Here is a 55958-nt window from a genome sequence, read left to right on the forward strand (position 1 = left end):
ATCAAATAAGGAAAGGCCCCGTGCGCATGCGCGGGGCCTTTTTCCGTTGTGGTCGCGGGGTAAAACCTCCCCGTGCGGGCCCAGGGAACTGCCAGGCATCAAATTGCGATAACCCCGACCTCACGGTCGGGGTTTTTTGCGTTTGGGCGCGGGTAAAACCTCCCCACGCGAGCCCGGGACAGACGAGCCGGGAGGCGCAGTCTGAACGTTGCAGGGCAACGGCCCGCAGGGTGAACGTCAGTTCATCAACTGCCAGGCATCAAATCGCGATAACCCCGACCTCACGATCGGGGTTTTTTGCATTTGGGCCGAAAAAATTGTGGTCAGCATATTACGCCTCATCTTTGCCTTTCACCGCCAAAAAACGATCTCTGTCACAAAAGCCTCAGCCGGTAAAAAAACATATTCTTAACATTCTCGTAGTGCGGTTTACTGCTGGTTGCTGTTTCACTTTCGGCGCTAATGATTAGCAGGGAAATTGCGAGGAGGAATTATGTTGAATACCGCATCATCACAAACAGAAATTGCCAAAGCTTCTGAGATCACCACACGCCAGCGTATCTGGGCTATTGTCGGCGCTTCTTCCGGCAATCTGGTCGAGTGGTTTGATTTCTACGTTTACTCATTTTGCTCGCTCTATTTTGCCCATATTTTTTTCCCGACAGGTAACGCGACCACGCAGCTGCTGCAGACGGCAGGGGTATTTGCCGCCGGTTTTTTGATGCGTCCGGTTGGCGGCTGGCTGTTTGGCTATATTGGTGACAAACACGGGCGCAAAACATCCATGCTGATCTCCGTCTGTATGATGTGTTTTGGCTCGCTGGTCATCGCTTGCCTGCCCGGTTATGCCACGCTTGGCGTTTGGGCGCCTGCGCTACTGCTGCTGGCTCGTCTGTTTCAGGGACTTTCCGTGGGCGGGGAGTATGGCACCAGTGCGACATACATGAGTGAAGTCGCAATTGAGGGGAAGAAAGGTTTCTACGCCTCTTTTCAATACGTTACGTTAATCGGCGGCCAGCTTCTGGCGCTGCTGACCGTGGTCGTACTGCAGCAAGTTCTGTCTGATGAAGAGCTGCGCGCATGGGGCTGGCGCATCCCTTTCGCGCTGGGCGCGCTGCTTGCCGTGGTCGCGCTTTATCTGCGGCGATCGCTGAATGAAACGTCAGACAGAAAGAGCCGTGCGCATCAGGATGCCGGCTCACTGAAAGGGCTTTGGAAACATCGTCGCGCATTTATCATGGTGTTGGGCTTCACTGCTGGCGGCTCGTTAAGTTTTTACACCTTCACCACTTATATGCAGAAGTACCTGGTAAATACTTCCGGTATGGATGCCCGTTCCGCCAGCGCATTGATGACCGCCGCGCTGTTTATTTTCATGCTGATCCAGCCTTTCATCGGCGCGCTGTCCGACAGGATCGGGCGTAAAGGATCGATGCTGATCTTTGGCGGCATGGCGGCGATCTGTACCGTGCCGATCCTGACGTTATTACAGAGTGTGCAGAGCGGTTGGGTCGCTTTTGCTCTGGTCATGCTGGCGCTGGTTATTACCAGCTTTTACACCTCAATCAGCGGTATTTTGAAAGCGGAGATGTTTCCACCTGAAGTCCGGGCGCTTGGCGTCGGCCTTTCTTATGCGGTTGCCAACGCGCTGTTTGGCGGATCGGCTGAATATGTGGCTTTATCACTTAAAGCGGCAGGCAACGAGAACAGCTTTTTCTGGTATGTCTCTGCAATGGGCGCTGTCGCTTTCCTTGTTTCGCTGCTGCTGCATAAAAGAGGTCAGGGAATGAAGCTTTAGCGCGCCGATTGCCAGAGCGTATAGCCGGCGGCAGCGCCGGCCAAATCCCAGCTGAAATCTTTCCAGCTCCAGCCCGAGCCCGCTTCCCGACTGTCATAGAATTCTTTTCCGGCGCCCAGGCCGACGCTGAACATCAGTCCAAAATTGGCGCTACGGCTCTCTGACCAGTTTTGGCGCTCACCGTAAGCGGCGCCGGCGGCAGAGAGAAAAGCGGAAGAGAAGAAATGTTCGGCCTTGTCCTTGCCGGTCCAGCTGTCCTGCGCCATATGGCTACAGCCGGAGCAGCAAAGCAGGAGGAAAACGGAGAGTAAGCGCATAAAAAAAGCCCTGTAAGAGTTACAGGGCTGAGTATAGCTGTGTTACAGAATACGGCTGATAAGCCTGTCGATGCGGATACGCCGCAGCCGACGGATCAGCTTTCTGACCTTAACCGGATAATCCGCAATGCTTTCCAGATCCCGATAATGCTGCACTACCGTAGTGTGCTCACGAATCAGCGCCAGCTCTTTCTCACGCTGTTCGGCCAGCTCCTGCAGCGGATCGTGAATCAGTACGGCGTTTTCCAGATCGAGCCGCCAGGCGCGCGGGTTAAGGTTGTTACCGGTGATAAGCATCCACTCATCATCCACCCACATGCCTTTCAGGTGATAACTGTTTTCGCCATCCTTCCATAGCCGCACGGTCAGTTGACCGCTGGTGACGTAATACTGTAAACGACTGAGAAAACGCCGCAGATTGATCTCATACAGATAGGGCAGAGCGCCGATAATTTTAAACGGCTGATCCTGAGGAATATAGAAGTCGTTGGCGGTCTTATCGCCGACGATGATTTCCACTTCTTTGCCGCGGCGCAGCAGCCAGATAATATTGCGTACCAGAATCGCGGGCAGGTTGAAATAAGGCGTACACAGCGTCAGCTTTTGCTCGGCGCAGGGCATCAGATGATAGATGGTTTTATTCAGCAGGCTGCGCCTGCCCAGGCCAACCAGCGGCGTGACCGACAGCTGTTCATTATTAGCATTACCGATGAAATCGTAATCGAAGCCGCGTAGCTCCTGGCGGAACTGGCGCGTTTCGTTTTTGATTTCCGGGCTTTTCGGCCGTTCGCGCTGATCGAGACGATGAACGGCCTCGGCCTGAATCAGATTCGTATCGATCCAGTTCAGCAGCGTATCGGCAAGCGTGGGATTGGTAATCAGCTGGTAGCGATCGTAGCGGTAGCGCTCGTGCTGATGCAGATAGACATCATTCAGGCTGGCGCCGGTATAGAGCAGCGTATCGTCGATAACCGAGCCTTTCAGATGCAGCACGCCGAGCGCTTCACGCGTGTTGACCGGCACGCCATAAACCGGAATAGCGATATCGGCGTTTTGCTCGGCCATTTCGCAATACCAGTCCGCATTGGTCGCGCCTCGCGAGGCGCCAATACGACCGCGCTGGGCGCGATGCCAGTCGACCAGAATTCTGATATCCAGTTCGGGACGGCGACGCTTCGCTTCATAAAGCGCGGAAAGAACGGTACGGCCACCGTCATCGTTTTCCAGATAGAGGGCTACCAGACAGATACGCTTTGTCGCGGACGCTATTTTTTCCAGCAGCGTCCGGCGAAAATCCGCAGGCGCGTAAAGCGTGGTGAAATCGGCAACCGACTGAGACAGTTTTGGCAGTTGCGCAAGGTGCTGTTGGTGCTTGTTGCGTTTGAATTTAGACAGCATCACAGTGCGTTTCTTCTCTGTTCATAGAATGGCCTTTTGCCTTAAAATCATCACCATAACTGTCAATATTACCATTAGTCAGCCGGGATGTGGGCAGTTTTACGTTTCCAGACATTACCCGACCGGCTGCAGCGTCAGCGACAGCGAAACAATCCCGTCCTCAAGCTGGATATCCACGCTGAAGCCCAGCTTGCGCGCCAGCGCTATCATGCCCTGATTATTTGGCATGGTGATGCCGTTAAGCTTCTGCAGACCATGTTGACGGGTATAACCGATCATCTTTTCCAGCAGCTGGCGGCCCAGGCCAAGTCCTTTTAAATCAGAACGCACCAGCACGGAGAATTCCGCATCTATGTTGTCGGCGTCAGAAATAGCGCGGGTCACGCCGACGATCTCGTCCTGACGCACCGCAACGATCGCCATTTCTCGATCGTAGTCGATCTGGGTCATGTTAGCCAAATCGTCATGGGTAAACTCGTTGATCTCGCTAAAGTAGCGATAGTAAAGATCCTCTTTGGTCACCCTGGCGATGAACTGCTGCAGCAGCGGTTCATCTTCCGGCAGGATAGGACGAAACAGCAAAGCTTCGCCGTTTTTTAGCTGTGTGCGTTCCTCCAGCTGATGGGGATAGGGACGAATAGCCAGTCGCGCTTCCGCATCGCCGTCGAAAGGCGCAAGCTGCATGGTGACGTCCAGCAGAGAAAAAGTCTCGCCTGCCGCCAGCAGAGGATGGATATCCAGCCGCCTGATCTCCGGACAGTCCACAATCAGGTTGGAAACCTGCACCAGCACCCGGCTTAGGCCGGAAATATCCAGCGGAGAAAGGGCGCTGCGGCCGCGGATCTTGCCATTTTTGATGGCCTGAATAATCAGGTAGCGCGCCAGCGCCATATTTAATGGCGGCAGCGCGACGGCGGCCTGTCGTTCCGCCTGCCACTCCACGCCGCCTTCGCCCAGCATAATCACCGGCCCGAATACGGCATCCTGCTCCATCACTATGCGCAGCTCCTGAGCACCAGCGCGATTGGCCATGCTCTGTACCAGCAGGCCGTCAATCCGCGCCTGTGGCCAGGCAAGCTTGACGCGATCGATAATAGCTTCCGCCGCCTGCTGCACCTCTCCCGCCGAACGCAGATAGAGCATAACGCCCTGAACCTCCGATTTATGAGGAATATCGGGAGAGCGCAGCTTAAGCGCCACCGGATAGCCCGCCTGGCTGGCTATCTGTACAGCCTCCGCGCTGTCGCTGGCGATCCAGGTTGGCAGCGTAGTCAGGCCGTAAGCCTGCAGAATACCCTGTACCTCGTGCGTATCCAGCGTGGTTACGCCTTCTGCCAGCGCCTGTTGGATTAGCTGATGGGCTTCGGTGGTGTTCATCGCCAGATCGGCGGGTAGCGCAGGCGTTTCACGCAGCTGTTTCTGGTTACGCCGATATTCCACCATATGCATAAACGCGGTTACGGCGCCTTCCGGCGTACGGTAGGTGGGAATGCCGGCCTCGCTGAAATAGCGACGCGCTTCCGGTGCGGAAAACTCCCCGCACCAGTTGGTCAACAGCGCTATCTGCTTTCCTCGCGGATGCTTTGCCGCTGTCTCTATCAGACGCTGTGCGGTCAGCGTGGCGGGCGCGACGGCGCTGGGCGCATAAATCACCAGTAGCGCGTCAATATCCTGGCTTGCCAGCAGCAGCGAAACGACCTGCTGATAGCGGTCTGCGGTCGCGTCATCTTTCAAATCCAGCGGATTACCGGGCTGGCACTCTTCCGGCAGGCACTCCTTCAGCGCCGCCAGTAATTCGTTGCTCAGCTTCGCCAGCTTCCCGCCGCGGGCGTCCAGCGCATCGAGCGCCAGTGCAGCGGGCGCGGCGCCGTTGCTGATAATCATCAACCGTTCACCGCGTAGCGGCCGCATATGGCTGAGCGTCTCCACGGCGGAAAAAAGTTCGTGCATATCCTGCACCCGCAGCAGGCCGGCGCGCTGAATAGCCGCGTCCCACGCGCCGTCCATACCGCCGGGCGCGCCCAGAAGCTGCCGAGCCTGCTGCGAGCGTCCGCTTTTGATCACCAGCACCGGCTTGTTTCTGGCGGCGCTGCGGGCTGCGGACACAAAGCGCCGCGCGTCGCTTAACTGTTCCAGACAAAGCAAAATGGCGCTGGTTTTGCCGTCTCTGGCCAGAAAGTCGAGCAGATCGTCCACGTCGATATCCAGGCTGTCGCCGAGCGCGATAAACCAGGAAAACCCGAGCTGGCGCTGCTGCGCCCAGTCCAGAATCGTGTTGGAAACAGCGGCGGACTGCGAGATAAACGCCAGCTTGCCCTTATAGATCGGCACCGGCGAAAAGCTGGCGTTCAGTCCCTGCCAGGGCGCCAGCAGCCCCAGGCTGTTGGGGCCAAGCAGGCGTATCTGCCATTTAGCGGCGCACTGCTGCAGTTCCTTATGCTGGCTGGCGGGCGAAGAGAGAATAATGCAGGCTTTGCAGCCGCGCTCGCCCAGCGCCTGAAGCAGGGCGATATTGCGCCGGCTATTAGTGCAGATTACCGCCAGATCCGGCGCGAAAAGCAGGCTGGCGACATCCGGCCAGGCCATTACGCCGCAAACCGCTTTATACTTCGGCGTCACCGGCAGTACGGAACCGCTGAAGCCGCCCGCCAGCAGGTTGCGCATCATCAGATAACCCGCGCGTTCCGGGCGCGGCGAAGCGCCGATAACCGCAATGGATTTTGGACGTAACAGCGCTTCCAGCCCTCGTTGGCTCATCTTCAGCTCCTGTACAGAAAGATAACCCGATTCTAGTCCTCTCCGCCGATAAACGCCGTGTTCGATTCGTGATTATTCGACAGATTTTCTGAAGCTCAGAATGTCAGCCAAATTCCAGCGTTTAAGATGGCCGACATAATCAAGCTTCTGCGGAATTTGATAAGAGGCGACATCGCCGTTGCGCATATGCAGCAGGTCAGCGGGGCTTATCCACTGCGCTTCACCGCTGAAGAGCGGCGCGCCGGCGGCCATAAATGCCGAAATCACAAACTGCGAACAAAAGAAGCTGTTGGAGGCTTCGCTATCGGCACCTGGCATCTCAGCAGAAAGCTGCACGGTCGCCAGCGCCCGCAGGCATCCATCCCGCGCTGAGGCGCTAAGAAAAGGCAGTTCGCACACACGCCGCGTCGCCATAAAAGGGGTGAACATCACTATCCCTTTATAGTTATATTTTTCACCCAGATGAGCCAGCGCATACTCCCTGATCAGCAGGGATTGCGCCGGGGTAAGATCCTGCTTGCGCAAAACCAGCAGATTGTTGCTTTCGGCGATAGCTTCTTCCAGCGTGATAATTTTGACGCCTTTTCCCACGGCTTCCGCTATCTGATTATCTCCCACATACAAAGAAGCGTGGCTAACGCCGCTAAAGCTGAACAGCCGGATACCGAGCGACGTCAGCGAAGTGGATGAGGAAAGCAGAATATCGCCCGGAAAAAGAGAGTGTGTGCTTACTATTTTTACCGTATCAATGCCGGAAGTTCGTATTGACTGGAATTTAAGCTGGTGGGCCGGATGCGTTTTCGCCACATCCATACTGCATCCACTCAACAGCAAACCCAGCAGCATCACTGCCGCGAATTTCATGTTTATCTTCCCTGATAATTTTTGCAGCAAAAGATAATACCTGACCTGGCAGGAGATAAAAAGCCGTCAGTAACTGTTCAGGCAGACTGATAATGGGAATGCTGATACCTTTCTGATTGACGCTTTATTTATATAAAAAAGGCTTTTATAAGCCCGCTCTATTTTTTTTGTGAGCATAAAGATATCAATTTGATAATTGATTGTTTGATTTTTTTTAGTCGACTGGAACGAATTAATTATTGCCAAAATGGCGGTAATTATTGCAATTGCCTTTAAAAGAGGCGTGCGGATAATTAACGCGAAAAGCAGATGGGACGCCAGCAAGCTTTTGTAGAGTGGGATTGAATGCGCCGTTTTATTTTCTGTAATGGTCGGGCTTTTTTTTAAAAACGCACTGCCTGCTACCTGTATTTAAATTTTACGGCGCATTTTCATTTCTGTCGTCTTTCTTCTTTCATCCTGAAAAGAAGATTGTACTGCTTGCTATGGATAATAAAAAGGTTGGCGTCAGGCGGCAGAATAAAAGGCGAGCGTCAGATAGCGCTTAAATAATAACCCCGAAACGCTTCGGATAACCGGTGAAAGAATCTTCTTCAATGGAAAAACAGTTAACTCCTTATAAAAAAAAGCTTTGTTTGCTGATGGCGCTATCTCTGTCGCCAGCGCCCGTTTTCGCGCACCTCAGGCACGCTACTGCGCTGACGCCTGCCATGCTGTCGCAGCAGCATGATACGGTGCCTGGCGTATTCAGCAGCGATTATACCACCATAAAAAACGTCACGATGGGCAACGAGCAGTGCCTGACTTTAGAATCTGACAATCAAAATGTCATGTTCGCAACCTGTACTAATAGTAATCGCCAGCTCTGGTCTTTCTCTACCATTATGAGTGGCTATCTGAAAATCACGAATCAGGCATTAGCGGGGCGCGATAAAGAATATTGTCTTGGCACGACGGGCGGCACAACTTCCACGCCAACTATAATGGAGTGCAGCGGCAGCGGCTATACCTCCCAGCGCTCCTGGCAAATTCCAGCGAATGCAGCTTCTTCCGCACCAGGCATAGTTTATCGTCTGGTGAATAAGTATCGTAACGATTTGGGCCGGAATGAAGTGCTGGGATATAGCGGTAACCGTCTGAGGATGGTTGCCGCCAGCAATGCCGACAACGTATCCTGGCAATTTAGCGCGCCTGATATCCTGACTAAACGCCCGGTCACAGGCGAAAGAAAAGTGCTGCTGATCCATACTCACTACAGCGACCGGGCGGCAATGGATTTAAAAAGCGTACAGGACGCAGTTTTTGGTTCAGGCAGCGACACCAGCTCGCTTGCCAGCGCGGTAGCGATCTCTTCTCATGGCAAATTAACGCTTACAGGCGACACGGTTACCGATATTAATCTCGGCCCGCGCCCGGCGACTTGTCCGACTGGCGCCGCGTTTGTGAACAGAGTAAGAGAGCTGGCGAAGCAAAAAGGGATTAATACTAACGGCTATAACTATACATTCGTCGATATGCCGTCAACGCCCTGCAGCTGGGCAGGGCTCGCGGCCAGGCCGGGCAACTGGATTATCAGCAATAACGCCGGCAATCGTCACTGGATGTGGCAGCATGAATTTGGCCATAATCTGGGCGCACCTCACGCTACCTCGCTGGAAGGCTGCGGCGTAGACAGCAGCGGCGTTGTGCAGATTGACGGCAACTGTCGCAATACTACTGTAGGCGATCCTTCCGATACGATGAACGGTGGAGGCCGTCGTCTTTATCCCGCGCCTTATGCGCTCTATGCTGGCTGGCTGACGGATAATCAGTTCCCGCTGGTCACAAAGTCAGGCGACTATACATTGACGCCGCTGTTTGACAAATCTGATGAAAGCCATTTGAAAGCTCTGCGCATTTTGCGCAGAAACGGCAGCTACCTGACGCTGGAATATCGTCAGGCGGCAGCGGGTTTTGAAAACTGGCCGTCAGACAGTCCTTTCGTTCACGGCGTCATTGTTCGTATTGCTACTTTTAATAGCAGTACCGTCACCAATCAGCTTGTAGACACCACGCCAGGCAGCGCAGGCGGCATGAATGACGCTCCGCTGATGCCGGGTAAATCCATCGATGACACGCTCTCCGGCAAACGTATCACGCTGCTGCGGGTCGATGCTCAGGGAGCTCATGTCCGTGTTCAGGATATACAGGAAGCGCAGAATGAAGAGAAGCTGGTGCCGATCGCCGTGGTGCCGGAAGATTTCAGCATAGTGGCTCGCCATAACAGTGCGACCATCCGCAATCTGGACGGCAGCCGCAGTACCGGCAAAGAGATGGTCTGGCGAAGCATGGAAGGCAACGGCGCTTTCGGTTTACAGGAAGTCGCTTCCGGCCCGGTCGTGCAGGAGATCAGGCAGCCTGTGGTGCGTGCGGCCTTCCCGGCTGGCGCGACAGGTAAAGCCCGATACCAGCTCACCGTAACCGGTTCGCACGGCGCTACCGACAGCAAAATCGTCACCGTCACCGTGCTGCCAGCGGAAGTAAAAATCTCCGGTAAAACCAGCGCGGAAAAAGGCGAAACGCTGGCCTTCACCAGCCAGGCGAACTTCGACGCCGACAGCTGGCGCTGGAGCCTGAAACGCGGCGAACAGACGGTGGCTACCGGCAGTCAGGCCACCTTTAACCTGGAGACGCAGCAGCTCGCGGCGGGCAGCTACCAGCTCCATCTGGAGGCTTCAGCCAATAACCAGCAGTATCTGGCGACAGCGACCGCCGTGCTGACGGTAACGGAACAAGAGAAGCCGGATACGCCGGCGGTTCCCGATAAGCCGACTTATCCGGCCTATGTGGAAGGCACAGCCTATAAAGCTGGCGACAAAGTCAGCGCGGCTGGCGGCGTCTACAGCTGTAAAGGACATCCTTTCACCGGCTGGTGCGCCGGCGCGGCCTGGGCCTATGCGCCAGGCACCGGACTGTACTGGAGTGAAGCCTGGGACAAAGTGAACTAATCAGCGAGCTTTATCCGTTATTTGCCTGCTGGCGGCCCTTAACCGGGCCGCCTTTTTTATTTGTCGGCGGCTTGCTGGTGCGAAGGATGATGCGGCTTGCCCGCCAGATAGCGCTGGCGGAACAGGTCGAAATGCTGAAACAGCGCCGTGCCCGCTGCGGTATCGCCAGCCTGCAGCAGTAGCTCCGCCGCGACCTCCGCCGTACAGTGCTGGCCTTCGCCATGCGCCTCGCGCAGCTGATAATTGGAAGGACGGCTAAGCGCCAGCGACATCACCGGCAGCGCGTCCAGCCACGGACTTTTGCGGAACATTTTACGCGCCTCGGTCCAGGTGCCGTCGAGCATAATAAAAAGCGGCGGCTTACCGGTTGCCGGAGGGGTATGCAAAATCGGCCGATCGGCATCGGCGTAAGAGGCTGGAAAGACCACCAGCGGCTGCACGTCAGGATTTTTGACCGCCGCCAGCAGGCGGGGATCGGGTTCGGTACGCGACCAGCCGTAAGCCTGTGTATCCGGCAGGATATCGGCAATCAGCCGTCCGGTATTGCTGGGTTTCATCGGCTCGCTGTCGAACATTACCAGGCAGAAGCGACTGCGGGCCGGCTGCGGCTGCAGCGTAGCGCACAGGCAATTTTTTTTCGGCAGCAGACAGCGCTGGCAGCGGGGAATGCGATTGCCGCGAGCAAGAAAAGGGCGGGTAGCCCGCGCAAGGCGCTCGGCGCGCAGGCGAAGAACGGCGTTTTCGGTCATGGGAATTTATCTGGGGGAAAAAGCTATTCTGGCAGAAACAAGGCGAAAACTGTAGAGGTCAGGCGAACCTGACCTCTGAGTCGACTTAAAGATTTTCATCCAGCCATTCGCTGAAAGGCGCTTTAGGCATTGCGCCGCTGAGCATATCCACCATCTGGCCCTGCTTAAAGATCATAATGGTCGGAATGCTGCGAATACGGAAACGGGCGCTGATTTCCGGTTCGGCTTCGGTATTCACCTTCAGGAAGCGAACCTGGCCGCCGCGCTCCTGCGCCACTTCTTTATAAACCGGTGCAAAGTTGACGCAAGGGCCGCACCACGGCGCCCAAAAATCCACCACGACGGGCAGATCGTCCTGCAGATATTTATCCAGCGTCGCGGTAGTGGCGTTAACGACTTCGCCATCAAACAGCTCGTTGCCGCAACGTCCGCATTTCGCGCCATCGTCGATACGTTCCGGCGGCACGCGGTTGGTCGCCTGGCATGAAGCACAAACCGTATTCATGGTACACCTCGGTAGTAGCAGTAAGGCTTTACTTACTTTAATTTGATTAAGTAGCGGTAATTATGGTTCGCCTTGCGAGCGGCAACAAAGAGATTTATTCAATGGGTATAATAGGTAGTGACTCATACGGCGTCGTAAAGCGCAGGCGGAGCGGGGAAAACCGGCCTTTTGCCGGAAGTTAATAGCTAAGCGGTGCCACATCAGGTAATCTGCGCGCTTCGCGCTCAGCCAGGTGGAGGGAAAATGAACGACGAATTTAAAGGTAAAAGCGGTAAAGTCAAAGTGATGTATGTCCGCGGCGATGATGAGAGCAGCCCGCGCGGGGGAAATCCTCGTACAGGTAAAGGCGCGCCACGTCCGGACGGTGACCGCCGTTCTTCACGTAGTACAGAGAGTAAGCCGCGTGGCGGGCGCGATCGCGACGCAGCAGGCGCTTCGCCGTGGCGCACGGTTTCCCGCGCGCCGTCCGCGGTGGATGATAAACCCGATCACGGCGGCATCAGCGGCAAAAGCTATATCGATCCGGAGCAAATCCGCCGTCAGCGGCTGGAAGAGACGCGCGTCTATGGCGAAAACGCCTGTCAGGCGCTGTTCCAGAGCCGTCCAGACTGCATCGTGCGCGCCTGGTTTGTACAGAGCGTGACGCCGCGTTTCCGTGACGCGCTGAAGTGGATGGCCGCTAACCGCAAAGCCTACCATGTGGTGGACGAAGCGGAGCTGGCGAAAGCCTCCGGCACCGAGCATCACGGCGGCGTCTGCTTCCTGATCAAAAAGCGTTCCGGGATGCAGGTGCGCGAGTGGCTGGCGAAGGCGCCGGCGAAAGATTGCGTGCTGGCGCTGGAAGATATCGGCAACCCGCATAACCTGGGCGGCATTATGCGCAGCTGTGCGCATTTCGGCGCGAAAGCTTTGCTGGTGCAGGACGCTTCGCTGCTGGAATCCGGCGCGGCGGTGCGCACGGCCGAAGGCGGCGCGGAACATGTGCAGGCGATCAGCGGCGAGAGCTTTGCTGGCGGTCTGGATGCGTTTCGTCGCGCTGGCTACACCATCGTGACCACCTCCAGCCATCATGGTCAGCTGCTCTCAGAAGTTGAGCTGCCGGCGAAAATGGTGCTGGTGCTGGGTCAGGAGAGCGAAGGGCTGTCCGAGAGCACGCTGGAGCAGGGCGACCTCAGCGTCTCTATCGGCGGTACCGGCAATGTGGAAAGCCTTAACGTTTCCGTAGCGACCGGCATTCTGCTGGCGGAATGGTGGCGTCAGAACGCTTAAGCGCGCTGTCGACGACAAAATAAAACGGGCCATCGCGGCCCGTTTTTTTTTAAAATCAGTGTGCGCCGCCGCCGCCGCCGCCGGAACTGAACGGCGGACGAGCAAACCACACCAGCGCCAGCAGCAGCAGAAAGACGCCGGCAGAAGCCCAAAAAATTTCGTTAGCGGAGATAATCAGCCCCTGATTGGTAATCTGCTGCGCAATCCATGACGAAGCCTGCTCGTGGCTCATTCCCAGCTGCTCCAGTTTGGCGTACATCTCCTGAGAGTTAAAATTGTAAGCGTTCACTGACTCCGTAAGCTGGCTGTGATGCACCGCCTCGCGATCGGTCCACATCGTAGTGGTAATCGAGGTACCGATCGATCCCGCCAGCGTACGCGTAAAGTTCGACAGGCTGGAAGCGGCCGCCAGCCGTTCCGGCGGCAGACCGGAAAGCGTAATGGTGGTCAGCGGCATAAAGAAGCAGGCCACGGCGAAGCCCTGCACAAACTGCGGCCAGGCCGAAGCGCCGAAATCCATGTCCGGCTCAAACGTCCATGCGCGCCAGTAGAAGCAGATCGCGTACATAATAAAGCTGAAGGTGACCAGCTTGCGCATATCGAGCCGATGAGCGAAACGACCGATAATGGGCGAGAGGATCACCGGCAAAATGCCGACCGGCGCGGAAGCCAGTCCGGCCCAGGCTGCCGTATAGCCGTAAACCTCCTGCAGCAGCTGCGGCAGCAGCACGATTGAGCCGAAATAGAGCATATAGGCCAGGCTGATGCAGAGGCAGCCGATGGTAAAGTTCCGCGACTTGAACAGCGACAGATCGATAATCGGATGGTCGTCCGTCAGCTCCCAGACCAGCAGCACCGCCAGCGCCGCAACGGCGACTATGGTCAGCGTAATAATCTCCGGCGAGCTAAACCAGTCCAGCTCTTTGCCGCGGTCCAGCATCATCTGCAGGCAACCGACGCCAACCACCAGCAGCACCAGCCCGACCGTATCGATAGGGCGAATGGCCGTCGCTGTTTCCCGGTTGCGCAGCGTCTGCAGCGTCAGAACCACCACCGCGATGCCGATAGGCACGTTGATGAAAAATATCCAGCCCCAATGGTAGTTATCGCTGATCCAGCCGCCGAGAATCGGCCCGCAGATAGGCGCGACCACAACCGTCATCGCCCAGAGCGACAGCGCTATACTGCGCTTCGCGGGCGGATAGTTGCTGAGCAGCAAACTCTGCGAAAGCGGAATAAGCGGGCCGGCCACCAGGCCCTGCACCACGCGGAAGAAAATTAGCATCCCCAGGCTATTAGAGACGCCGCACAGCCACGAGGCCACGGCGAAAGCGGCGGTCGCCCAGACAAAGAGCTTCACCTCGCCCACGCGCTTCGCCAGCCAGCCGGTAATCGGGATCGAAATCGCATTGGCGACGCCGAACGAGGTGATAACCCAAGTGCCCTGCGAGTTCGAGGCGCCCAGATTGCCGGCGATAGTCGGAATGGCGACGTTAGCGATGGTGGAGTCCAGCACCTGCATAAAGGTCGCCAGCGACAGCGCGATGGTCATCAGAACCAGCGGGGCGCCTTCAAGCGGTTTTTGTGCCATAACAGCCTCCCGCGCGTTTAGCCCGCGTTTGCATGAATAATATCGGCGATCAGCTGGTTGACCGGCGCCAGATCCAGCGCCAGCGCGTCGCTCTCATAGGCGGGTTTCTGCCGCACGCTGCTGGCAAGCACGCTGCCATCTTTATTACTGGTATCGACTTTAACCAGCGTCGACAGGCCAATTCGCAGCGGATGACGCGCGATCTCGTCGGGATTCAGCTCGATGCGCACCGGCAGGCGCTGCACCACTTTAATCCAGTTGCCCGTGGCGTTCTGCGCGGGAAGCAGAGAGAAAGCGCTGCCGGTTCCCATATCCAGCCCGACAACCTTGCCGTGATAAACCACCTCGTCGCCATAGATATCGCTGGTGACGGTAGCGGGCTGGCCGATACGCACATCGGCCAGCTGCGTCTCTTTGAAGTTGGCATCCACCCAGAGATTTTTCTCCGGCACTATGGCCAGCAGCGGCGTGGTAGTGGCGATCTGCGAGCCAACCTGCACGCTGCGGCGGGAAACGAAACCGTCGATCGGGCTGACGATTTCAGTGCGCTGCAGCGCCAGCCACGCGTCGCGCAGCTCGGCCGCGCTCTGTTTCACCGCGGGTTGATTCTCCAGCGAGGTATTCAGGATGGCGGCCTGGTTGGCGTTATATTGCTGCACCGCCACGTCCAGCTGCGCCTGAGCGGTGGCGACGGCGTCACGGGCGTGCTGTAAATCCTCGCGACCAATCAAATTGGCGGCGCCCAGCGGTTCGCGACGCTTGAGGTCGGCCTGCGCCTGCGCCAGCGCGGTTTTCTGCAGCTCAATCGTCGCCTGATACTGCTTGCCGTTGATAATCAGCTGATGCGTCTGGCGAACGCTGGTGGCCAGCGCGGTCTGCGCTTTTTCGAAAGCCTGCTCCGCGTCCGTTTTATTCAGCGTGACCAGCACGTCGCCTTTGCGTACGCGATCGGTATCGTCAAACCAGACCTTATTGACGCTGCCCGACACCTGCGCCATCACCTGCACCTGATTGCCCGCCACATAGGCGTCATCGGTTTCCTGAAAATGACGCAGCACGATAAACCAGTAAGCCAGCCAGGCGATGCCGGCGATGGCGAAGATAATCGCCAGCACGATTAACGCGCCTTTACGCTTTTTCTTTTTATTTACAGGCTGCTGCTGTGCTTCTGCACTCATGACGTTCTCCACATTCATCCTGCCGATCCGGCCGGTTCCGGATTTAAAAATGCCAGCGCGTTAGCGCTGGCATCGGTTGTTTCGCCGCTAAAATAGCGATAAGCGGCGCAAGTTGTGTCGCACAATATGCTATTACTGGAAATCCTGACGAGAAAGCGCCGCCACCGTTTCGTCTTCGTCCATTTTATCCAGACGAGTCAACAGTTTGCGGGTGATTCCCTCCAGCTGGCCTTTCTCTGCCGGGCTGAGCGCGGACCAGAGCAGCTGCAGGCACTGATGCTGCGGCGGCAGCAGCTGGCGCAGGAACTCATTGCCTTTCTCGGTAAGGTGCAGATGCAGACAGCGGCGATCGTTATCGCTTTCGCGACGCTCAATCCAGCCGCGCTTTTCCAGCTCGTCGGCGATGCGGGTCGCGTTGGTGCGGGAAGATCCCAGCGCGGAGCTGAGTTCTGAAGGCTGAATACTGTGGTTTTCCTGCGCGTCCAGCGTAATCAGCGCCATAAACAGCGTCTCGTTAATCCCCTGAGCCTTGAGCATTTTGTTGCGGTTTTCCAGCAGCTTGCTTTGCATATGCATGCACAGGCGCGTCAGCATGATCTCCTGCAGAGGGAAATCCTTCTGGCGATTAGCGCGAAAATTCAGCATCTGTTCAATAGGGGTAAACGAACTTTCCATCTGGGGGAACCTCATAAGTTGCAACTGGCATCGTAACGACGGCGATAAAGTCATGGTCGGCCGGATTTTCCGGCGCGCCATCTGTCATGTCCGGGTCATTCCCTGACCCAGGGCGTTATGCAGCGCCGAAATGGGGCGCTGCTGCAGGTTCTGCCTGCAAGGCCCGAACGCTGAGGTTGGGCGAAAGCGGCAAAGCGGGCGAGAGCGTCGTAGCCCTAATCTGCAACCGGCGATAAAGGCCGGTTGCTGACGACGCGTGATAATCAGCCGCCGCTCTGCTTTTATGGGTGCAAACTATTCAGAAAATTCCTGATAGCGCACCCGCGTAACAAGGGATTCAGTATCGTTAAGAATTTAATAGTTTCATGCGAAAAAATAACCAAACTGAATAAGTATAAGGCTAACCATACCAGAGTGTGTAAACGCTTAACAGGCCAGTGGCGCTGAAAGTGTTGCAATACGTTAGCGGCAGGTTAATCCGCCGCCAGCTCGTAGCGCGAGCCGCGCCACCAGCTCAACAGGTTAAGTACGGTGATGAAAGCGCCTACCGCGCAGACGCCATACCAGCCGGCATGCTGATAAGCGGTGGCCGACAGCAGCGAACCTGCGGCGCCGCCAATAAAGTAGCTGGTCATATAGCCTGCGGTCAGACGATTACGCGCTTCCGGCATGGCGCGATAAATCACGCTCTGATTGGTGATATGCACACCCTGAACGGCCAGATCGAGCAGAATAATGCCGATAATCAGCGCCGTCAGCGACTGGCCGCCCAGCGCGGTAATCGCCCACGAGGCCAGCATAATCAGCAGGCCGATGGTGGTGGTCAGGCGGGCTTTGCCTTTATCCGCCAGCGAGCCAGCCTGACGCGCCGCCAGCGCGCCCGCTGCGCCAACCAGCCCAAGCAGACCAATGCCGCCTTCAGAGAAGCCGTAGGGCGGCGAGGCCAGCAGAAAGGCCATGGAAGTCCATAAAATACTGAAGTTGGCGAACGCCAGGCAGCCGATCACCGCGCGGGCTCTTAAAACCGGCGTGGTGAAGTAGAGCGTGAAAATCGAGCGCAGCAGCTGCGGGTAGTTAAGCGGCACCGATTGCTTATAGCGCGGCAGATAGCGCCACAGCGCCAGCGCCATCAGCACCATTAAGCCGCTGGCGACCCAATAAACGGTGCGCCAGCCGCCGAGCTGCGCGATGCCGCCCGCCACGGTGCGCGCCAGCAGAATGCCCAGCAGCAAGCCGCTCATTACCGTACCGACTACCTTGCCTCGCTTCTCCGGCGCGGCCAGCGTGGCTGCCAGCGGCACCAGAATCTGCGCCACCACCGAAAAAAGCCCGGTCAGCGCCGTTCCCAACAGCATCAGGCCAATGCTGGAGGAAAGGGCGGTGATCACCATGCCGCCCGCCGCCAGCAGGCTCATTACCACAATCAGCGCCCGGCGCTCCAGCATATCGCCCAGCGGCACCAGCAGCAGTAAACCGGCGGCATAGCCAAGCTGGGCGGTAGTCACGATAAAGCCCGCTTCATTGACGGAAAGGTCAAAGGTGCGCGCAATGGTCTCCAGCAACGGCTGCACATAATAGTTACAGGCGACGGAAAGGCCGGTGGCGATCGACATCAAGGCAACGAGGGTGGCGCTAAGGCCTTGCTGAGGGGATTTCATGGTGATAATCAGAAATTTAAAAGAAGGATATCTGGATAGTAACCTGAAAAACTATTTTATTTACAGGATTATTTACAAAGTGAACCGGTTTTCATCACCTGAAGCTTTCTGAAAACAGGCGACGTTATCCTTTGAAACGCAAGGCAACCTGGCGCGAAAGCGAAACGGCTCGCGCCCTGACGGCGAAGGCGAGCCGTTCCGCTTGCTGGTCGGCGCCGTGGCCAACCGTTAAATATTATTTAGCAGCCGCCAGCGCGTCTTTAATCCAGCCGTCGAACTGCGCCTGATGCGCTTTGATCCAGCCGTCGACGTGGCGGTTGATATCCGCTTCCGACGCCTGACCATTGTGCATGGCGGCGTTTTCAGCGTTGATATCGCCAATCGGCAGCTTCATTTCAGCAAAGAGCGTCGCCGCCGCCGGATTTTTTTCCGCCCAGGCTTTGTTGGCGACAATATGCATCGTGTTCACCGGGAAGCCGTAGTTAGCGCCATTGGCCAGTTTGGTATCGACATCTTTCTGCGCGCCCGGCAGCGAAGAGAAAGGCACCTGCAGCCAGACCACATCTTTGCCCGGTTTCAGCACGTCGCTGAGCCAGTAAGGCGTCCAGGTGTAATAGAGGATCGGCTTGCCCTGGCGATAGCGCGCCAGTGTATCGGCCACCATTGCGGAGTAGTTGCCCATATTGGCTTCCACGGTGGCGCTCAGGCCGTAGGCTTTATTCTGATGATTGATGACCGCTTCGCAGCCCCAACCCGGCGTACAGCCGGTCATATCCGCTTTGCCGTCGCCGTTGCTGTCGAACAATTTAGCCAGCTGCGGATCTTTCAGCTGATCGAGACGCGTGATGTGATATTTCTCCGCTGTTTTTTTATCGATCAGATAGCCCTGCGCCGTGCCCTGCACGTAAGTGCCCTGACGGTAAAACTTCGCGTTGCCGCCTGCGGCTTTATACATATCGTCGTGCAGCGGCTGCCAGTTGACGGCGGTAAAAGTGGCGTCGCCGGAAGCCAGCGAGGTATAGCCGACGTTGTAATCCACTTCGCTCGGCTGCTCGACGGTATAGCCCAGTTTCTCCAGCGCGCGGCTCACCAGCAGCGTCTGGAAAGCCTCTTCGGTGATGGTGCTCTGTACCGGCTTAACGGTAACGCCTTTGCCCGGCAGGTCGGCGGCGAACGTCGGCAGAGCCAGCGAGGTCAATGCGGCGGCTAACAGTGCTTTACGCATAGTGATTCCTTCTTCTTATTTATGGCGAGGCTGGCGGCGGAATGCGCCGCCAGAAAGGGGAACTACTTAAACGGGCGCGTGAGCAAACCCAGCGGGCCGCTGGCGTACCAGCGACGGGAACCGCGGCTGCGGCTGTCGCGGCCTACCGACTGCGTCAGGCGGTCAAGGATGATGGCGAGGATGACGATGCCGACGCCGCCGACGGTCGCCAGACCCATATCCAGACGGCCGATACCGCGCAGCACCATCTGGCCCAGGCCGCCGACGGCGATCATCGAGGCGATAACTACCATCGACAGCGCCAGCATCAGCGTCTGGTTAACGCCCGCCATAATGGTCGGCATCGCCAGCGGCAGCTGCACCTTGAACAGCATCTGCCGCGGATTAGCGCCAAAGGAGTCGGCGGCCTCGATCAAATCAGCCGGTACCTGCTTAATGCCCAGAATGGTCAGGCGCACAATCGGCGGCAGCGCGAAGATAATGGTGACCACCACGCCGGGAACATTACCGATGCCGAACAGCATCACAATCGGCACCAGATAGACGAACGCGGGCGTCGTCTGCATCGCATCCAGCAAAGGGCGAATAAATTTGGCGGCTTTGTCGCTGCGCGCCAGCCAGATGCCCAGCGGCAGACCTATCACGATGCAAAACAGCAGCGCGGTCAGCACCAGCGACAGCGTCACCATCGCCTGCGACCAGGCGCCGATAGCGCCGATAACTACCAGCGACACCAAAGTCGCGACGCCCATACCGAAGCTGGACATCTGCCAGGCGATCAGCGCGAACAACAGGATGGCGATCGGCGAAGGCATCCCCAGCAAAAAGTGCTGGAACGCGCTGAGGATATAGTCCACCGGTACGCGAACGCCCTGAAAAACCGGCCGGAAATGAGAGACTATCCAGTCGATGCCGGAAGTCACCCAGCTGTCCAGCGGGATCAGCGTTTTATGGAAAGGATCGAGCAGGTTAAAGTGCTCCGGCTGCGGCGCAGGCGCGGCGCTTAGCCAATCGCTGCCGCTGGCTGCGGCATCATGACCGCCAGCCGGCGTTCCCCAGGCATCTGCGCCGCCGGAAGAGGAAACGTTCGCGCTATTGTCTGGCGCTGTCGCCGCGCCGCTGGACCAGGGATCGCTGGCCGCGTCGGTGGTCGGCTGGGTGACGGAGTGTGCTGCGTCAGCGGCAGGCTGCGTGGCGGTTTCAGACGCGGCCTGCCACGGATCGGTAGTTTGTGCGCTCATGGCTGGCTCCCCTCACGATCTAACGCCTGCAACAAGGTGCCTTTGGAAATGACGCCGATATACTGATTATCTTCACCAACGACAGGCACCGCGCAGGGCGCCTGCGCAACGTGCGTCAGCAAATCGCTAAGCGAGGTGTCCGCTGGCATAGCGGCAGGCGAGGGCAGAACAGCCTGATCCAGACCGTTACCGGCAGCCAGCGCGGCCTTCAGCGAATCGGTGGAAACCACGCCGACGAATTTCTGCTTTTCCAGCACGTAGCCATACTCGCGATCTTCATCCTGCAGCAGCTTGATGGCGGAGCGCGGGCCAAAGCCAGGCGCCTTACGGATCAGCGCGCCGGCGCCACGGCGGGCAATATCTTTGGCGCTGAAGACGTGGCTGATATCCACGCCGCGGAAAAACGTGCGCACATAGTCATTCGCCGGACTGTTGAGAATTTCATCGGGCGTACCGACCTGCACCACTTCGCCGCCCTGCATAATGGCGATGCGATCGCCGATACGCATCGCCTCATCCAGATCGTGGGAAATAAAGACGATAGTACGCTGGTGGCGCGATTGCAGCTTCACCAGCTCATCCTGCATTTCAGTACGAATTAAGGGATCGAGCGCTGAGAACGCTTCGTCCATCAGTAATATATCCGGATTGATCGCCAGCGCACGGGCTAATCCCACTCGCTGACGCATTCCGCCGGATAATTCATCCGGGTAAGCGTGAGCATAATTATCCAGACCAACCTGACGCAGCGCCTCCAGCGCTTTTTCTTCTCTTTCCTGCAGCGGGACGCCGGCTAATTCCATGCCGAACGCCGCATTATTTAAGACCGTTAAATGCGGCATCAGGGCAAAGGACTGAAACACCATGCTGATTTTATTTCGGCGCACCTGACGTAATTCGCTGTCGGATATTTTCGCAATATCGACGCCGTCGATAATGACCTGGCCGCGAGTGGGTTCGATCAGACGATTGAGAAGGCGAACCATGGTAGACTTGCCGGAGCCGGAAAGGCCCATGATCACGAATATCTCGCCTTCTTCAATGGCCAGACTGGCGTTTTTGACGCCAAGAGAAAGCCCGGTTTTTTCCAGTAGCGCTTCCTTGCTGATTCCTTTCTCAATGTACTTAAAGGCGCGGTCTGGATTTTCCCCAAAAACTTTATAAAGGTTTTTAACTTCTAATTTAATAGCCATGCAATTTTCTTATTCCTGACGAGAGTTAACTTTCTTATATATCAAATGGTCCTGGTTAAATATGAGCGGCCTATACCCTAACACACTATCAAGCTGAGGCAACCCTTTGCGCGGCTCTGTGGAATTCGCGGTGAGACGCGCATCTCCGCTAATGCCAGAGAGGGTAAGGGATAAGCGGGGAATTTACGGTGGGAAAAAAGTGCGATATTTCTTGCGAAAAAGCAGTTTTGACAGTGAATTTCATGCCGGCGATGGCGGAATTAATTACAAATAAGCGTACGGACAGATTCAGAATATTTTAATTGAACGGGTAATCAATAAAAACGGCGGGCGATCGCGAATAAATCGCCCGCTGCGTTTTAAAAATCCCAGTCTTCGTCTTCGGTATCCACGGCTTTTCCCATCACGTAGGAAGAGCCGGAGCCCGAAAAGAAGTCGTGATTTTCGTCGGCATTGGGCGACAGCGCGGCGAGAATGGCCGGATTGACATCGGTCAGCTCCGCCGGAAACAGCGCTTCGTAGCCCAGATTCATCAGCGCTTTGTTGGCATTGTAATGCAGGAACTTATTGACCTCTTCGCTCCAGCCCTGACCGTCATACAGCTCCGCCGTATAGGCCAGCTCGTTCTCATACAGCGCCAGCAGCAGCTCGATGGCGAACTGCTGCAGCTCCTCGCGCCTGGCCGGGCTCTCTTTCTCCAGCGCTTTCTGATACTTATAGCCGATATAGTAGCCGTGTACCGCCTCATCCTTGATAATCAGGCGGATCAAATCGGCGGTATTGGTCAGCTTGCCGCGGCTCGACCAGTACATCGGCAGATAAAAACCGGAATAGAACAGAAAGGATTCCAGGAACACGCTGGCAATCTTTTTCTTCAGCGGATCGTCATGGTGATAATGTTCCAGCACGATATCGGCTTTTCGCTGCAGATAAACGTTATTTTCGCTCCATTCATACGCAGCGTCGATATCGTCGCTGTGGCAGAGCGTGGAAAAAATTGAGCTGTAGGAGCGCGCGTGTACCGCCTCCATAAAGCTGATATTAGACATTACTGCCTCTTCGTGCGGCGTCTGCGCGTCCGCCATCAGCGCCGGCGCGCCGACGCTATTCTGCACGGTATCCAACAGCGTCAGGCCGGTGAAAACCCGGATCGTCAGCAGCTGCTCTTCACGGCTCAGGCCGTTCCAGGCAGGAATATCGTTAGAGAGCGGCACCTTTTCCGGCAGCCAAAAGTTCGCGGTCAGGCGGTTCCACACCTCCAGATCTTTTTCATCCTCGATCCGGTTCCAGTTAACAGCCTGAATTCGTTTTAGTTTCATTATGATCTCTTCCGGGCGAATACCTTCGCCTCATCTTGTCAGGTCAGAGTGAGCAGGAGACGCAGCCTTCGACTTCGGTGCCGGAAAGCGCCATCTGGCGCAGGCGAATGTAATAGAGCGTTTTGATACCCTTTTTCCAGGCGTATATTTGCGCCTTGTTGATATCGCGCGTGGTGGCGGCATCGCGGAAAAAGAGCGTCAGCGACAGGCCCTGATCGACATGGCGCGTGGCTTCGGCGTAGGTATCGATAATGGCCTCCGGCCCAATGTCGTAAGCGTCGCGATAGAAAGCCTGGTTATCGTTGGTCAGGAAAGGCGCCGGATAATAAACGCGTCCCGTTTTGCCCTCTTTGCGGATCTCAATGCGGGAAACTACGGGATGAATGCTTGAGGTAGCATGATTGATATAGGAGATGGAGCCGGTCGGCGGGATCGCCTGTAAATTTTGATTATAAATGCCGTGTTTAATTACCGCGTCGCGCAGCTGCCGCCACTCTTGCTGCGAAGGCAGCACGATGCCCGCTTTGGCGAACAGCGCGGCGGCTTCCGGCGTGCGCGGCTGCCAGAGCTGATTTACGTACCGATCAAAATAGGCGCCGCTGGCGTAGCGGGAATCTTTAAAACCGACAAAAGTTTCGCCGCGCTCCTGCGCAATCAGGTTAGAGGTGCGCAGCGCGTGATAAGTGATGGCGTAAAAATAGAGATTAGTGAAGTCCAGCGCTGCCGGCGAGCCATACTGGATGCCTTCACGCGCCAGATAGCCGTGCAGGTTCATCTGCCCCAGGCCGATAGCGTGCGACTGCGCGTTGCCGTTTTCAATCGACGGCACGGAACGAATATGGCTTTGATCGGACACCGCCGTCAGGCCCCGCACCGCGATTTCCACCGTGCGGCCAAAATCGGGCGAATCCATGGTATGCGCGATATTCAGCGACCCCAGGTTGCAGGAGATATCTTTGCCGATATGACGATAGCTTAAATCGTCGTGATAATCGGTCGGCGTATTGACCTGCAGGATCTCGGAGCAAAGATTGCTCATATTGATCCGTCCCTTAATCGGGTTGGCGCGATTCACCGTGTCCTCGAACATAATGTAGGGATAGCCGGACTCAAACTGGATCTCCGCCAGCGTCTGGAAAAACTCGCGCGGGTTAATAAAGGTGCGGCGAATGCGCTCGTCGGCCAGCATCTCCTCATATTTTTCGCTGATGCTGATATCGGCAAACGGCAGACCGTAAATGCGTTCCACATCGTAGGGCGAGAAAAGCGCCATCGGCTGATTGGTTTTCGCCAGCTGGAAAGTCACGTCCGGGATCACCACACCCAGCGACAGCGTTTTGATGCGGATTTTCTCGTCGGCGTTCTCTCGCTTGGTATCCAGAAAACGCAAGATATCGGGATGATGCGCATGCAGATAGACCGCGCCCGCGCCCTGGCGCGCACCCAGCTGGTTAGCGTAGGAGAAGGCGTCCTCCAGCATTTTCATCACCGGGATCACGCCGGAAGACTGGTTTTCAATGCGCTTGATCGGCGCGCCCGCTTCACGCAGGTTAGAGAGCAGAAACGCCACGCCGCCGCCGCGTTTGGAAAGCTGTAGCGCGGAGTTCACCGAGCGGCCGATCGACTCCATATTGTCTTCGATACGCAGCAGGAAGCAGGAAACCAGCTCGCCGCGCTGCTGCTTGCCGCAGTTCAGGAAAGTTGGCGTCGCGGGCTGGAAGCGGCCGGAGAGCATCTCTTCCATCAGCGCCATCGCCAGCGACCGATCGCCCTGCGCCAGCGTCAGCGCCACCATGCAAACGCGCTCGGTGAAGCCTTCCAGATAGCGCTTGCCGTCAAAGGTCTTCAGCGTATAGCTGGTGTAAAACTTCCACGCGCCCAGGAAAGTCTGAAAGCGAAAGCGGTGCTGATAAGCCCGATCGAATAGCGACTCAATAAACTCGAAGGGCCAGGCGTTCAGCACCTCCGCTTCATAATAGCCTTCCGCCACCAAGTATTGTAAGCGCTCACTAACTGAAGAGAAGGCAACAGTATTCGGCAGCACATGCTGCAGAAAATAGTGTCGGGTCGCCTCGCGATCTTTCTCAAACTGAATATTGCCATCGGCGTCATAGAGATTGAGCATCGCGTTCAGGGAATGGTAGTCGACCGACGCTATGCGTGTAGTTTCTGTTGTTGCCAAAATTGGGTTACTCCCTGAGTTACGTTGGCGATGTCCTCTTCGGTGCCCAGCAGTTCAAAGCGGTAAAGGCAGGGCACCCGACATTTCTGCGCGATAATGCTGCCCGCCAGGCAGTAAGCTTCGCCAAAATTACGATTGCCTGAGGCGATAACGCCGCGAATCAGTTGACGATTATCAACATCATTCAGAAACTGGATCACCGGCTTCGGCACCGCGCCTTTGGCCGTGCCGCCGCCATAGCTGGGTACGACCAGGATATAGGGTTCGCTGACGCGCAGCGGCTCGCCGTCGATCGGAATACGCAAAGAGGGCAGGCCGCTACGCACGACAAAGCGATGCGTGTTTTCCGACTGGCTGGAAAAATAAACCAGTATCGACACCGGATTAGCCCTGCACAGCGCTGCGGCCCAGAGCGGATATTTTATCGGGACGGAAACCGCTCCAGTGCTCTTCTTCCGCCATCACCACGGGAACCTGACGGTAGCCCAGTGCTTTCAGCCTCTCCAGTTCGTCCGGTTGCTGGTCAAGGTTGATCAGCTGGTAGTCGATACCCTGCTTATCCATCGCATTTTTCGTGGCGTTGCACTGGACACAGTTGTCTTTAGTGTAAATAATAATGCGCATGATTCGTATTTCCGTCTCTAATCGGATCTCTGGCACATTTATTGCCTAAAATCATTGGCTAAAAGGTGCCGCCAGGGTAACCGCTAAACCTATATGTTGCGTATTTCGTTATTATTAAATACTAGATGTGGTGTCTTTCTATTGCAACCCTGCATTCTCCAGGATTATTCGCCTCTGGGTGCCTGACGCCCCGGCACACCCGGGATTGCCTGAAAAATTTTTCTTCCAGATTCTGAAAAGCGCTGCAGAGCATAGCGATAAGCAACCCGATTGGTTATTATTTCGCCAGGCTTAAGGAGGAGCAGAGATGAGTAAGCGAAGTGATATTCTGGATGGTCGTGAGTATGGAAGCCCTTATGGATTAATATATACCGAGGTGCTCGGATGGGTTGACTTGGGACATGCCTCAGGGGCGGACATAGAAAATTTATTCAGAAAAATCAACGCGGGAGAATGTTCTGGTAAGCAATATTATGACGTCTCTTACGCGCAGGCTATGACCGATCCGACCTATACTCTCAAAATGGGTAAATTCACAACCTGGCGTATTAAAAAAGGGCGTTCCTGGCCTGAACGGCAAAGTATTGCGCTGGCGATGATGATGGCGCTGGCGCGGAATTTTGAGGCGATGCAGGCGTCATTTCCCTGTCATCTTGTAACAGACAGCGGATTCAGCGGAGAAGATTTAGTTTCCGATCTGCTGGGGTTTTATCGCGTGATAAGCAGTCAGAATCTTTTTCCGGCTTTGCGGCCCGTCAGCAAAGCGGAAGCGTTAAAGCGCTGGGACTATTATGGCCCGATTGGCTCTTTCAAAAATGACTCTTTTTTACCGCTTCTTTTTCCTGACCCCGAAAAATTCCGCAATGCCCGACCGCGTAAAGGCCGTCTGCCCTATTTTATGCAAACGGTCAGGCCCTGGCATGATTTCCAGTCCGGAATAGTCGGCATCGTCAGCGCTGACGGCGCATATATCGATAAAGCAAAGGGCGGAGCTTTGCCTTATGCCTAAATCAATCAAAGTAACGATGGCGCTTATTGGCTTTATCGTCGTTGGATTTATGTATGCCTTACCCTATATAAAAATGGAGTTTGCCGGAAGCGCTCACTATACCGAACGGGATAAGCGTGAATACAACTTCTATACGCCTGAAATCCTGAAGAAAATGCCGCGCATATCTTCGCGTTATGCCTTTGAATTCGCTAACGTTACCGGCCCTTCAAGACATGTCTACGTCATTAAATTTTACGATACTGAAGATACCAGCAAGATTGATGAGTTTTTGTCTTCCGTGGGATATAAACGTCAGGCTGCCTGTAATATCGACAACGTATGCTGGCGCGGCACCGATCGCGCGGAAACCATAATGGTCAGAAGCTTAAAGAGCGAAACAGGAATAGCGGTTCAGGTCGTCTACGATTTTACATAATTTAATGGCGGAACTGTGTAAAAAAGATAGCCTGTCCTGTTTTATGCAAACGGTCAGGCCCTGGCGTGATTTCCAGTCCGGAATAGTCAGCATCGCCAGCGCTGACGGCACATATATCGATAAAGCAAAGGGCGGAGCTTTACCCCATGCGTAATTCCCTGAAGGCGCTTGCCGTAGTAGTGACCGCTGCCGCGCTGGTCTATGCCTGGCCTTATATAAAAATGAATGTAGCTGAAAGCGCGCACTACACCGAACAGGATGTGCAGGAATATCAATTTTATACGCCTGATATTCTGAAAAAAATGCCGCGAATTTCTTCTCGCTACGATTTCGATTACGTCAATACTGCCGGGCCAGCAACGCATATCTATGCCCTGAAATTCTATGAAACTGAAAATACCGGCGTCATTAACGCCTGGCTGGCTTCGATGGGCTACACGAGACAGAGTAAATGCGAACCTGAGAGCGAATGCTGGCGTGCCGCAGATCCCAAAGAGACTATTTATATGGCGAAATTAAAAAGCGAAAAGGGCGTAGTGGTGCAGGTTGTTTATTATTTGGAGTGAACCTTGCTGCCGTTATCCGTAGCGCCTGTCTTACCGTTCGTTAACAGCAGATTTAAGCGGGTAGCCAATCCCCGCAGCGCGGGGATCGTTACTGCGTAGTCAATCGCGGGAAGCGCTGGTGGCGATTAGCGCGCCCAAGAAAACCCCGATGGCCGCGCCGATGCCGACGCCGTGCCACGGATTGTCGCGAACAAAAGTATCCACATGCTCGCCCGCGTCTTTAGCAACCTGAGTTACGCGATTGCCGCCGCCATTTAATTTAGCGCGGGTTTCTTTCAGCAGAGCCTGCGCTTTATTGCGGGCCTCATCGACTTCTTCTTTGGATTTGCTGCCGTAAGATTTCAGCAGGCCGTCAAGGGTATCGGCCAGCAGAGTGACGTCCTGGTTGATATCAACATCTTCAGTTTTTGTTGTCCGGTTAAACATGTAGTTCTCTCCTGGAAATGATACGGACTATTTACTATAGACTATCAGAGAGATATTTCGTGTACCGGCGCGGTACGCGCCCTGTTTCTGGACAATTCCGAAAGCCCTTAGCCCTGGCGCCAGGGTAAGGTGTCGGGGTTGGCAAGTATTAGAGGATAAAGCATGTATCTACGCCCTGATGAGGTCGCTCGCGTACTGGAAAAAGCGGGATTTGAAATGGACGCGGTGACACCAAAAACCTACGGATATCGCCGTGGCGAAAGCTATGTGTATGTTAACCGCGAAGCACGTTTAGGCCGTACCGCGCTGGTGATCCATCCCACGCTGAAGGAAAAAAGCCACAGTTTTGCGGAGCCCGCTAACGAAATCAAAACCTGCGAACACTACGTGCAGTTTCCGGTTTACCTGGTCGGCGACGGTCAGGATCACTACGGCATTCCGCACGGCTTCAGCTCGCGCGCCGCGCTGGAACGCTATCTGGAATCCGTCTTCGACTAACTCCTTTGCTGCGGCATAAGGTTGCGTAAAAGCGCAGCTTTACGTTTCCTGACGTTGCATTACCGTTACAGACCAGGTATAACACCTGGCCTATGTAGAAGTTTAGACGTCTATACGGATAACGGTATGCAGCAAGCTCAGGACAACACGCAACAATTTAAACGCAGCATGAAAGCGCGCCATCTGGTGATGCTTTCCCTCGGCGGCGTAATCGGCACCGGTCTGTTTTTTAACACTGGCTATATTATCTCCACAACCGGCGCGGCGGGCACGCTACTGGCCTATCTGATCGGCGCGCTGGTGGTCTATCTGGTGATGCTCAGCCTGGGCGAGCTTTCCGTGGCGATGCCCGAAACCGGCGCTTTCCACGTTTACGCCGCGCGCTATCTTAGTCCGGCCACCGGTTATACCGTGGCGTGGCTCTACTGGCTAACCTGGACCGTGGCGCTTGGCTCCAGCCTGACCGCCGCCGGATTCTGTATGCAGTACTGGTTTCCCCAATCGCCGGTGTGGATCTGGTGCCTGCTGTTTTGCGCGCTAATCTTTCTGCTCAACGTCATCTCTTCCCGCTTCTTCGCCGAAGGGGAGTTCTGGTTTTCCCTGATCAAAGTGGTCACCATTCTGGCGTTTATCGTGCTGGGTGCAGGCGCGATGTTCGGTTTTATTCCCCTGAAAGATGGCAGCAGCGCGCCATTTTTTCATAATCTCACCGCGCACGGCTGGCTGCCGCACGGCGTGTTGCCGATTCTGATGACGATGGTGGCGGTGAACTTCGCCTTTTCCGGTACTGAACTGATCGGCATCGCCGCGGGCGAAACCGAACAGCCCCACAAAGTGCTGCCGCTGGCGATTCGCACCACGGTCGCGCGACTGATTATCTTTTTCGTCGGCACCGTGCTGATTCTGGCCGCGCTGATCCCGATGGATCAGGCTGGCATTGTCAAAAGCCCGTTTGTGCTGGTGTTTGAGAAGATCGGCATTCCCTACGCCGCCGATATTTTCAACTTTGTTATTCTGACCGCGATCCTTTCTGCGGCTAACTCCGGGCTTTACGCTTCCGGCCGTATGCTCTGGTCGCTCTCTAATCAGAATACGCTGCCGCGCTGCTTCGCCAGGCTGACCCGGCGCGGCATTCCGCTGACCGCGATTGTCGTCAGTATGCTGGGCGGGCTGCTGGCGCTCTTTTCCAGCGTTATCGCGCCCGATACGGTTTTCGTCGCGCTTTCTGCTATCTCCGGCTTTGCCGTGGTGGCGGTCTGGCTGAGCATCTGCGCCTCGCACTTCTTCTTTCGTCGTGCGCATCTGCGCGCGGGCAAGCCGCTCGCGGAGCTTAAGTATCGCGCGCCGTGGTATCCGCTGACGCCGATTCTGGGCTTTGTGCTCTGCCTGCTGGCCTGTGTCGGTCTGGCCTTCGATCCCGAGCAGCGCATCGCGCTCTATTGCGGGCTGCCTTTTATCGCCGTCTGTTACGGCGCTTACTATTTCACTCAGCTGCTGCAGAAACGCGAGCAGACAAAGGAGACTCAGCGTGCTGTCGATTAATGAAGTCCAACAGCAGGTTGCCGCCGGTCTGGTACTGGATGGCGCAATGGCTACCGAACTGGAGGCGCGCGGCTGCGATTTAACCGATGCGCTCTGGTCAGCGAAAGTGCTGTTTGAGAACCCGGAACTCATCCGCCAGGTGCATTACGACTACTTTAAAGCGGGCGCGCAGGTGGCGATTACCGCCAGCTATCAGGCGACGCCGCAGGGTTTCGCCAAACGCGGGCTGGATGAAACGGCTTCGCTGGCGCTGATTGCCCGCAGCGTGGCGCTGGCGGCGCAGGCCAGAGCCGACTATCTGGCGGAAGCGCCCCAGGCCGCGCCGCTGCTGGTTGCCGGCTCCGTCGGCCCTTACGGCGCGTTCCTGGCGGACGGTTCCGAGTATCGCGGCGACTACGCGCTGCCGCAGGCGGAGATGATGGCTTTTCACCGGCCGCGCGTGCGGGCGCTGGTGGCCGCTGGCGCGGATATGCTGGCCTGCGAAACGCTGCCTTCCTTTGCGGAAGTCAAAGCGCTGGTGGCTTTGCTGGAGGAGTTCCCGGCGACGCCAGCCTGGTTCTCCTTTACGCTGCGCGACAGCCATCATCTGAGCGACGGCACGCCGCTGGCCGATCTGCTCGCTTTTCTGGAAGACAAGCCGCAGGTAGTGGCGCTGGGCATCAACTGCATCGCGCTGGATAAGGTGACGGCCGCGCTGCAGGTGTTTTCCGCCCTGAGCGCGAAGCCGCTGGTGGTCTATCCCAATTCCGGCGAGCAGTATGACGCCGCCAGCAAAAGCTGGCACAGCGACGCCGCAACCTGCACGCTGGCGGACAACCTTGCCGAATGGCAGGCCGCTGGCGCGAAACTGATTGGCGGCTGCTGCCGCACCACGCCCGCCGACATTAAAGCTATCGCACAACGCTGCCGATAACCTCTTCAGAGCTTTATAACTCCGCCCGCGCTGTCGGGCGCAACTTATCGAAGCCGCCTGAACTATTCTTATTTTTTAACCTGTCGGGAAAGTTTATGAGACTCATTTTACTGGCGCTGGCCTCGGCGTGGCTGCTCAGCGGATGCGCGACCATCGTGGGCGACAAAACCCAGGATATCTCTATCCAGAGCTGGCCGCAGGGCGCGAAATTCGTGGTGCAGGATGAAACGGGCAGGGCAGTGGCGGAGGGCTACACGCCGAAAACCGTGACGCTGGCCAAATCCGACGGCAGCTATTTCGGCAAGAAAAAATTTCTGTTGATGCTGGAACAGCCCGGCTTTGTGCCGCAGACCATTCCGCTGAACGAAAAGGCCAACCTCTGGTATCTGCTGGGCAATATTCCGCTCGGCGGCTTCCCCGGCTGGCTGCTGGTCGACCCGTTCAACGGCGGTATGTATCACATTGACGAGCCGCCGGCGCGGATCATTATGAATCCTGTCGGCGCGCGCAGCTGACAGAGAACGCAGCGGCCCGCGCGGGCCGCCTGTTATCTACTGAGCCGTCGGCTTCACCATTGAGTGCGGCGGCCTGTGCTTTTCCAGATACTGATGCTGGAAAATGCACATGCGAATCGTGTTGCGGTATTCGCCGTTGATAAAAAATTCGTGGATCAGCTCGCCTTCAATCTCAAAGCCCAGCTTGCTGTAGATATGGATCGCTTTTTTATTCTCTTTATCGACGATGAGATAGAGCTTATAAAGATTCAGCACGGAGAAGCCGTACTCCATCGCCAGCAGCGCCGCCTTGCTGGCTAAACCTTTGCCCTGATGACCGGGCGCGATAATAATCTGAAACTCCGCGCGGCGATGAATATGGTTGATCTCGACCAGCTCCACCAGTCCCGCTTTCTCGCCATCATACTCCACCACAAAACGCCGCTCGCTCTGGTCATGGATATGCTTGTCATAGAGATCGGAGAGCTCGACAAAAGCCTCGTAAGGCTCTTCAAACCAGTAGCGCATCACGCTGGCGTTGTTATCCAGCTGATGCACAAAGTGCAGATCTTCGCGCTCCAGCGGACGCAGTTTTACCGTCTGTTCGGCAGACATAAATTATCCTGTTAATCAGGGCGATATTGCCAGAAACAGTATAGGTTTTGCGGCGGGAAAAAGGCAGGAAAACGGCGCCGCCAGCGTAGCCGGCGACGCGCGGCGGATCAGAAGTTGTAGCCGACTACTGCGTAGTAGCCCCAGCCGGTGGATTTCACTTCGAAATTGCCGTTGCCGAAGTTCAGCTCCTGGCCGTCAGCCCACTGGCCGCCGTTATGGAAATAACGCGCCACGAAGGAGTAGTGCCAGTGATCGTAAACCAGCGACAGCACGTGGCTGGAAGCGATAGAGTTGCTGGTGCGGGAAGCGTCGCTCTTGTCGCGCAGATCGGAGCCCCAGTCGAAGTTGGTGAAGCCGATATAGCTCAGCTTGCCGCCCCACAGCGAAGAGATCGGCACGAAATATTTCACCTTGAAGCGATAGCCGTCCCAGCTGTTTTCGTTAGCCGCACCGTAGTTTTCCCACTGATATTTGGCGTAAACGTTTAGCGACAGGTTGACCGGCGAATGGGTGTCGATATCGGTGCCCAGACCCATATACCAGGTATTCTGGCGATTGTCGCTGTTGCGGCCCATATCGTAGATATAGTTGTTGGCGAAATACCACTCTTTGAACGGGCCGAAGCTGAGGTCGGTATTGGTCAGCTTATCGATGGAGAAGCGCGGTTCAATCTCCATAAACATCGGCGAGCCGTGGTCGAAAATGCCGTTGGCGTTAGAGTTGCCGACGCCGAAAAAGTTGGTCAGATCCAGATAGCCGTAAAAATCGAACCAGTCTTTTTTCGCGAAGGCTTCATATTCCAGGTAGACGTCGTTATTAAACTGCGGCCCGAAGCGAGTATGGGTGCTGCCTACTACGTTAACGCTCTGGTGCCACCAGTCGGAAACGTACTGCGGCTGCTCAGGAGCCGCCACTGCGCCATAAGAGAGCGCCATCAGCGCGCCAGCCATCAGAGATTTATATTTCATTATATTACCACATGCTTATCGACCATTTTCTGCAGCCCGCGCGATGGTCTTATCGTCATTATCCGGAACGGAACAGGAAGGCGGTTTCAATACCGAAAACACCCATCTCGAATGCCGGAGAAGTGTGCCGTCATCCGCGCTTAAGGAAATAGAGATTGCTCACAGTTGTCAAACTCTGTTTCATTTCACTTTAATTAAAGTGTGATGCAGATCACTATATGGCGGGAACTTAAACACATGCTTGCTTGTCTGCCGGGAAAAGTCCATTTTAACGCCAGGTAAACGTTTGCTTGTTAAAAGGGAAAAAATTAAAGCGCAACTGGAAAGGTGATGACAGGATTAACCGCTGCAGGCGTATCGCGTAGCAATAAGATTTACTTATATAAAAGCGAGTAATTAGCGCAGTTTATAGTCACTATTTAATAGCCAGCGCAGGCAGAACCGATCGCTGCGGTTCTCACTTCTGTGGCGGCGAATCGTTGCGAAAGGCCTCACATTTTATCGGTTGGTACGAGCCAGCGAACACGTAAACCATTACCGATATGTAAATATTTATATATCGGATGGAAACCAGTACGATCGCGGTTTTGTTGTCACAGGGGAGCCACAATGCAGCTATTTATGTTTTACGTCGGCGGCAATGCCGGAAAGTCTAATATCGAAGTGCACGATATACAGTTTGTCGCGGCCAATAAGCCGGAAGAGGCGTGGCCAGCGCTGCGCGAGGCATGGTTTGGTGATGCGGATAAGATCCATATCGACGGCTATGCGCGGATTACCTGGGCGGATGGTTACGCCGTTACGCTTTCCGCTACGCCGCCGCAGGATAAAAACAGGCTCTTTTTCGTCAACGCCGGCGCCTATCATCCTTCTTCGCTGGCCGAGCTGCATGCCTTCGATCTCTTTGTGGCGAAAAGCGTTAAAGAAGCCAAAGCCAAAGGGCTGGCTTCGCTGCTGAAAGGCGCGCTGCACCAGCATAAAGACAACCTGGCGGATGTGGATGACTGTCTGCTGCTGGATAAGATCGGCGATCTCTATATTCATCTGACGCCATCGGCCGCAGGCGAACCTTTTCGGCCGGAATGGCAGGGCTATCAACCCATTGGCGCCTGACCCGAAAATGATGTCGGCTTTTGGGCGAGGCTTAATGTTGCCTTAATATTTATCCTGGAAACTCTCTTTATCAACCTGAGGAGAGCCCCATGAAACAGCAGCGCGTCCGCCCGATGAGTGAATATACCGCCGTGATTTTCAGCGTCGTTGTCGTCCTGACTTTTCTGCGGATCTGGTTCACCGCCTGAAACTGTTGCTAAGTAAATTTTACCGAAGCCCGACAGCCTGAAGCGCGCCGTCGGTTCTCCAGAAAGAACTGCGCCTTGTGTAGCTGCGCGATGCGGCTGACGATGCTTAGCCCCAGCCCGATGCCGCCGTAGCGGCTGTCCATACGCACAAAGGCGCGGCTCAGCTCGCCGCTTTTGCTCTCATCAATGCCCGGCCCCTGATCTTCTACAGCCAGCACCAGGCCGGCAGCGGTTTCGACGCGAACGGTAATCACCGTTCCGACAGGGCTGTAGCGATGCGCGTTCTCCAACAGATTCCGCAACAGCACCTGCAGCAGCGTCGCGTCTCCACGCACGGTCGCCTCGTCCGTTATGGCAAGCTCAAGCGTTTGCTCGCGCTGCTGCAGCATAGACTGCATCTCCGACTGCATCGGCGCCACCACATCCTTGACCAGCGAAACCTGCTGGTAGTTGCCCGCGGTAAAAGACTGCCCGACGCGGGCGAGCTGCAGCAGCTGCGCCACGCTGTTGGTCATCTGATCCAGACGCTGGATAAGCGGACGAACGTTAATCTCGTGCTTTTTCTCCAGCAGCTCCAGATGCAACCGCAGCCCGGCCAGCGGCGTGCGCAGCTCATGCGCGACGTCGGCGGTAAACAGCCGCTCGCGCTCCAGACCCGTGGTGAGACGCGCCACCAGCTGGTTCACCGCCAGCGTAACCGCATCTACTTCCCGCACCGAACTGGCGATGTTGATGGGATCCAGATTGTCTTCGCTGCGGTTTTCCAGCTGCTGCTGCAGTTCAGAGAGCGGTCGCGTAATCCACTTAACCAGCTGAAAACAGAGCAGCAGGGCGAGCGTAATCATAATCAGGCTCGGCACGGCCAGGCTGGCGACCGCTTCATGAATCTCCTTTTCCACAGGCTTATGCAGATCGCGGTTTTGCAGCTCCGCTTCCACTAACAGCTGGATCTGCTCTTTGCTCTCATGCCATAGCCACGCCACGCTGATAATCTGACAAAGCAGCAGGATCAGGCCTACCGCCACCAGCAGGCGAAAGCGCAGCGTGTTGTTCTGCTGCCGGAAAAAAGAAGGGATCATTCAGCCTCGGATTTAATCAGGGCGTAACCAAAACCGCGCACGGTACGGATCGCCGCTCTGCCGATTTTGTCGCGCAGGTTGTGAATATGCACCTCAAGCGTATTGGTGGACGGTTCCGTTTCCCAATTGTAGATATCGTTATAGAGGATCTCGCGATGCACCGGCTGCCCGGCCTTGAGCATCAGCCGCGACAGGATAGCGTACTCCTTCGGCGTCAGCTCCAGCAGCCGGTCGGCCAGGTGGATCTGGCGATGAGTCATATCCAGCGACAGCTGGCCGAAAGTGAGTCGGCTGTCGCCCTGATTGACGTCGCGGCGGATCAGCGCCCGGATGCGCGCCAGCAGTTCGTCCAGCGCGAAGGGCTTGATCAGATAGTCGTCCGCGCCCGCATCCAGCCCGGTGATTTTGTCACCTACGGTATCGCGCGCGGTAAGGATCAGCACCGGATACATTTTCTTCTGGCGGCGCAGGCGCAGCAAAAGGCGCAGACCATCCTCGTCCGGCAGGCCCAGATCGAGGATCAGCAGGCTATAAAGACCGCTCGCCAGAGCGGCTTCCGCGTCACGGCTGGTGGCGACGCCGTCGCAGACGTAGCCTTCGCCTTCCAGCGCCATCACCAGGCCCTGCAGCAGCAGGGCGTCATCTTCCACTACCAGAATTTTCACCTGTTTTTACTCCGACAAGCGGTCAGGATATCGTCGCCAGGCACATAGCTATGCGTCTGCGTGCCGGTTAGTCCCAGTACCGTTGAAAAAAGATTATCCTGCGACCACTGATTTTCCGTCAGCTTGCTCATGCAGCCCATATCCACCGCGTGGCGCTGCTGATAATCAGGCGACAGCCAAATCACCATCGGCACATGCTTCTGCGCTTCGGGCGCTATCGCGTAAGGCATACCGTGCAGATAGACGCCGTTTTCCCCCAGCGATTCGCCGTGATCGGAAAGGTAAACCAGGCTGGTGGTAAAACGATCCTGATGTGATTTTAATACAGTAATCGCTTTATCCACGATGTAATCGACATAGAGCAGCGTATTGTCATAGGTGTTAACCAACTGCTCTCTGGAGCAATCCTGAATCTGATTGGTGTCGCAGGTCGGCGTAAACTGTCGGAAGCGCGCCGGATAGCGATTGTAGTAGGTCGGGCCGTGGCTGCCGATAGTGTGCAGCACGATAATGCCGTTGCCTTTCAGCTGATTGATATAGTCATCCAGCCCGTGAAACAGCACTTCGTCATAGCATTCGCCATTGATGCACTCTCCCGGCAGATTAAGCTGCGTCATATCCTGATGCGGCACCCGGTCGCAGGCGCCTTTACAGCCGCCGTCGTTTTCGTTCCACAACACGCTGAGGCCGGCGCGCTGCACGATATCCAACAGCCCTTCACGGTGGCTGGCGAGCACGTCGTCATAATGCGCGCGTGGCATCCCCGAGAACATGCAGGGCACCGAAATTGCCGTGGCGGTGCCGCAGGAAGCCGTGTGCGGGAAATAGACGACGTCGTCTTTCGCCAGCAGCGGATTGGTCTGGCGCGGATAGCCGGAAAGCGAGAAGTCCGCCGCGCGCGAGGTTTCACCCAGCACGATAATTGTCAGGCTTTTTTTCGCGCCGTTTAGCATTTGCGGACTTTGATGCGCGTCTTCGCCCATTTTCACCAGCGGCAGATTGGCCATCTGGTTGTGCTTATACCAGGAAAGCGTGGCGGCGATGCTGTTGGACGGACTCAGCGACTTCACCAGCTCTTTATTATTGCGAAACAGCGAGGCGTAATCTTTATAGAAGAGCAGCGCCACCAGCAGGATCAGCAAAGCGGAGCCAGCCAGGCTAATAGCACGCGGCGCCACGCTGCTCAGCAGGCTCGACGGCTTTTTGAACCGCAGCCAGAACGCCAGAGCAGCAGCGAAAACGCCAAACACCAGCAGGTTGATAATCAACTGCGGCGTCATCAGGGCAAAAGATTCCGACGCGGTGGTATCCAGCATGTTCACAATCATCGAGCGGTCGAGAACGATATTGTAGTTCCAGATAAAGTACTGCACGGCGGCGGAAACCAGCACGAACAGCGCGATCAGCAGCCTGTCCAGCCAGAAAAACGAGGCCAGCGTCAGGACGATATTGATCGCGCTGAAAGCGACCACCGGCATAGAGAGAAACACCAGTACGCTATGCAGATTATCCAGCGGCATGCCGGCCAGCACCTGGCGATAAAAGGCAAGATTAAGAAACAAAGCTATATAAAGCGAGAAGAGGATCAGAAAAAGGTGCCGGCTCAGCGACACACTTTTAAGCTTCATCAACGACATACCTGCAATCCGAAGCAGAAAAAAGAGGGCTTCAGAGTGCCAGTCGAAGGTTAGGAAAACCTTAAGAACTTAAGAAAAGGGCGCCATTCAGGCACGCTTTGGCTCAGTCTGCGAGGTTTTAAGTTCGCCGGTTAGCCAGAATCTTTTATAGCGAGCGGGCGGAATGCCGACCAGGTTATGAAAGATACGGTGAAAATTATTAACGTTGTCATAGCCCACGGCGTTAGCCACTTCCGTTACGCCCATATCGGTACTGAGCAATAAAGACTGCGCTTCGCCAATCCGACGCCGGGTTTGATACTGTTTAGGCGAATAACCGGAATAAGCCTTAAATTTATGCGCCAGATAAAAGCGATTCATATTCAGCTCTGCGGTAATAGATCGGAAATCAAGGCTTTCGGTATAACGCTCATCAATAAATTGTTTAATACGCTGGCCTACGGCATGTATGCTGCTTTTATCTGTTTCGCTTTTTTCCGTCCAGAGCGTGCGGCAAATCAGTAGCAAAGCCTGCAATAAAACGTGGCTGATTTCGCTGGCGAAAAGCGTTTTGCTGTTAATGTGCTGCCAGATTTGCGAAAAAAGCTGGCCAATCTCCGCGTAATAACTGCCGCTCGCCATCACAGCCGTCTGGCCGCGCGGCGTTAAATGATTCAGCGGCAGCCCGCTAATTTTCATGCCATCCACGCCGCAGCTAAAAAGCATAAGGTCTTCCGAAGCGTGCGGACATTCATCATGCAGCACGCCCGCGTTAAACAGCAGCAGATCGCCCCGTTTCGCCTGGTACTGACGGCCATCGATATGCCAGCTGCCGCTGCCCTGCATAACAAACATCAGCTCGAAACGCTCTTCGTGACAGTGCATCACGCGCGGCGTGGCGGCACCGATGCCGTCGGCTTTACACACAAACAGCAGCCGTGGGCGGGTGCCGTTTTCAAAACCGCCTGTGGCGGGATTTTCGTTGAGGCAAAATGTCAGCATCGGCCCTCCGGTAGGTTCTTCGCTATTCTTGCATCCCGTTGGCGGGAAGTAGTCATCAAAATTGTTTTTTCAGTACAAATTAACCCATTGATTAATAACACTCTGCCTGCTTTTGTGCCGCAGACATCTCGCTATTTTTGCTTTGCCTGTCCGGCTATGGCTTAAAAATATGATCGTCATCACGCTTTAGTTACTGACGTTATTGGCCTGCGGTGAAATAAACAGTTCGGCATTTAAGTACCGCGTCAGGCAACAAATATCCCTTTGCCAATTAAGGTTTTTGCGAATTGTAGAAGCTGACGGGGAAATATCATCAAAATAACAACAGGCGTGCTGCTCAGCGCAAAGGGAAAACATCGGGAGCTTATTACCGTTTCACCCGATTAAGGCGGTTATTAGCCGCTTACCAGGGCTGCGAATAACAGTAAAGGATGCTGTAAAAATATCTCTATTCTTGCCAAGTCAACGCAGGAAAATCAGTTTGTGATTGCGGTCACCTGCCAGTGGGAATTTCCTACGGAATATTGATCTTCAGCACGGTGTGAATATTTCATTATCATTCCTGATGGCTAATTTTTTTCAATCCGGTATACCCTTTCGCTTATTCGCTGCCGATGGTGCAACGATTAATCGCGGAAAAGCGACGGCAAAAAGACTTAAAGAAAATGCAAAGTGCTGTTTTGGTCTAACCCTTTAAACCAGACGGAAAACCTTATGTTGAGAATTCATCTGCAAAAGCCCGACCGCATGCGCTTTATTACGCTGGTTTCTACTATTGGCGGATTATGCTTTGGTTACGACACCGGCGTTATTTCCGGCGCGCTGATTTTTATGAAATACGATCTTAATTTAACGCCGACGCAGGAAGGGCTGATTACCTCGTTTCTGCTGTTCGGCGCGGCGCTGGGATCGCTGTTTGGCGGTTATTTGTCGGACAAGCAGGGCAGGCGTAAAAACCTGCTGTGGGTGGCGGCGATATTTATCCTTGGCGCGCTGGGCACCGCTTTCGCCTGGGATGTGCCTTCGATGATAGTGGCCCGCTTTGTGCTTGGCCTGGCGGTTGGCTGCGCTTCGGTCACCGTGCCGGTTTATATCTCTGAACTGGCCCGGCCTGAGCGGCGTGAACGCCTGGTAACGGTCAATGAACTGATGATCGTCACCGGCCAGTTTCTGGCCTACACGGTCAATGCCGGTATCGTTAACTTCTATCCTGAGCTGTCGCATAGCTGGCGCATTATGCTGGCTATTCCGGCCATTCCCGGCGCGCTGCTGTGGATTGGGATGCTGTTGATGCCCGAATCGCCACGTTTTTTGATGCGGCGCGGTGAAACCGAGGAAGCAGTGAAAGTGCTGCGCACGATTCGCTCGCCGGAAGAGGTGGATCGCGAAATCAAAGAGATCCAGCGCGTTATTCAGCTTGATAAGGTCCAGCTGAATATCTTCGCCGAGCTGAAAAAGCCCTGGGTTATCCAGCTCATCCTGATCGGTTTGATGATCGTGCTGGCGACCCGCGTGACGGGAGTTAACACCATTATGTACTACGCGCCGACGGTGCTGAAATCCACAGGACTGGGCGATGCGGCGGCGGTAACGGGCGCGGTGGCCAACGGCGTGGTTTCCATTCTGGCGACGCTGCTGGGCATGGTGCTGATTGGTAAACACTCGCGTCGGAAAATCTTTTTTACCGGGCAGGCGGGCGTCACGCTCAGTCTGATGCTGATCGGCCTCTCTTTTAAGCTTTTCTTTCATAGCGAAACCCTGAACGGCGTCGAGAGCCTGCACGCCAATTTTGCGGGCGCGAGTTACATCATCCTCGGTCTGATGCTGCTGTTTCTGGTTTTTATGCAGGGCTGGATCGCGCCGGTATTCTGGCTGATGTTGTCGGAAATTTACCCGCTGCGGATACGCGGCCTGGGCATGGGCATCGCCGTGTTCGGCCTGTGGATCTTCGACTTTGTCATTCAGTCCCTCTTTCCGCTGCTGCTTAACCACTACGGCGGCAGCATGACCTTCGGTTTCTTCGCGGCGAGCAATATCGTCATGCTGCTCCTGCTGATGAAATTTTTGCCCGAAACGCGCGGGCTGACCCTGGAACAGATTGAGAATAAATTCCGCTTCTAACAGTGAGGTAAAGGCAATGCCAGTAAATATCGGGTTAATTGGTTTGGGCATGATCGGCCGCGACCATCTGCAGCGCTTCAGTTCGGTGATTAAGAACGCCAGAGTGACGGCGGTATGCGATATCAACAGCGGCGTGGCGGATACGCTGGCGCGGCAGTACCAGGCCGAAGCGTTTTACGACGCCATCGAAATGATTCACTCCGATAGCGTGGACGCCATTTTTATCTGCTCGATTGGCCCCGTGCACAAAGAGCAGATTCTGGCGGCCATCAAAGCGGGCAAGCCGGTGTTCTGCGAAAAACCGCTGACGCCGACCGCTGCGGAATCCAAAGAGATTATCGAAGCGGAAACCGCCTACGGTAAAAGACTGCTGCAGCTGGGCTTTATGCGCCGCTTCGATCCCGGCTACATCGCGCTGAAGCAGGGCATCGATTCCGGCGAGCTGGGCGAGATCCTGCTGCTGCACTGCGCGCACCGTAATCCCTCGGTGCCGGAAAGCTACACGCTGGAGATGGCGATAAACGATTCGGCGACGCATGAAATCGATGTTATCCGCTATCTGCTTGATGAAAATATTGTCTCGGTGCGTGTCGATAAGCCGCGTAAGAAAACCAGTCGCGCGCTGCCGCATTTACAGGATCCGCTAATCGTGATTTTTGAAACGGAATCGGGCGTGCGCATCGACGACGAGCTGTTTGTGAACTGCAACTATGGCTACGACATCTGCTGTGAGGTTGTTGGCGAAAACGCCATCGCCAGCCTGACCGAACAGGCGCTGAACGTTACGCGCTCCGCCAGCGGTGTTGGGCGGCATATCGCCAAAACCTGTATGGAGCGCTTTGCGACCGCTTACGATCGCGAGGTACAGAACTTTATCGACAATATCAGCAACGGCAAAGCGATGAGCGGCCCCTCTTCCTGGGATGGCTATGTCGTCGCGCTGGTGTGCGATGCGGGCCTCGCCTCGTTAAAGGATGGGCAAAAGCATGAGGTAACGGTGCCGCCTTGCCCGGCGCTCTATCGCCAGCCGTAACAGGAGCTGACTATGCTGCAACTTTCGCAGGAAAATCTTTTCCTTCACTGCCAGGCCTCGACGAAGCAAGAGGCGATCCGCCAGGCGGCCGCGGCGTTAGAGCAGGGCGGCTACGTTAAGAACGGCTTCTTTACGGCCATGCTGGCGCGGGAAAACAGCGTGTCGACTTACCTGGGCGCGGGCATCGCTTTGCCGCACTGCGCCAGAGAAGCGACTGATTTAGTCATTAAAACCGGCTTTCAGGTTTTCCAGTTTCCGCAGGGCGTTAGCTGGGGCAAGGGCAAGGTCGCCTTTATCGTGGTGGCGGTCGCGGCAAAGGAAAACGAGCATCTTCAGGTCATCGCCGATATCGCCGACCTGCTGGGCGACGAGTGGAAAAGCACGCTGCTGGCGCAGGCCGCCAGCAAAAGCGATTTTATCAGGCTATTTGAGCAGGCCGAATATTGAAGCCGTCGCCAGGTAGACGCTTTGCAGGCCCAATAATCATTTAAGGATCAACCATGAAACTCGCACTTTGTACGGACGTGCTGGCTAACCTGCCTTATGCGGAGATGCTGGATCGGGTCAAAAGTTATGGTATCAATGGCGTTGAGATGACGGCTGGCGGCTGGTCGCCCTGTCCGCATGTAAAAACCGACGAGCTGCTGGCTTCTGCGGAGAAGCTGAGCGCCTTTCGACAGGAGCTGGAGAAGCGCGAGATGACTCTTGTGGCGCTGAACTGCTCCGGTAATCCGCTGGCGCCCGGCGAGCTGGGCGAAAAGCACACGCTCAGCAGCTATAAAACGGTTGAGCTCGCAGGCAAGCTGGGAGTAAAGAAAATTGTGATGATGAGCGGTCTGCCGGGCGGCTGTGCGGAAGACACTATTCCTAACTGGATAACCTCGACCGTCTCCTGGCCCGACTATATGCCAGAGGTATTGCGATATCAGTGGGATGACGTCGCTATTCCCTGGTGGAAAAAGTTTGTGCAACACGCAAAACAGCACGGGATAGAAAAAATCGCTATCGAGGAGTTCCCGAGCCAGCTGGTCTATAACCCGTCCACGCTGCTTAAGCTACGCAACGCCGTGGATGAGATAATAGGGATCAATCTTGATCCTTCGCATCTGATCGCCATAGGCGCCGATCCGATCGCTGCCGCCAGAAAGCTGGAGGGCGCTGTCTTTCACGTACACGGCAAAGACGCGCGCATTGAGCGCGGTCTGGTGGAGATTGACGGCCTGCTGGAGACGCAGCCGGTAACGGAAACCAAATCCAGAACCTGGAACTATGTCGCGGTCGGCTGCGGCCAGGATTTGCAGTGGTGGAAAGCGTTTTTCTCGGTGCTGCGCATGACGGGCTATGACGGCTACGTTTCGCTGGAGATGGAGGATTTAACCATGAGCGTTGAGGCTGGCCTGCAAACCTCTGTCGACGCGCTAAATGCGAGTATTAGCCGATAAACGGCGTTTGAGTGAGTAGTCTGGATGTGCTGTACTGAAAATCGGACAGCAAAAAGGCCGCAAAAGCGGCCTTTAGCTGAATCAGAACGGACTCTTACTCAGTAACTTTCTTCTTCAGATCGCTGGCGCCTTCTTTGGTCTTGTTCCAGCCTTTCTGGGTGCCTTCTTTGGTGGCGTCCCATCCTTTTTCCGTACCTTCTTTAGTGTTGTGCCACGCTTTTTGCGTGCCTTCACTCATTTTGCTGGTGGTGCTGTGGCTTTTGCCTTCCGCCGCGTGCTCGGACTTAAGCTTCAGCTCTTTACCTTCGTTCTGCGCATGATGCAGCTTTTCTTTAGCCGTGTTGGCGCCTTCGTTAGCGGCGGCTACGGTGTCGTCCGTTGCGTGTGTGGCAGCAAAAACAGGAGAAGCCAGCAGAAGAGCGGAAAGTGCGATGATCGTTTTTTTCATAATATCCTCACCAAACGTTATTGATCCATTGTGTAGTTAAGCATGGCACGGCTTTTTAAACCCTGCCTTAGGAATAAACTGTATTTTCAGCGTAGCGGACTCAGGCAGGATTGCCTCTCTATCGCGTCTCTTAGGCTGAAAAAATGAAACAAAAGGTGAAGAAATAAGCAGGGCGTGTAGGGCAAAGCCGGAAGGGACGAAGGCAATGCGGGAAGCTCGGGCTGGTGCAGTTATCCAGGAAACGGCCATTTTTCCTGGTGTTCACTGGTTTAGCAAAGCCGAAAGCGAGGGTTAAACGGCATCAGTGATGGAGTTAGTCGTAAAGCCAGTGACCGGCTTTTGCTGATTCAGCGAACATCCTGACAGTCAGAGGTTTGCTTATTTGTTGTGGAGGTTCTTTTGTGAACCACCGTCTAAAAAAAGGCTCGGTATACCAGGGGAAATAATTATCAAGATTAAGTCCTGATGAGTCTATATTGAAATGTTCAACTGCATCGTTAATTGCATATATAATATCGTCTGAGTCGCAATATTCTTGTAATATATCATCCATTTGCAGAGGGATCGATTTAAACATTAACGTAGCTTGTTCTGGAAGCTTATTTCGAAAGAATGTCAGGACTTCCTCATTAGTTACCATATTTTATCCTTACCTCTTGCTATTCTGTTATAGCGGCATGTTGCTCTGAAAGATATTGAAGCCAGATCGTTCGCTAAAAGAACCCAACCCACAACCGGGACAGCGCGACCAACAAATTTACCTAAGTTATTTACCATCATAGGTTTTAAGTAGGTGATGCTTTTATTTGTAATTGTCGGTAGCCTGAAGGGAAGTTCTATATCTAAATATCGCCTTGCAAAGACAGAAGCGACCGAAGTGCCTACGGTTGCAGTTTGCATTTTTTGGCGCGTACTCAGGTCTGGCTGTCCCAATATGATTAGCGCCATAGCGCTCAAATCACCAATGCCTCCCATTTGTTGGGAAATTTCATCAAGCAGTATCCAAAAAAATAATTCACCTGCAGAAATGTTGCAGATTCCTTTATAAAAATAGGTACCATTTAGTTCTTCGACAGTATCCATACTTTTTTATCCTTGCTTACTGGTTAGCCCAACCTACAGGGAAAATTACTACAAGTTAGTTTGTTAGTAAGGTTATATATTAACCATTTCCATTTAGGTGTAAACCGGCTTTTGCCGCTTACAACCCTTTGCCTGAAACTGCATCATTGCACTTTTGTGTTGGTCATCAGAGGTTTATGAGCAGCTGCAGGCGAACTTGTTGCCGCCTGATGAAGACCTGTAGCGTCCCTGACATAAAATTTCAGAATCAAGCCTGGGCTTTTTTCTGGTCAGATGAAGGGGGGAGCGGTAAACCGTGGTACGTCTGTTTTTAACCTGAATCACTGCTGTTTTTTGTTTTGCGTTTCAGCAGCTCACTCACATAATCTTCCAGCTTCTGCGGCACTGCTCGGCCTGACGCGGTCAGGCTCAGGGGGTGCTGATGGCCTCTGCCTCCATAAATGACGGTACGTTAACGGCCAGCCCAGCGGTAATTTTCTCCAGCAGCTGTAAATCGCGCTCTTTCAGCAGAACCACTTTCGGGAACGGCAGAATAACCCGCCGACGCGACACACCGCCACTGCGGCCGCTGAGGTGAATTGAGTTGTTGTACATTGGCAGAATTACCGTCGGGACAGGAGCTGAATAAACGAGGCACAGTACAATTACAGACACAAAAAGCCCGCAGGGCTTGCGTCATGCGGGCGCCGGCGGAATCTGAATTTTTCCTTCAAGTTAATGTATTAGTGTGAATTTTATGAATTCAACTTTGATTGGTATACCTAAGCGTATACCAATGCCGTTTTGTCTGTACTTTTCGATAGCGGATAAGTTCAGACTTCATGAAACTAAATGCTCAGGTTATCTTCAGAAAAAAAAGATTTTATGAAAAAGTGTTCACCCTGTTCATCTTTGTTTTTTATCTCTAAAAATCATAAAGTTATCTGGTGGTTACTTAGATTGTTACTCTTCACCACTTTTCACCCGAGGTGAACACCATTCACCTTCAGACATAAAATTATGATGGCAATATATGGATTTTCGTCCACTGCGGAAGATGGCCAGTTTCACTGCTTGGCTGAAAGGAACCTTTCATCTACGTTGCAAGTCGGCTTTGAGCGAAAAGCGGACATAGGCGATCATAAGGCAGGGGTCCGGCGTCCAAATAATGTTAGTGTCGTGAGCGGGTAGGCGGTATGTGCCTGGTACATCGCAAGCCATTCAATACAGGATGCCTGAAAGCGGCGATGAAAGGCTGTGCGTCGAAAGAGAGTCAGAATGACTCTTTATGAGAGAATGAGCGATATCTATTAAGTGACTAGACAAAGCGACTTTGATTTTTCAGGCCGGTCAGTTATTCCATATGCACATGACTACAGGCACGGCGACTATGAAGACTGGCATACGCACCACTGTGCTCAGCTTATTCATACGCTGAGTGGTGTTATTCGCGTTGAGACCCGGCACGGATTGTGGATAGTCCCTCCTTCACGCGGAGTATGGATACCGGCAAATATCCCACATGCTCTTCATATCACAGGGGATGTCAAGGCGAGGGTGCTTTTTGTAGAGCCGCTGGCTCGGGCTGATCTGCCCGTCATCTGTCAGGTTGTTGGCGTGAGTGACCTGTTACGGGAGCTGATTATCTGCGCGCTGACGCTTCCTGAAGACTACACGCCCGGAAGCCGGGCTGAACGTGTTTACGAACTGATGCTTGATGAAGTTCGCGTTATGGACACGCTTCCGTTTCACCTGCCAGAGCCGGTCTCTGAGCGACTGAAACGGCTATGCCAGGCCGTTCGCGATGCACCGCATGAGACTTGGTCAATTGAGCAGGCAGCCATAAAAATCAACGCCAGCGGGCGTACGCTCAACCGCCATTTTTACCAGCAAACTGGCATGCAGTTCAGCGAGTGGGTTCGGCGAGCACGTCTTCTGCACGCCCTGACGCGCCTGGCGCAGGGCGAGCAAATAACGCGGGTAGCTCTGGATTCAGGTTATGCCAGTCCCGGCGCGTTCAGCGTTATGTTCCGGCGGGTAATGGGAATGACGCCCAGTGATTACTTCAGCAAGTGACGAAATCCGCTGCAGCGTTTAGCATAGCCTGCAGAGAGGCACGGGTAATGTCACTGTCAATACTGACTCCCCATGCGCACCTCCCTGTGCGGTCCTGGCAGCACACATAAGCGACGGAGCGACTGTCGCTGCGTTTACCAAGTGCATGCTCCTGATAACTCACTATTACAAGCTCTGTTTTTACCTCCCGGCAAAGGGCTGTAAGAGCCGCTGAAAGGAAACCATTTCCCTCTCCCGTCAGGCTCAGCTTTTTACCATGGCATATGAGCTCAGCAGAAAGCACTGTACGCTGGTCAGGCTGATTGTTGCAGACATACTCTTTTAAACGAAGTGGTGGTGCGTCAACAATGCCATACGCCTGACGAAACAGGTTCCAGACAGCCATCTGTGACAATTCTTTCTCACCACGTTCCGCCTCTTTTTGCACACGAAGGCTGAATGCCTGCTGAAGCGGGCGGGGCGGGATAAGGTTATGATTTTGCTCGAGTAGCCAGGCCGCGCCGCTTTTACCTGACTGGCTGTTCACACGGATAACCGCTTCATAGCTGCAACCGATATCTGCCGGATCGAGCGGCAGATAGGGGATTTTCCAGAAAGAATCTGATGTGCCCAGCCGTGCAGCAAATCCTTTCTTGATTGCGTCCTGATGGGAGCCGGAAAAAGCAGTAAAAACCAGTTCGCCGGCGTAGGGATGACGCGGCGCAACAGGCAGCTGATTGCATTCCTCCACCACTTCAACCACCTTTTTCATCTGGCTGAAGTCGAGACCGGGCGAGATGCCCTGCGTATAAAGATTCAGCGCCAGCGTCACTAAATCAGCATTGCCAGTACGCTCTCCGTTTCCAAACAGGCAGCCTTCAACGCGATCAGCGCCAGCCAATAGTGCAAGCTCAGCACAGGCAATTCCTGTTCCACGATCGTTGTGTGGATGAACGCTTATACAAACCTGCTGGCGGCGCGAAAAATGGCGGCAAAAATATTCTATCTGATCGGCGTAAATATTAGGCATGCTGACCTCAACCGTTGCAGGTAGGTTGATAATCATGGGACGAGACGTATCCGGTTCCCAGGCCTCTGCCACGGCCTCACAAATCTGAAGGGCAAAATCAGGCTCAGTAAAGCAGAACGTTTCAGGGGAATACTGAAATGTCCAATCGGTTTCCGGCGTCTCATCGCATAATTGACGGATTTGCCTGGTCGCGTCGATAGCAAGCTGAACAATTTCATCACGTGTCTGACGAAAGACAATTTCCCTGAAAAGTGGCGCCGTCGCATTATATAAATGAACTGTAGCCTGATGAACTCCCTGCAATGATACAAATGTCCGCCTAATCAAATCCTCTCTTGCCTGAGTTAAAACCTGAATGTTCACATTTTTTGGAATGCGTTTACCTTCAATGAGCGCCCGCACAAAATCAAAATCTGTTTGTGAAGCAGAGGGAAACGCGACCTCGATTTCACGGAAACCACAAGCTATTAGAAGATCCCAAAATTTCAATTTCCGGGCGTTGTCCATGGGCTCAGCAAGCGACTGATTACCATCGCGTAAATCCGTAGAAAGCCAGCGCGGTGGATGGGTCAACGTGTTATCCGGCCATTGCCTGTCAGTAAGACTGACAAGAGGATGCGCTTTATACTTGAGTGAAGGATTTTTTAACATACCGGGTTCCTCTTTAACAAAGATGCCCCAGTGTCGTGCTAAATCGGCCCCAAAACTCATCAGAAGATGACAACTGCTTATTCAAAAATGACAACTGCGAAGCAGGGATTTTTACCGGACATAGAACAGGATAAAAAACATTCATACCTTTATTTTGCTGTAATGCTTCTCAGGCTGACAGCTGATTGAAATATCATTTACTATCTCCAGCATTATTTACTGAGTTCTGTCAGGCAACAAAGCCGTTCTGCGTAATGGGATTTTTACTTCGTTACCGCTGTTAAGCGGAATGCTGGAGGCCGCTCTTGGCACAAACCGGCCGGAGCCAGTTTGGTATTTATTTTAATATTTACGCCTCGCAACGGGGCAGCCAGTCGGCCTCGCAGTCTTCGCTCAGCTCCAGGCTGGTCTGGATACCGTTCTTCGTCTTGCGCTTCAGCAGCTCTATCTCGTATTCCTTCAGCGTCTGCGGCACCGCCTGGCCGAACGCCGTCAGGCTCATGGGGTGCTGATGCCCTCTGGCCTCCATAAATGACAGGTAGGCGTGATAGAGATAGCGACGTGGATTCATGGCCCGGATATTGGCGTTGCCGATAAACAGCCCGGTCGGCGTGCTCAGCGGCGTCAGGTAGCCGCAGAAGTCGACCAGCGGGTCGGCGCTGCGCTTGATTTCCAGCGCCTCCTCTGACGACTGCTCCGCCTGCAGCAGCTCGCGGGCATCGTCCGGGCGGGTGAAGCGCTGCATAAGGTGGCGCCACGATAACCGCCAGCCCCCCGGCAATCTTTTCCAGCAGCTGCGGGTCGCGCTCGTTGGCCGGTATCACGTCCGGGAAAGGCAGGATTACCCGGCGTCGCGACACGCCGCCGCTGCGGTCGCCGAAGCGTATCAGGTTGTTGTTTACCGCCAGGATGGAGGGGACATACATGGAGGGGGGATACGAAGCATAGAGCATTACAGACACAAAAAAGCCCGCAGGGCTTGCGCCATGCGGGCTTTCAGGACTTTAGCGGACGATTCTGGTATCGCCGCTGAAGAATTTGGTGGAGCTGGCGGGAGTTGAACCCGCGTCCGAAATTACTACACCGTCGGCACTACATGCTTAGTCAGTCTTTACATTCACCTGCCAGCTGCGGACAGACACGCCACTGACAAACTAGCCTGATTAGGTTTAACGCTTCAACCCCAGGCAGGGCGTCCACGCGATCTCTTTTGGGTTTGACCTCTCTTGCTCCCCGTCCTAAGAGCGGAGGCTAGGGAGAGAGGGCTCTTAGCAGGTTATTAAGCTGCTAGGGCGTAGTTTTCGTCGTTTGCGACTATTTTTTTGCGGCTTTTAACGAGGCCAACCGCCCCTCGGCATGCTCCTTGGGCTTCGCAAATCCCGTCGAATCCAGAATCAGCCCCAAGTACTGTTACGCAGTATAGCAGAAAAACTTATCGCTTTGCCAGTAGCTTAGCGATTTGCGTGTTTCATTATACGCGCTTTGTCTAATTTCCACTCACGATCTTTAATATCATCGCGCTTGTCGTGCTCTCTTTTCCCTTTCGCCACGCCGATTTTCAGTTTGGCCCAGGCGTTTTTCCAGTACAGCGACAGCGCAACCACCGTATAACCTTCACGGTTGACGCGTCCATACAGGGAATCCAGCTCGCGCTGCTTCAGCAGCAGCTTGCGGTTGCGGGTTGGATCGCAAACCACGTGCGAGGAGGCAACGGTCAGCGCCTGAAACGTGGAGCCGAACAGATAAGCTTCGCCATCGCGCAGCAGGATATAGCTGTCGCTGATATTGGCCTTACCGGCGCGAAGCGATTTAACTTCCCATCCCTGAAGCGACAGACCTGCTTCGAACTCTTCCTCAATGAAGTATTCGTGGCGCGCCCGCTTGTTCATGGCGATGGTGGCAGAACCGGGTTTATGTGCTTTTTTCTTTGTCATAGTGCAACTTAGTGTACATGAAGCGGTGAATGATGGCATCCCCTGTAACAACAAGCGCGGGGAAAAGCGCTATTTTAGCAGAACGCTGGCGGCTGAGAATTTTTGTTTACAGGCTGTCGATGTTATTATTGTAACGTTTAAGAACAACAGGAAAAGTTATGTCCCAGATTAGCCGTTCTGCGCTGGTGCCCTACAGTGCCGAGCAAATGTTCCGATTGGTAAACGATGTGGATGCCTATCCGGAGTTCCTTCCAGGGTGTACCGGCAGTCGCGTGCTGGATTCCAGTGAACAGCAGATGACGGCGTCGGTAGATGTTTCCAAAGCTGGGATCAGTAAGACTTTTGTAACGCGCAATACGCTGACTAATAATCAAAGCATTCATATGCAGCTGGTTGACGGGCCTTTTCGCAAGCTGACCGGCGGCTGGCGGTTTACGGAACTGAGTGAAGACGCCTGTAAAGTAGAGCTGAACCTGGAGTTTGAGTTCAGCAATATGTTGGTCGAAATGGCGTTTGGCCGCATCTTTAAAGAGCTGGCCAGCAGCATGGTGCAGGCTTTTACCAAACGCGCAAAAGAGGTTTACAGTGCCTGATATCGCGGTAGAAGTCGTCTACGCGCTTCCGGAAAAACAGTATCTTTATACGGTTAATGTGGAAGAGGGCGCTACTGTCGAACAGGCGATTAAGGCTTCCGGGCTGCTGGAGCTGCGCAACGATATCGATCTCGCCAGCAACAAAGTCGGCATTTTCAGTCGCCCGGTTAAGCTGCATGACGAAGTGCACAGCGGCGACAGGATCGAAATTTACCGTCCGCTGTTGGCCGATCCCAAAGAACTGCGCCGCCAGCGAGCGGAGAAAGCAGCAAAAAAATAAGGCGCACAGTGCGCCTTATCTTTTTTTACCGCTGCCCGGCACTTCACTCTCAGAGTTTCAGCCTTCGTGCGAACGGCAGAACCTAGCTCTTGTTGGAAGAGAGCTGAGGCTTATTATCAATATTGGTCAGCACGCCGTTACTGTCAAAAGTCAGCGTTAACGTCTGCTGTTTCACCGGCTCGTGACCCGGCTCCTGGCGGAATACGTAATACCAGACATTGCTTCCGAAAGGATCGCGCATCATCGGCGTGCCCAGGGTGTAAGCCACCTGCTGTTGAGTCATGCCGGTATGGAGTTTAGAAACATCATTCGCAACCAGGTAGTTGCCCTGGTTGATGTCTGGCCGGTAAACCACTCGCCCCAGAGTGGAACATCCAGCGGTCGTCATCAGCAGAACCACCGCCGCAGCAGTCAGCGTTTTACAGCGCATAAGTATCTTTATTCCTTTTCGGGCCAACACCTTGGGCATCAGGCTATGTGTTTTCTGTATCGGTTTATCGCTTCGATCACAGCGTCAGAAGTCGATGATAATAAACCTTTCCGCAGTTGGAAACCTCTACGGAACAAGCTTATGACCTCCGGATGCCAAAAAAGTGCGGTTTCAGGCCGCTAAAAGCTCTTTGGCGTTAGCCAGCGTATTGCGCGTTACCTCGCTGCCGCCCAGCAAACGCGCCAGTTCCTGCAGACGCGCGCGCTTGTCCAGCGGCTGCATATGGGTTTCAGTCATCTCGCCATCGGTTTCCTTGCTGACAAAGAAGTGCTGATTGCCGCAGCCCGCTACCTGCGGCAGGTGCGTTACGCACATCACCTGAGTAGACTCACCCAGCTGGCGCAGCATTTTACCGACGACCGCCGCGGTTGGGCCGCTGATCCCTACGTCCACCTCATCGAAAATCAGCGCTGGCGTATCCATCTTCCGCGCGGTAATCACCTGGATTGCCAGCGCGATACGTGACAGTTCGCCGCCGGAGGCGACTTTAGACAGCGGCTGCAGCGGCTGGCCCGGGTTAGTGGTGACGCGGAATTCAATACGGTCAGCGCCTTCCGCGGTCAAATGATCCGGATTGAACTGCACATCGATAGCAAGGCGGCCATGCGGCATCGATAGCGCATGCATACTTTCGCCAATCAGCTGGCTGAGCTCCTGCGCATAGTGCTCACGACGCTGATGCAACCGCTCGGCGCACTGCATGGCAATCTGGTGATGTTTCGCCACGGCCAGCGCCAGCTCTTCCTGACTGCTCTCCTGCTGATCCAGCTGTGCCTGCTCATCCAGCAGCTGCTGATGGTAGCCCGCCAGCTCTTCCGGAGAGATACGATGTTTACGCGCCAGCGAGATATAGCGTGACAGGCGCTGTTCCAGCTCGTAAAGACGATTCGGGTCGAGATCCAGACGCTCGCAGTAGTGACGCAGTTCGTCGCTGGCTTCGCTGATTTGAATAGCCGCTTCGTCCAGCATCACGCAGACGCCGTTTAGCTTTTCATCCAGCGCCACCAGTTCGCTCAACAGCTGCTGCGCGGTATAAAGCTGATTCTGCAAAGTGGTATGTTCGCCATCCGCCAGCAGCATCAAGGCCTGCTGACTGGTTGACAGCAGCTGGCCGCTGTTCGCCAGACGTTTGTACTCTTCATCGATATTTTCATACTCGCCCGCTACCGGCGCGAATTCGTTCAGCTCTTTCAGCTGATACTGCAGCAGCTCGCGCCGCGCCTCACGCTCCTGTGACAGCTGCTGATGCTGCGCCAGCACGCGGCAGCTTTGATTCCACTGTCGATAGCTCTGCGCCATCGCCTGCTTCAGGTCGGTTTCGCCTGCATAGCCGTCGAGCAGCGTTTTCTGATGCTCCGGTTTCAGCAGCAGCTGATGCGCGTGCTGACCGTGGATCTGAATCAGTAGCTGACCGAGATCGCGCAGCTGAGAAAGCGGAACAGAAGTGCCATTGATAAAGCCGCGAGAGCGACCATCGCTGCTGATCACGCGGCGCAGCAGGCATTCGCTGCCTTCATCCAGCTGGTTTTCCACCAGCCAGGCCAGCGCGGAAGGCGTATCTTTCAGAGAGAAGCGAGCACAAATATCGGCGCGGTTCGCGCCCTGACGCACCATATCGGCTTCCGCGCGACCGCCCAGGCAAAGGCCCAGCGCATCAATGGCGATAGATTTGCCCGCGCCGGTTTCGCCGGTGATAGCGGTCATGCCACGCTGAAAATCGATCTCAAGTTCACGAACAATCGCAAAATTACTGATGGTCAGTTGTGCCAGCATATAAAGCGTTCCTGTATGAAAACACAGATATGGTTTTTCATACAGTATATACAGCTTCCATAACCAGTAAAGTGGCTGGCTGCGGATTTTAAAATAATTTTTTTGACCAGCCGAGTTTTGAGCTTAACGTATTGAAGTAATTATAGTTTTGTGGATGTATCAGGTTCAGATGGTCATCATTACGACGGATCAGCACATCTTCGCCTTCCTGTATCGGCAGCGCAATCTGGCTGTCGCAGCTGACTTCAAGGTCGCTACGCATATGGGAAAAGCGCAGGCGAATGGTGCTGTTGCTGTTGATAACCAGCGGTCTGGCTGAGAGCGTATGCGGGAACATCGGCACGATGGCGATGGCATCCAGCGAAGGGGTAAGGATCGGGCCGCCGGCGGAGAGCGAGTAGGCAGTTGAACCGGTCGGCGTCGAGATTATCAAGCCATCGGAGCGCTGCGAAAAGGCAAACGTCTCGTCGATATAGACCTCGAACTCGATCATATGCGCCACTTTACCTGGATGCAGCACTACTTCATTTATAGCCGTGCCAATGCGCGGCTCGCGGCCCTGACGACAAACCTGCGCCTCCAGCAGAAAACGGCTTTCCGTAATGTATTTGCCTTCCAGCACGTCGGCCAGCTGCTGCTGGGCATTATCGGGATCGAGATCGGTCAGAAAACCCAGATTGCCGCGGTTGATGCCGATGACCTTGATATCGTAGCGGGCCAGTACGCGCGCCGCGCCCAGCATATTGCCGTCGCCGCCGACCACCACGGCCAGATCGGCCTTTTGTCCAATCTCCGACAGCGTGCCGGTTTCCACATCATCCAGATTCAGTTCGCGGGCGATCTGCTGCTCGATGATCACCTGATAGCCTTTCGCCGTCAGCCAGCGATAAAGCATCTCGTGAGTGGTCAGCGCGGTAGGATGGCGCGGATGGCCCACAATACCGATGCAGTTAAAATGGTTGTTCATGATGCTGCCGTTCCTCATGAGGTAAACTACCTCAGACAATGTGACCGGTTCCCTTGAAACCGCGATTCTGATCCCCATAATAAGCGAACCAGCGAGATGAATGTGCACAAACGCGGAGAAATTCATGAGTAGTAAAGAACAGAACACACCAAACGAGCAAGTCTCAGACGAGATTGAGATGGAACAGGCAACCCAGGACGCAGAGACAGCAGAAGTGGTGGATCCGCGTGACGAGCGCATCGCGGAGCTGGAAGCCCAGCTGGCTCAGGCGCAGGGCGGCGTGCGTGAAGCGCAGCTGCGTGCTCAGGCTGAAATCGAAAACATTCGCCGCCGCACCGAACAGGATGTGGAAAAGGCGCACAAGTTTGCGCTGGAAAAATTCGCCAACGAGCTGCTGCCGGTGATCGACAGCCTGGAGCGCGCGCTGGAAGTAGCCGATAAAGAAAACACTGAACTGACCGCGATGATCGAGGGTATCGATCTGACGCTGAAATCTCTGCTTGGCGCGGTGCGCAAGTTCGGTGTGGAAGTGGTTGGCGACGTTAACGTGCCGTTCAACCCGGAAATTCATCAGGCGATGTCGATGATTGAGTCGGAAGAGGTCGCGCCTAACCACGTGCTGATGGTAATGCAGCGCGGCTATACCCTGAACGGTCGTCTGCTGCGCCCGGCTATGGTTGCCGTAGCGAAAGCCAAAGGCTAAAGCCTGGCGGCATAAAAAAACCAGCCTCTCCGGCTGGTTTTTTTTCGCCTTTTGCCGCCAGCAATTACTCTGGCAGAACCGGCGTCCAGTCCACTGGCTTTTCGTCGTGCTGCTCCAGCCACTCGTTGGTCTTCGAGAAGTGACCGCAGCCGAAAAAGCCGCGATGTGCCGACAGCGGGGAAGGATGGGGCGCTTTCAGAACGTGATGGCGTTCGCGGTCAATAATGCTGCCCTTCTTCTGCGCGTGGGAACCCCACAGCAGAAAAACCACGTTCTCGCGATTCTCATTAATCGCGGCAATTACCCGATCGGTAAAAGTCTCCCAGCCAAAGCTGGCATGCGAATGCGCTTTGCCCGCTTCTACCGTCAATACGGTATTCAGCAGCAGCACGCCCTGGCGCGCCCAGCTCTCCAGAAAACCGTGATTGGGACGTTTAAAGCCCGCAATATCGGCCTCCAGCTCTTTATACATATTGACCAGCGAAGGCGGCACCGCCACGCCAGGCAGAACGGAAAAAGCGAGGCCGTGCGCCTGGTTTGGCCCGTGATAGGGGTCCTGACCGAGGATCACCACTTTGACGTCGCCCAGCTCCGTAAGGCGAAAAGCGTTAAACACATCCTTTTGCGGCGGATAAACGGTTTTGCCGGCTGCCCGTTCGTTAGCCACCATCGATAACGTTTCAATAAAGTAGGGTTTCTCTTTTTCCTCTGCCAGCACGTCATGCCAGGTCAGC

Annotated in this window: 53 protein-coding genes, 1 other RNA gene and 1 pseudogene (1 of these 55 running past the window's edge); 19 read left to right on the top strand and 36 right to left on the bottom strand. The window is 54.8% G+C overall.

Annotated features, from left to right (window positions below):
* Positions 1–493: 493 nt before the first annotated feature.
* Positions 494–1798, top strand: a complete 1305-nt coding sequence (locus MKZ79_RS17990; protein WP_336144012.1) for an MFS family transporter — start codon at positions 494–496, stop codon at positions 1796–1798.
* Here MKZ79_RS17990 and MKZ79_RS17995 read toward each other — a convergent pair.
* The 4 genes from MKZ79_RS17995 to MKZ79_RS18010 form a co-directional block, all read right to left on the bottom strand.
* A complete protein-coding gene (locus tag MKZ79_RS17995; protein ID WP_336144013.1) occupies positions 1795–2115 on the bottom strand; it encodes a YfiM family lipoprotein in 321 nt (106 codons plus the stop codon). The genes MKZ79_RS17990 and MKZ79_RS17995 overlap by 4 nt on opposite strands.
* A gap of 42 nt (positions 2116–2157) precedes the next feature.
* Positions 2158–3513 (bottom strand): CDP-diacylglycerol--serine O-phosphatidyltransferase, encoded by a 1356-nt coding sequence (gene pssA, locus MKZ79_RS18000; protein WP_336144207.1) that lies wholly within the window; start codon positions 3511–3513, stop codon positions 2158–2160.
* A gap of 114 nt (positions 3514–3627) precedes the next feature.
* Positions 3628–6270 carry a bifunctional acetate--CoA ligase family protein/GNAT family N-acetyltransferase gene (locus MKZ79_RS18005; RefSeq protein ID WP_336144014.1) on the bottom strand — a complete coding sequence of 881 codons (2643 nt, stop codon included), beginning with the start codon at positions 6268–6270 and terminating at the stop codon, positions 3628–3630.
* 72 nt (positions 6271–6342) lie between these two features.
* Complete coding sequence (locus tag MKZ79_RS18010) at positions 6343–7134, bottom strand: YaeF family permuted papain-like enzyme (RefSeq protein WP_336144015.1); 792 nt, start codon at positions 7132–7134, stop codon at positions 6343–6345.
* A gap of 641 nt (positions 7135–7775) precedes the next feature.
* On the opposite strand from MKZ79_RS18010, the gene MKZ79_RS18015 reads away from it, so the two are divergent.
* Positions 7776–10121, top strand: a complete 2346-nt coding sequence (locus MKZ79_RS18015) for a hypothetical protein (protein ID WP_336144016.1) — start codon at positions 7776–7778, stop codon at positions 10119–10121.
* A 56-nt stretch (positions 10122–10177) separates the two neighbouring features.
* On the opposite strand, the gene MKZ79_RS18020 is transcribed toward MKZ79_RS18015, so the two are convergent.
* Positions 10178–10870 carry a tRNA-uridine aminocarboxypropyltransferase gene (locus tag MKZ79_RS18020; RefSeq protein WP_336144017.1) on the bottom strand — a complete coding sequence of 231 codons (693 nt, stop codon included), beginning with the start codon at positions 10868–10870 and terminating at the stop codon, positions 10178–10180.
* An 85-nt stretch (positions 10871–10955) separates the two neighbouring features.
* A complete protein-coding gene (trxC, locus tag MKZ79_RS18025; protein WP_336144018.1) occupies positions 10956–11375 on the bottom strand; it encodes a thioredoxin TrxC in 420 nt (139 codons plus the stop codon).
* Between the two features lie 243 nt (positions 11376–11618).
* Between trxC and MKZ79_RS18030 the strand changes: the two genes are divergently transcribed.
* Positions 11619–12644: a tRNA/rRNA methyltransferase gene (locus tag MKZ79_RS18030; protein ID WP_336144019.1), complete on the top strand. Its 1026-nt coding sequence runs from the start codon at positions 11619–11621 to the stop codon at positions 12642–12644.
* Positions 12645–12699: 55 nt separating this feature from the next.
* On the opposite strand, the gene emrB is transcribed toward MKZ79_RS18030, so the two are convergent.
* The 11 genes from emrB to nrdH form a co-directional block, all read right to left on the bottom strand.
* Positions 12700–14235: a multidrug efflux MFS transporter permease subunit EmrB gene (emrB, locus tag MKZ79_RS18035; protein ID WP_336144020.1), complete on the bottom strand. Its 1536-nt coding sequence runs from the start codon at positions 14233–14235 to the stop codon at positions 12700–12702.
* Between the two features lie 17 nt (positions 14236–14252).
* Complete coding sequence (gene emrA / locus MKZ79_RS18040) at positions 14253–15413, bottom strand: multidrug efflux MFS transporter periplasmic adaptor subunit EmrA (protein ID WP_336144021.1); 1161 nt, start codon at positions 15411–15413, stop codon at positions 14253–14255.
* A 132-nt stretch (positions 15414–15545) separates the two neighbouring features.
* Entirely contained in the window at positions 15546–16088 is a 543-nt protein-coding gene (gene mprA / locus MKZ79_RS18045; protein ID WP_336144022.1) for a transcriptional repressor MprA, read from the bottom strand.
* A gap of 473 nt (positions 16089–16561) precedes the next feature.
* The gene (locus MKZ79_RS18050; protein ID WP_336144023.1) at positions 16562–17746 is read right to left on the bottom strand and encodes an MFS transporter; all 1185 of its coding nucleotides are present in this window, start codon (positions 17744–17746) and stop codon (positions 16562–16564) included.
* A gap of 235 nt (positions 17747–17981) precedes the next feature.
* Positions 17982–18971, bottom strand: a complete 990-nt coding sequence (gene proX, locus MKZ79_RS18055; RefSeq protein ID WP_336144024.1) for a glycine betaine/L-proline ABC transporter substrate-binding protein ProX — start codon at positions 18969–18971, stop codon at positions 17982–17984.
* 62 nt (positions 18972–19033) lie between these two features.
* Positions 19034–20212: a glycine betaine/L-proline ABC transporter permease ProW gene (gene proW, locus MKZ79_RS18060; RefSeq protein ID WP_336144025.1), complete on the bottom strand. Its 1179-nt coding sequence runs from the start codon at positions 20210–20212 to the stop codon at positions 19034–19036.
* A complete protein-coding gene (proV, locus tag MKZ79_RS18065) occupies positions 20209–21405 on the bottom strand; it encodes a glycine betaine/L-proline ABC transporter ATP-binding protein ProV (protein ID WP_336144026.1) in 1197 nt (398 codons plus the stop codon). Before proV ends, proW begins: the two co-directional genes overlap by 4 nt.
* A gap of 359 nt (positions 21406–21764) precedes the next feature.
* Positions 21765–22724, bottom strand: coding sequence for a class 1b ribonucleoside-diphosphate reductase subunit beta (nrdF, locus tag MKZ79_RS18070; RefSeq protein WP_336144027.1), 960 nt, complete (start codon positions 22722–22724; stop codon positions 21765–21767).
* A gap of 43 nt (positions 22725–22767) precedes the next feature.
* Positions 22768–24906: a class 1b ribonucleoside-diphosphate reductase subunit alpha gene (nrdE, locus tag MKZ79_RS18075; RefSeq protein WP_336144028.1), complete on the bottom strand. Its 2139-nt coding sequence runs from the start codon at positions 24904–24906 to the stop codon at positions 22768–22770.
* Complete coding sequence (nrdI, locus tag MKZ79_RS18080) at positions 24879–25286, bottom strand: class Ib ribonucleoside-diphosphate reductase assembly flavoprotein NrdI (RefSeq protein ID WP_336144029.1); 408 nt, start codon at positions 25284–25286, stop codon at positions 24879–24881. Before nrdI ends, nrdE begins: the two co-directional genes overlap by 28 nt.
* A 4-nt stretch (positions 25287–25290) precedes the next feature.
* Entirely contained in the window at positions 25291–25530 is a 240-nt protein-coding gene (gene nrdH, locus MKZ79_RS18085; protein WP_336144030.1) for a glutaredoxin-like protein NrdH, read from the bottom strand.
* Positions 25531–25837: 307 nt separating this feature from the next.
* Between nrdH and MKZ79_RS18090 the strand changes: the two genes are divergently transcribed.
* From MKZ79_RS18090 to MKZ79_RS18100, 3 genes are all read left to right on the top strand, one after another.
* Complete coding sequence (locus MKZ79_RS18090) at positions 25838–26539, top strand: hypothetical protein (RefSeq protein ID WP_336144031.1); 702 nt, start codon at positions 25838–25840, stop codon at positions 26537–26539.
* Complete coding sequence (locus MKZ79_RS18095; RefSeq protein WP_336144032.1) at positions 26532–26957, top strand: hypothetical protein; 426 nt, start codon at positions 26532–26534, stop codon at positions 26955–26957. Before MKZ79_RS18090 ends, MKZ79_RS18095 begins: the two co-directional genes overlap by 8 nt.
* Before the next feature lie 146 nt (positions 26958–27103).
* On the top strand, positions 27104–27523 hold the full coding sequence (locus MKZ79_RS18100; protein WP_336144033.1) for a hypothetical protein: 420 nt from the start codon (positions 27104–27106) through the stop codon (positions 27521–27523).
* Positions 27524–27622: 99 nt separating this feature from the next.
* On the opposite strand, the gene MKZ79_RS18105 is transcribed toward MKZ79_RS18100, so the two are convergent.
* Positions 27623–27949, bottom strand: a complete 327-nt coding sequence (locus MKZ79_RS18105; RefSeq protein ID WP_336144034.1) for a DUF883 family protein — start codon at positions 27947–27949, stop codon at positions 27623–27625.
* 162 nt (positions 27950–28111) lie between these two features.
* On the opposite strand from MKZ79_RS18105, the gene MKZ79_RS18110 reads away from it, so the two are divergent.
* The 4 genes from MKZ79_RS18110 (at position 28112) to MKZ79_RS18125 (ending at position 31417) form a co-directional block, all read left to right on the top strand.
* Entirely contained in the window at positions 28112–28447 is a 336-nt protein-coding gene (locus MKZ79_RS18110; RefSeq protein ID WP_336144035.1) for a DUF2002 family protein, read from the top strand.
* Between the two features lie 126 nt (positions 28448–28573).
* Positions 28574–29989 carry an S-methylmethionine permease gene (gene mmuP / locus MKZ79_RS18115; protein WP_336144036.1) on the top strand — a complete coding sequence of 472 codons (1416 nt, stop codon included), beginning with the start codon at positions 28574–28576 and terminating at the stop codon, positions 29987–29989.
* Positions 29979–30902 (top strand): homocysteine S-methyltransferase, encoded by a 924-nt coding sequence (gene mmuM, locus MKZ79_RS18120; protein ID WP_336144208.1) that lies wholly within the window; start codon positions 29979–29981, stop codon positions 30900–30902. Before mmuP ends, mmuM begins: the two co-directional genes overlap by 11 nt.
* A gap of 95 nt (positions 30903–30997) precedes the next feature.
* The gene (locus tag MKZ79_RS18125) at positions 30998–31417 is read left to right on the top strand and encodes a hypothetical protein (RefSeq protein ID WP_336144037.1); all 420 of its coding nucleotides are present in this window, start codon (positions 30998–31000) and stop codon (positions 31415–31417) included.
* A gap of 36 nt (positions 31418–31453) precedes the next feature.
* Here the strand turns inward: MKZ79_RS18125 and speG are convergent, their stop codons facing one another.
* Both speG and MKZ79_RS18135 read right to left on the bottom strand, forming a co-directional pair.
* Positions 31454–32011 (bottom strand): spermidine N1-acetyltransferase, encoded by a 558-nt coding sequence (speG, locus tag MKZ79_RS18130; protein WP_336144038.1) that lies wholly within the window; start codon positions 32009–32011, stop codon positions 31454–31456.
* Between the two features lie 107 nt (positions 32012–32118).
* The gene (locus MKZ79_RS18135; protein WP_336144039.1) at positions 32119–32979 is read right to left on the bottom strand and encodes a nucleoside-specific channel-forming protein Tsx; all 861 of its coding nucleotides are present in this window, start codon (positions 32977–32979) and stop codon (positions 32119–32121) included.
* Between the two features lie 609 nt (positions 32980–33588).
* Here MKZ79_RS18135 and MKZ79_RS18140 point away from each other — a divergent pair.
* Entirely contained in the window at positions 33589–34092 is a 504-nt protein-coding gene (locus MKZ79_RS18140; RefSeq protein WP_336144040.1) for a DUF1543 domain-containing protein, read from the top strand.
* 196 nt (positions 34093–34288) lie between these two features.
* Here the strand turns inward: MKZ79_RS18140 and pmrB are convergent, their stop codons facing one another.
* The 4 genes from pmrB to MKZ79_RS18160 form a co-directional block, all read right to left on the bottom strand.
* Positions 34289–35359 carry a two-component system sensor histidine kinase PmrB gene (gene pmrB, locus MKZ79_RS18145; RefSeq protein WP_336144041.1) on the bottom strand — a complete coding sequence of 357 codons (1071 nt, stop codon included), beginning with the start codon at positions 35357–35359 and terminating at the stop codon, positions 34289–34291.
* Positions 35356–36024 carry a two-component system response regulator PmrA gene (pmrA, locus tag MKZ79_RS18150; RefSeq protein ID WP_336144042.1) on the bottom strand — a complete coding sequence of 223 codons (669 nt, stop codon included), beginning with the start codon at positions 36022–36024 and terminating at the stop codon, positions 35356–35358. Before pmrA ends, pmrB begins: the two co-directional genes overlap by 4 nt.
* A complete protein-coding gene (gene eptA / locus MKZ79_RS18155) occupies positions 36021–37661 on the bottom strand; it encodes a phosphoethanolamine transferase EptA (RefSeq protein WP_336144043.1) in 1641 nt (546 codons plus the stop codon). Before eptA ends, pmrA begins: the two co-directional genes overlap by 4 nt.
* Before the next feature lie 87 nt (positions 37662–37748).
* Positions 37749–38642, bottom strand: coding sequence for an AraC family transcriptional regulator (locus MKZ79_RS18160; protein ID WP_336144044.1), 894 nt, complete (start codon positions 38640–38642; stop codon positions 37749–37751).
* A gap of 714 nt (positions 38643–39356) precedes the next feature.
* On the opposite strand from MKZ79_RS18160, the gene MKZ79_RS18165 reads away from it, so the two are divergent.
* From MKZ79_RS18165 to MKZ79_RS18180, 4 genes are read left to right on the top strand one after another with little or no spacing between them, the layout of a single operon-like run.
* Entirely contained in the window at positions 39357–40763 is a 1407-nt protein-coding gene (locus MKZ79_RS18165) for a sugar porter family MFS transporter (protein ID WP_336144045.1), read from the top strand.
* 16 nt (positions 40764–40779) lie between these two features.
* Positions 40780–41796, top strand: coding sequence for a Gfo/Idh/MocA family protein (locus MKZ79_RS18170; protein ID WP_336144046.1), 1017 nt, complete (start codon positions 40780–40782; stop codon positions 41794–41796).
* Positions 41797–41808: 12 nt separating this feature from the next.
* Positions 41809–42243, top strand: coding sequence for a PTS sugar transporter subunit IIA (locus MKZ79_RS18175; RefSeq protein WP_336144047.1), 435 nt, complete (start codon positions 41809–41811; stop codon positions 42241–42243).
* Between the two features lie 53 nt (positions 42244–42296).
* On the top strand, positions 42297–43238 hold the full coding sequence (locus MKZ79_RS18180) for a sugar phosphate isomerase/epimerase family protein (RefSeq protein ID WP_336144048.1): 942 nt from the start codon (positions 42297–42299) through the stop codon (positions 43236–43238).
* 94 nt (positions 43239–43332) lie between these two features.
* Here the strand turns inward: MKZ79_RS18180 and MKZ79_RS18185 are convergent, their stop codons facing one another.
* From MKZ79_RS18185 to MKZ79_RS18200, 4 genes are all read right to left on the bottom strand, one after another.
* Positions 43333–43686 carry a hypothetical protein gene (locus MKZ79_RS18185; RefSeq protein ID WP_336144049.1) on the bottom strand — a complete coding sequence of 118 codons (354 nt, stop codon included), beginning with the start codon at positions 43684–43686 and terminating at the stop codon, positions 43333–43335.
* A gap of 313 nt (positions 43687–43999) precedes the next feature.
* Entirely contained in the window at positions 44000–44326 is a 327-nt protein-coding gene (locus MKZ79_RS18190) for a DUF1493 family protein (protein ID WP_336144050.1), read from the bottom strand.
* Entirely contained in the window at positions 44320–44769 is a 450-nt protein-coding gene (locus tag MKZ79_RS18195; protein ID WP_336144051.1) for an STM2901 family protein, read from the bottom strand. The genes MKZ79_RS18190 and MKZ79_RS18195 overlap by 7 nt, the downstream gene beginning before the upstream one ends.
* Positions 44770–45177: 408 nt before the next feature.
* Positions 45178–45363: a hypothetical protein gene (locus tag MKZ79_RS18200; RefSeq protein ID WP_336144052.1), complete on the bottom strand. Its 186-nt coding sequence runs from the start codon at positions 45361–45363 to the stop codon at positions 45178–45180.
* A 699-nt stretch (positions 45364–46062) separates the two neighbouring features.
* On the opposite strand from MKZ79_RS18200, the gene MKZ79_RS18205 reads away from it, so the two are divergent.
* Entirely contained in the window at positions 46063–46824 is a 762-nt protein-coding gene (locus MKZ79_RS18205; protein ID WP_336144053.1) for an AraC family transcriptional regulator, read from the top strand.
* Here the strand turns inward: MKZ79_RS18205 and leuA are convergent.
* The 4 genes and pseudogenes from leuA to smpB form a co-directional block, all read right to left on the bottom strand.
* Entirely contained in the window at positions 46814–48484 is a 1671-nt protein-coding gene (leuA, locus tag MKZ79_RS18210; RefSeq protein WP_336144054.1) for a 2-isopropylmalate synthase, read from the bottom strand. The two genes, MKZ79_RS18205 and leuA, sit on opposite strands and share 11 nt — an antisense overlap.
* A gap of 349 nt (positions 48485–48833) precedes the next feature.
* Positions 48834–49401 (bottom strand): annotated as a pseudogene (locus tag MKZ79_RS18215) (primase-like DNA-binding domain-containing protein); the annotation flags it as partial.
* Between the two features lie 122 nt (positions 49402–49523).
* Positions 49524–49886, bottom strand: a transfer-messenger RNA (tmRNA) gene (gene ssrA, locus MKZ79_RS18220).
* Positions 49887–49935: 49 nt separating this feature from the next.
* Positions 49936–50418, bottom strand: coding sequence for an SsrA-binding protein SmpB (gene smpB, locus MKZ79_RS18225; RefSeq protein ID WP_246760641.1), 483 nt, complete (start codon positions 50416–50418; stop codon positions 49936–49938).
* Positions 50419–50576: 158 nt separating this feature from the next.
* On the opposite strand from smpB, the gene MKZ79_RS18230 reads away from it, so the two are divergent.
* Together MKZ79_RS18230 and MKZ79_RS18235 are read left to right on the top strand one after the other, a co-directional pair.
* Positions 50577–51011 (top strand): type II toxin-antitoxin system RatA family toxin, encoded by a 435-nt coding sequence (locus tag MKZ79_RS18230; RefSeq protein ID WP_336144055.1) that lies wholly within the window; start codon positions 50577–50579, stop codon positions 51009–51011.
* Positions 51004–51291, top strand: a complete 288-nt coding sequence (locus tag MKZ79_RS18235; RefSeq protein ID WP_336144056.1) for an RnfH family protein — start codon at positions 51004–51006, stop codon at positions 51289–51291. The genes MKZ79_RS18230 and MKZ79_RS18235 overlap by 8 nt, the downstream gene beginning before the upstream one ends.
* A gap of 82 nt (positions 51292–51373) precedes the next feature.
* On the opposite strand, the gene bamE is transcribed toward MKZ79_RS18235, so the two are convergent.
* The 3 genes from bamE to nadK all read right to left on the bottom strand — a co-directional run bounded on the left by bamE (position 51374) and on the right by nadK (position 54521).
* Positions 51374–51721: an outer membrane protein assembly factor BamE gene (gene bamE, locus MKZ79_RS18240; RefSeq protein ID WP_336144057.1), complete on the bottom strand. Its 348-nt coding sequence runs from the start codon at positions 51719–51721 to the stop codon at positions 51374–51376.
* Positions 51722–51892: 171 nt separating this feature from the next.
* On the bottom strand, positions 51893–53554 hold the full coding sequence (recN, locus tag MKZ79_RS18245; protein ID WP_336144058.1) for a DNA repair protein RecN: 1662 nt from the start codon (positions 53552–53554) through the stop codon (positions 51893–51895).
* Positions 53555–53642: 88 nt separating this feature from the next.
* Positions 53643–54521, bottom strand: coding sequence for an NAD(+) kinase (nadK, locus tag MKZ79_RS18250; RefSeq protein ID WP_336144059.1), 879 nt, complete (start codon positions 54519–54521; stop codon positions 53643–53645).
* A gap of 124 nt (positions 54522–54645) precedes the next feature.
* Between nadK and grpE the strand changes: the two genes are divergently transcribed.
* Positions 54646–55224 (top strand): nucleotide exchange factor GrpE, encoded by a 579-nt coding sequence (gene grpE, locus MKZ79_RS18255; protein WP_336144060.1) that lies wholly within the window; start codon positions 54646–54648, stop codon positions 55222–55224.
* 64 nt (positions 55225–55288) lie between these two features.
* On the opposite strand, the gene ung is transcribed toward grpE, so the two are convergent.
* Positions 55289–55958 carry the 3' portion of a uracil-DNA glycosylase gene (ung, locus tag MKZ79_RS18260; protein ID WP_336144061.1) on the bottom strand. The gene runs 11 nt beyond the window's last position, so 670 of the gene's 681 nt are visible here — the last part of the coding sequence; its start codon lies off the right edge, out of view; the stop codon is at positions 55289–55291.

Origin of the sequence: Erwinia sp. CGal63, assembly GCF_037026505.1 — a bacterium.
Classification (GTDB): Bacteria; Pseudomonadota; Gammaproteobacteria; order Enterobacterales; family Enterobacteriaceae; genus Erwinia.

Excerpts from the sequence above, each read along its gene's own strand:
- MKZ79_RS18090 (WP_336144031.1), top strand. The coding sequence starts at position 25,838 with ATGAGTAAGCGAAGTGATATTCTGGATGGTCGTGAGTATGGAAGCCCT.
- MKZ79_RS18170 (WP_336144046.1), top strand. The coding sequence starts at position 40,780 with ATGCCAGTAAATATCGGGTTAATTGGTTTGGGCATGATCGGCCGCGAC.
- smpB (WP_246760641.1), bottom strand. The coding sequence starts at position 50,418 with ATGACAAAGAAAAAAGCACATAAACCCGGTTCTGCCACCATCGCCATG.
- MKZ79_RS17995 (WP_336144013.1), bottom strand. The coding sequence starts at position 2,115 with ATGCGCTTACTCTCCGTTTTCCTCCTGCTTTGCTGCTCCGGCTGTAGC.
- nrdH (WP_336144030.1), bottom strand. The coding sequence starts at position 25,530 with ATGCGCATTATTATTTACACTAAAGACAACTGTGTCCAGTGCAACGCC.
- proX (WP_336144024.1), bottom strand. The coding sequence starts at position 18,971 with ATGCGTAAAGCACTGTTAGCCGCCGCATTGACCTCGCTGGCTCTGCCG.
- MKZ79_RS18185 (WP_336144049.1), bottom strand. The coding sequence starts at position 43,686 with ATGAAAAAAACGATCATCGCACTTTCCGCTCTTCTGCTGGCTTCTCCT.
- MKZ79_RS18195 (WP_336144051.1), bottom strand. The coding sequence starts at position 44,769 with ATGGATACTGTCGAAGAACTAAATGGTACCTATTTTTATAAAGGAATC.
- MKZ79_RS18005 (WP_336144014.1), bottom strand. The coding sequence starts at position 6,270 with ATGAGCCAACGAGGGCTGGAAGCGCTGTTACGTCCAAAATCCATTGCG.
- MKZ79_RS18015 (WP_336144016.1), top strand. The coding sequence starts at position 7,776 with ATGGCGCTATCTCTGTCGCCAGCGCCCGTTTTCGCGCACCTCAGGCAC.
- MKZ79_RS18110 (WP_336144035.1), top strand. The coding sequence starts at position 28,112 with ATGTATCTACGCCCTGATGAGGTCGCTCGCGTACTGGAAAAAGCGGGA.
- MKZ79_RS18200 (WP_336144052.1), bottom strand. The coding sequence starts at position 45,363 with ATGTACAACAACTCAATTCACCTCAGCGGCCGCAGTGGCGGTGTGTCG.
- MKZ79_RS18095 (WP_336144032.1), top strand. The coding sequence starts at position 26,532 with ATGCCTAAATCAATCAAAGTAACGATGGCGCTTATTGGCTTTATCGTC.
- MKZ79_RS18010 (WP_336144015.1), bottom strand. The coding sequence starts at position 7,134 with ATGAAATTCGCGGCAGTGATGCTGCTGGGTTTGCTGTTGAGTGGATGC.
- pmrB (WP_336144041.1), bottom strand. The coding sequence starts at position 35,359 with ATGATCCCTTCTTTTTTCCGGCAGCAGAACAACACGCTGCGCTTTCGC.
- recN (WP_336144058.1), bottom strand. The coding sequence starts at position 53,554 with ATGCTGGCACAACTGACCATCAGTAATTTTGCGATTGTTCGTGAACTT.
- MKZ79_RS18050 (WP_336144023.1), bottom strand. The coding sequence starts at position 17,746 with ATGAAATCCCCTCAGCAAGGCCTTAGCGCCACCCTCGTTGCCTTGATG.
- MKZ79_RS18165 (WP_336144045.1), top strand. The coding sequence starts at position 39,357 with ATGTTGAGAATTCATCTGCAAAAGCCCGACCGCATGCGCTTTATTACG.
- MKZ79_RS18175 (WP_336144047.1), top strand. The coding sequence starts at position 41,809 with ATGCTGCAACTTTCGCAGGAAAATCTTTTCCTTCACTGCCAGGCCTCG.
- MKZ79_RS18180 (WP_336144048.1), top strand. The coding sequence starts at position 42,297 with ATGAAACTCGCACTTTGTACGGACGTGCTGGCTAACCTGCCTTATGCG.
- MKZ79_RS18160 (WP_336144044.1), bottom strand. The coding sequence starts at position 38,642 with ATGCTGACATTTTGCCTCAACGAAAATCCCGCCACAGGCGGTTTTGAA.
- proV (WP_336144026.1), bottom strand. The coding sequence starts at position 21,405 with ATGGCTATTAAATTAGAAGTTAAAAACCTTTATAAAGTTTTTGGGGAA.
- MKZ79_RS18100 (WP_336144033.1), top strand. The coding sequence starts at position 27,104 with ATGCGTAATTCCCTGAAGGCGCTTGCCGTAGTAGTGACCGCTGCCGCG.
- speG (WP_336144038.1), bottom strand. The coding sequence starts at position 32,011 with ATGTCTGCCGAACAGACGGTAAAACTGCGTCCGCTGGAGCGCGAAGAT.
- MKZ79_RS18135 (WP_336144039.1), bottom strand. The coding sequence starts at position 32,979 with ATGAAATATAAATCTCTGATGGCTGGCGCGCTGATGGCGCTCTCTTAT.
- mprA (WP_336144022.1), bottom strand. The coding sequence starts at position 16,088 with ATGGAAAGTTCGTTTACCCCTATTGAACAGATGCTGAATTTTCGCGCT.
- MKZ79_RS18125 (WP_336144037.1), top strand. The coding sequence starts at position 30,998 with ATGAGACTCATTTTACTGGCGCTGGCCTCGGCGTGGCTGCTCAGCGGA.
- MKZ79_RS18190 (WP_336144050.1), bottom strand. The coding sequence starts at position 44,326 with ATGGTAACTAATGAGGAAGTCCTGACATTCTTTCGAAATAAGCTTCCA.
- MKZ79_RS18230 (WP_336144055.1), top strand. The coding sequence starts at position 50,577 with ATGTCCCAGATTAGCCGTTCTGCGCTGGTGCCCTACAGTGCCGAGCAA.
- MKZ79_RS17990 (WP_336144012.1), top strand. The coding sequence starts at position 494 with ATGTTGAATACCGCATCATCACAAACAGAAATTGCCAAAGCTTCTGAG.
- nrdF (WP_336144027.1), bottom strand. The coding sequence starts at position 22,724 with ATGAAACTAAAACGAATTCAGGCTGTTAACTGGAACCGGATCGAGGAT.
- trxC (WP_336144018.1), bottom strand. The coding sequence starts at position 11,375 with ATGAATACGGTTTGTGCTTCATGCCAGGCGACCAACCGCGTGCCGCCG.
- nadK (WP_336144059.1), bottom strand. The coding sequence starts at position 54,521 with ATGAACAACCATTTTAACTGCATCGGTATTGTGGGCCATCCGCGCCAT.
- mmuP (WP_336144036.1), top strand. The coding sequence starts at position 28,574 with ATGCAGCAAGCTCAGGACAACACGCAACAATTTAAACGCAGCATGAAA.
- eptA (WP_336144043.1), bottom strand. The coding sequence starts at position 37,661 with ATGTCGTTGATGAAGCTTAAAAGTGTGTCGCTGAGCCGGCACCTTTTT.
- bamE (WP_336144057.1), bottom strand. The coding sequence starts at position 51,721 with ATGCGCTGTAAAACGCTGACTGCTGCGGCGGTGGTTCTGCTGATGACG.
- leuA (WP_336144054.1), bottom strand. The coding sequence starts at position 48,484 with ATGTTAAAAAATCCTTCACTCAAGTATAAAGCGCATCCTCTTGTCAGT.
- MKZ79_RS18020 (WP_336144017.1), bottom strand. The coding sequence starts at position 10,870 with ATGACCGAAAACGCCGTTCTTCGCCTGCGCGCCGAGCGCCTTGCGCGG.
- MKZ79_RS18140 (WP_336144040.1), top strand. The coding sequence starts at position 33,589 with ATGCAGCTATTTATGTTTTACGTCGGCGGCAATGCCGGAAAGTCTAAT.
- MKZ79_RS18030 (WP_336144019.1), top strand. The coding sequence starts at position 11,619 with ATGAACGACGAATTTAAAGGTAAAAGCGGTAAAGTCAAAGTGATGTAT.
- emrA (WP_336144021.1), bottom strand. The coding sequence starts at position 15,413 with ATGAGTGCAGAAGCACAGCAGCAGCCTGTAAATAAAAAGAAAAAGCGT.
- emrB (WP_336144020.1), bottom strand. The coding sequence starts at position 14,235 with ATGGCACAAAAACCGCTTGAAGGCGCCCCGCTGGTTCTGATGACCATC.
- MKZ79_RS18105 (WP_336144034.1), bottom strand. The coding sequence starts at position 27,949 with ATGTTTAACCGGACAACAAAAACTGAAGATGTTGATATCAACCAGGAC.
- grpE (WP_336144060.1), top strand. The coding sequence starts at position 54,646 with ATGAGTAGTAAAGAACAGAACACACCAAACGAGCAAGTCTCAGACGAG.
- proW (WP_336144025.1), bottom strand. The coding sequence starts at position 20,212 with ATGAGCGCACAAACTACCGATCCGTGGCAGGCCGCGTCTGAAACCGCC.
- pssA (WP_336144207.1), bottom strand. The coding sequence starts at position 3,513 with ATGCTGTCTAAATTCAAACGCAACAAGCACCAACAGCACCTTGCGCAA.